At 63.6% G+C, this 55,741-nt stretch carries 56 protein-coding genes (1 of these 56 cut by a window edge); 25 read left to right on the top strand and 31 right to left on the bottom strand.

The window, feature by feature from the left end:
- From AAG813_RS15565 to lysS, 21 genes are all read left to right on the top strand, one after another.
- Positions 1-992, top strand: the 3' portion of a protein-coding gene (locus tag AAG813_RS15565; RefSeq protein WP_341916583.1) for a cryptochrome/photolyase family protein. The gene continues 592 nt to the left of window position 1, outside the view; the window shows 992 of its 1,584 coding nt (coding positions 593-1,584); its start codon lies beyond the left edge, outside the window; its stop codon occupies positions 990-992.
- Positions 993-1,206: 214 nt separating this feature from the next.
- Positions 1,207-1,650 carry a succinate dehydrogenase, cytochrome b556 subunit gene (sdhC, locus tag AAG813_RS15560; protein ID WP_293593615.1) on the top strand — a complete coding sequence of 148 codons (444 nt, stop codon included), beginning with the start codon at positions 1,207-1,209 and terminating at the stop codon, positions 1,648-1,650.
- Positions 1,651-1,666: 16 nt separating this feature from the next.
- A complete protein-coding gene (gene sdhD, locus AAG813_RS15555; protein ID WP_300514842.1) occupies positions 1,667-2,032 on the top strand; it encodes a succinate dehydrogenase, hydrophobic membrane anchor protein in 366 nt (121 codons plus the stop codon).
- A 51-nt stretch (positions 2,033-2,083) separates the two neighbouring features.
- On the top strand, positions 2,084-3,877 hold the full coding sequence (gene sdhA, locus AAG813_RS15550) for a succinate dehydrogenase flavoprotein subunit (RefSeq protein WP_341916582.1): 1,794 nt from the start codon (positions 2,084-2,086) through the stop codon (positions 3,875-3,877).
- A gap of 31 nt (positions 3,878-3,908) precedes the next feature.
- Complete coding sequence (locus AAG813_RS15545) at positions 3,909-4,613, top strand: succinate dehydrogenase iron-sulfur subunit (protein ID WP_096698760.1); 705 nt, start codon at positions 3,909-3,911, stop codon at positions 4,611-4,613.
- Positions 4,614-4,638: 25 nt separating this feature from the next.
- A complete protein-coding gene (locus AAG813_RS15540; protein WP_341916581.1) occupies positions 4,639-4,962 on the top strand; it encodes a succinate dehydrogenase assembly factor 2 in 324 nt (107 codons plus the stop codon).
- A 22-nt stretch (positions 4,963-4,984) separates the two neighbouring features.
- Entirely contained in the window at positions 4,985-6,295 is a 1,311-nt protein-coding gene (gene gltA / locus AAG813_RS15535; RefSeq protein ID WP_341916580.1) for a citrate synthase, read from the top strand.
- Between the two features lie 105 nt (positions 6,296-6,400).
- Positions 6,401-6,781, top strand: coding sequence for a hypothetical protein (locus tag AAG813_RS15530; protein ID WP_341916579.1), 381 nt, complete (start codon positions 6,401-6,403; stop codon positions 6,779-6,781).
- Positions 6,782-6,978: 197 nt separating this feature from the next.
- Positions 6,979-7,923: a LysR family transcriptional regulator gene (locus tag AAG813_RS15525; RefSeq protein WP_341916578.1), complete on the top strand. Its 945-nt coding sequence runs from the start codon at positions 6,979-6,981 to the stop codon at positions 7,921-7,923.
- A gap of 31 nt (positions 7,924-7,954) precedes the next feature.
- The gene (gene leuC, locus AAG813_RS15520) at positions 7,955-9,376 is read left to right on the top strand and encodes a 3-isopropylmalate dehydratase large subunit (protein WP_341916577.1); all 1,422 of its coding nucleotides are present in this window, start codon (positions 7,955-7,957) and stop codon (positions 9,374-9,376) included.
- Between the two features lie 10 nt (positions 9,377-9,386).
- Positions 9,387-10,037: a 3-isopropylmalate dehydratase small subunit gene (gene leuD / locus AAG813_RS15515; protein WP_341916576.1), complete on the top strand. Its 651-nt coding sequence runs from the start codon at positions 9,387-9,389 to the stop codon at positions 10,035-10,037.
- Positions 10,038-10,124: 87 nt separating this feature from the next.
- On the top strand, positions 10,125-11,201 hold the full coding sequence (gene leuB / locus AAG813_RS15510) for a 3-isopropylmalate dehydrogenase (RefSeq protein WP_341916575.1): 1,077 nt from the start codon (positions 10,125-10,127) through the stop codon (positions 11,199-11,201).
- 287 nt (positions 11,202-11,488) lie between these two features.
- Positions 11,489-12,628 carry an aspartate-semialdehyde dehydrogenase gene (gene asd, locus AAG813_RS15505; protein ID WP_341916574.1) on the top strand — a complete coding sequence of 380 codons (1,140 nt, stop codon included), beginning with the start codon at positions 11,489-11,491 and terminating at the stop codon, positions 12,626-12,628.
- A 251-nt stretch (positions 12,629-12,879) separates the two neighbouring features.
- Complete coding sequence (locus tag AAG813_RS15500) at positions 12,880-15,561, top strand: FimV/HubP family polar landmark protein (RefSeq protein ID WP_341916573.1); 2,682 nt, start codon at positions 12,880-12,882, stop codon at positions 15,559-15,561.
- 31 nt (positions 15,562-15,592) lie between these two features.
- Positions 15,593-16,375: a tRNA pseudouridine(38-40) synthase TruA gene (gene truA / locus AAG813_RS15495; RefSeq protein WP_341916572.1), complete on the top strand. Its 783-nt coding sequence runs from the start codon at positions 15,593-15,595 to the stop codon at positions 16,373-16,375.
- Between the two features lie 2 nt (positions 16,376-16,377).
- Positions 16,378-17,097 carry a phosphoribosylanthranilate isomerase gene (locus AAG813_RS15490; RefSeq protein WP_341916595.1) on the top strand — a complete coding sequence of 240 codons (720 nt, stop codon included), beginning with the start codon at positions 16,378-16,380 and terminating at the stop codon, positions 17,095-17,097.
- On the top strand, positions 17,075-18,343 hold the full coding sequence (gene trpB / locus AAG813_RS15485; RefSeq protein ID WP_341916571.1) for a tryptophan synthase subunit beta: 1,269 nt from the start codon (positions 17,075-17,077) through the stop codon (positions 18,341-18,343). The genes AAG813_RS15490 and trpB overlap by 23 nt, the downstream gene beginning before the upstream one ends.
- The gene (gene trpA, locus AAG813_RS15480) at positions 18,340-19,173 is read left to right on the top strand and encodes a tryptophan synthase subunit alpha (RefSeq protein ID WP_341916570.1); all 834 of its coding nucleotides are present in this window, start codon (positions 18,340-18,342) and stop codon (positions 19,171-19,173) included. Before trpB ends, trpA begins: the two co-directional genes overlap by 4 nt.
- An 83-nt stretch (positions 19,174-19,256) precedes the next feature.
- The gene (gene accD, locus AAG813_RS15475; RefSeq protein ID WP_096669400.1) at positions 19,257-20,129 is read left to right on the top strand and encodes an acetyl-CoA carboxylase, carboxyltransferase subunit beta; all 873 of its coding nucleotides are present in this window, start codon (positions 19,257-19,259) and stop codon (positions 20,127-20,129) included.
- A 213-nt stretch (positions 20,130-20,342) separates the two neighbouring features.
- Positions 20,343-20,999: an LON peptidase substrate-binding domain-containing protein gene (locus AAG813_RS15470; protein ID WP_341916569.1), complete on the top strand. Its 657-nt coding sequence runs from the start codon at positions 20,343-20,345 to the stop codon at positions 20,997-20,999.
- 134 nt (positions 21,000-21,133) lie between these two features.
- Complete coding sequence (gene lysS / locus AAG813_RS15465; RefSeq protein ID WP_341916568.1) at positions 21,134-22,681, top strand: lysine--tRNA ligase; 1,548 nt, start codon at positions 21,134-21,136, stop codon at positions 22,679-22,681.
- A gap of 52 nt (positions 22,682-22,733) precedes the next feature.
- On the opposite strand, the gene AAG813_RS15460 is transcribed toward lysS, so the two are convergent.
- The 5 genes from AAG813_RS15460 to AAG813_RS15440 all read right to left on the bottom strand — a co-directional run bounded on the left by AAG813_RS15460 (position 22,734) and on the right by AAG813_RS15440 (position 26,118).
- On the bottom strand, positions 22,734-23,159 hold the full coding sequence (locus AAG813_RS15460) for a signal peptide prediction (RefSeq protein WP_341916567.1): 426 nt from the start codon (positions 23,157-23,159) through the stop codon (positions 22,734-22,736).
- 18 nt (positions 23,160-23,177) lie between these two features.
- Positions 23,178-23,591: a VOC family protein gene (locus AAG813_RS15455; RefSeq protein ID WP_341916566.1), complete on the bottom strand. Its 414-nt coding sequence runs from the start codon at positions 23,589-23,591 to the stop codon at positions 23,178-23,180.
- A gap of 141 nt (positions 23,592-23,732) precedes the next feature.
- Positions 23,733-24,173 carry an SRPBCC family protein gene (locus tag AAG813_RS15450; RefSeq protein WP_341916565.1) on the bottom strand — a complete coding sequence of 147 codons (441 nt, stop codon included), beginning with the start codon at positions 24,171-24,173 and terminating at the stop codon, positions 23,733-23,735.
- Positions 24,174-24,260: 87 nt separating this feature from the next.
- Positions 24,261-24,677, bottom strand: a complete 417-nt coding sequence (locus AAG813_RS15445; protein ID WP_341916564.1) for a nuclear transport factor 2 family protein — start codon at positions 24,675-24,677, stop codon at positions 24,261-24,263.
- A 220-nt stretch (positions 24,678-24,897) separates the two neighbouring features.
- Complete coding sequence (locus AAG813_RS15440) at positions 24,898-26,118, bottom strand: patatin-like phospholipase family protein (protein WP_341916563.1); 1,221 nt, start codon at positions 26,116-26,118, stop codon at positions 24,898-24,900.
- Positions 26,119-26,211: 93 nt separating this feature from the next.
- Here AAG813_RS15440 and AAG813_RS15435 point away from each other — a divergent pair, with 93 nt between their 5' ends.
- A complete protein-coding gene (locus tag AAG813_RS15435; protein WP_341916562.1) occupies positions 26,212-26,721 on the top strand; it encodes a YgjP-like metallopeptidase domain-containing protein in 510 nt (169 codons plus the stop codon).
- Between the two features lie 78 nt (positions 26,722-26,799).
- Here AAG813_RS15435 and nagZ read toward each other — a convergent pair whose 3' ends face one another.
- From nagZ to AAG813_RS15325, 22 genes are all read right to left on the bottom strand, one after another.
- The gene (gene nagZ / locus AAG813_RS15430) at positions 26,800-27,858 is read right to left on the bottom strand and encodes a beta-N-acetylhexosaminidase (protein WP_341916561.1); all 1,059 of its coding nucleotides are present in this window, start codon (positions 27,856-27,858) and stop codon (positions 26,800-26,802) included.
- A gap of 56 nt (positions 27,859-27,914) precedes the next feature.
- Positions 27,915-28,313: a holo-ACP synthase gene (acpS, locus tag AAG813_RS15425; protein WP_341916560.1), complete on the bottom strand. Its 399-nt coding sequence runs from the start codon at positions 28,311-28,313 to the stop codon at positions 27,915-27,917.
- On the bottom strand, positions 28,310-29,101 hold the full coding sequence (locus AAG813_RS15420; RefSeq protein WP_341916559.1) for a pyridoxine 5'-phosphate synthase: 792 nt from the start codon (positions 29,099-29,101) through the stop codon (positions 28,310-28,312). The genes acpS and AAG813_RS15420 overlap by 4 nt, the downstream gene beginning before the upstream one ends.
- A gap of 16 nt (positions 29,102-29,117) precedes the next feature.
- Positions 29,118-29,867, bottom strand: a complete 750-nt coding sequence (gene recO, locus AAG813_RS15415; RefSeq protein ID WP_341916558.1) for a DNA repair protein RecO — start codon at positions 29,865-29,867, stop codon at positions 29,118-29,120.
- A gap of 134 nt (positions 29,868-30,001) precedes the next feature.
- Positions 30,002-30,931 carry a GTPase Era gene (gene era / locus AAG813_RS15410; RefSeq protein WP_341916594.1) on the bottom strand — a complete coding sequence of 310 codons (930 nt, stop codon included), beginning with the start codon at positions 30,929-30,931 and terminating at the stop codon, positions 30,002-30,004.
- 185 nt (positions 30,932-31,116) lie between these two features.
- Positions 31,117-31,815 (bottom strand): ribonuclease III, encoded by a 699-nt coding sequence (gene rnc, locus AAG813_RS15405; protein WP_255250036.1) that lies wholly within the window; start codon positions 31,813-31,815, stop codon positions 31,117-31,119.
- Positions 31,816-32,157 (bottom strand): DUF4845 domain-containing protein, encoded by a 342-nt coding sequence (locus tag AAG813_RS15400; protein WP_341916557.1) that lies wholly within the window; start codon positions 32,155-32,157, stop codon positions 31,816-31,818. It abuts the gene before it with no gap.
- An 84-nt stretch (positions 32,158-32,241) separates the two neighbouring features.
- Positions 32,242-33,216, bottom strand: a complete 975-nt coding sequence (gene lepB / locus AAG813_RS15395; protein ID WP_341916556.1) for a signal peptidase I — start codon at positions 33,214-33,216, stop codon at positions 32,242-32,244.
- Between the two features lie 2 nt (positions 33,217-33,218).
- Positions 33,219-35,030 carry a translation elongation factor 4 gene (gene lepA / locus AAG813_RS15390; protein ID WP_341916555.1) on the bottom strand — a complete coding sequence of 604 codons (1,812 nt, stop codon included), beginning with the start codon at positions 35,028-35,030 and terminating at the stop codon, positions 33,219-33,221.
- Positions 35,031-35,592: 562 nt separating this feature from the next.
- Positions 35,593-37,053: a DegQ family serine endoprotease gene (locus AAG813_RS15385; protein WP_341916554.1), complete on the bottom strand. Its 1,461-nt coding sequence runs from the start codon at positions 37,051-37,053 to the stop codon at positions 35,593-35,595.
- A 136-nt stretch (positions 37,054-37,189) separates the two neighbouring features.
- Positions 37,190-38,209 (bottom strand): MucB/RseB C-terminal domain-containing protein, encoded by a 1,020-nt coding sequence (locus AAG813_RS15380; RefSeq protein ID WP_341916553.1) that lies wholly within the window; start codon positions 38,207-38,209, stop codon positions 37,190-37,192.
- A 37-nt stretch (positions 38,210-38,246) separates the two neighbouring features.
- Positions 38,247-38,852 (bottom strand): sigma-E factor negative regulatory protein, encoded by a 606-nt coding sequence (locus AAG813_RS15375; RefSeq protein ID WP_341916552.1) that lies wholly within the window; start codon positions 38,850-38,852, stop codon positions 38,247-38,249.
- 113 nt (positions 38,853-38,965) lie between these two features.
- Complete coding sequence (gene rpoE, locus AAG813_RS15370) at positions 38,966-39,610, bottom strand: RNA polymerase sigma factor RpoE (RefSeq protein ID WP_341916551.1); 645 nt, start codon at positions 39,608-39,610, stop codon at positions 38,966-38,968.
- Positions 39,607-40,125 (bottom strand): hypothetical protein, encoded by a 519-nt coding sequence (locus AAG813_RS15365; RefSeq protein ID WP_341916550.1) that lies wholly within the window; start codon positions 40,123-40,125, stop codon positions 39,607-39,609. Before AAG813_RS15365 ends, rpoE begins: the two co-directional genes overlap by 4 nt.
- 58 nt (positions 40,126-40,183) lie before the next feature.
- On the bottom strand, positions 40,184-41,428 hold the full coding sequence (gene fabF, locus AAG813_RS15360) for a beta-ketoacyl-ACP synthase II (protein ID WP_341916549.1): 1,245 nt from the start codon (positions 41,426-41,428) through the stop codon (positions 40,184-40,186).
- Between the two features lie 69 nt (positions 41,429-41,497).
- Positions 41,498-41,737 (bottom strand): acyl carrier protein, encoded by a 240-nt coding sequence (acpP, locus tag AAG813_RS15355; RefSeq protein WP_011484542.1) that lies wholly within the window; start codon positions 41,735-41,737, stop codon positions 41,498-41,500.
- Between the two features lie 175 nt (positions 41,738-41,912).
- The gene (gene fabG, locus AAG813_RS15350) at positions 41,913-42,659 is read right to left on the bottom strand and encodes a 3-oxoacyl-ACP reductase FabG (protein ID WP_341916548.1); all 747 of its coding nucleotides are present in this window, start codon (positions 42,657-42,659) and stop codon (positions 41,913-41,915) included.
- Positions 42,656-43,606 carry an ACP S-malonyltransferase gene (gene fabD / locus AAG813_RS15345; RefSeq protein ID WP_341916547.1) on the bottom strand — a complete coding sequence of 317 codons (951 nt, stop codon included), beginning with the start codon at positions 43,604-43,606 and terminating at the stop codon, positions 42,656-42,658. The genes fabG and fabD overlap by 4 nt, the downstream gene beginning before the upstream one ends.
- A gap of 51 nt (positions 43,607-43,657) precedes the next feature.
- The gene (locus AAG813_RS15340; protein ID WP_341916546.1) at positions 43,658-44,635 is read right to left on the bottom strand and encodes a beta-ketoacyl-ACP synthase III; all 978 of its coding nucleotides are present in this window, start codon (positions 44,633-44,635) and stop codon (positions 43,658-43,660) included.
- Between the two features lie 7 nt (positions 44,636-44,642).
- The gene (gene plsX, locus AAG813_RS15335) at positions 44,643-45,746 is read right to left on the bottom strand and encodes a phosphate acyltransferase PlsX (RefSeq protein WP_341916545.1); all 1,104 of its coding nucleotides are present in this window, start codon (positions 45,744-45,746) and stop codon (positions 44,643-44,645) included.
- A gap of 85 nt (positions 45,747-45,831) precedes the next feature.
- Positions 45,832-46,014: a 50S ribosomal protein L32 gene (gene rpmF, locus AAG813_RS15330; protein ID WP_096669354.1), complete on the bottom strand. Its 183-nt coding sequence runs from the start codon at positions 46,012-46,014 to the stop codon at positions 45,832-45,834.
- Positions 46,015-46,227: 213 nt separating this feature from the next.
- On the bottom strand, positions 46,228-46,770 hold the full coding sequence (locus tag AAG813_RS15325) for a YceD family protein (RefSeq protein WP_341916544.1): 543 nt from the start codon (positions 46,768-46,770) through the stop codon (positions 46,228-46,230).
- A gap of 25 nt (positions 46,771-46,795) precedes the next feature.
- On the opposite strand from AAG813_RS15325, the gene AAG813_RS15320 reads away from it, so the two are divergent.
- Together AAG813_RS15320 and AAG813_RS15315 are read left to right on the top strand one after the other, a co-directional pair.
- Positions 46,796-47,446: a Maf family nucleotide pyrophosphatase gene (locus tag AAG813_RS15320; protein WP_341916543.1), complete on the top strand. Its 651-nt coding sequence runs from the start codon at positions 46,796-46,798 to the stop codon at positions 47,444-47,446.
- On the top strand, positions 47,443-48,210 hold the full coding sequence (locus AAG813_RS15315; RefSeq protein ID WP_341916542.1) for an SAM-dependent methyltransferase: 768 nt from the start codon (positions 47,443-47,445) through the stop codon (positions 48,208-48,210). The genes AAG813_RS15320 and AAG813_RS15315 overlap by 4 nt, the downstream gene beginning before the upstream one ends.
- A 76-nt stretch (positions 48,211-48,286) precedes the next feature.
- Here AAG813_RS15315 and AAG813_RS15310 read toward each other — a convergent pair whose 3' ends face one another.
- The 4 genes from AAG813_RS15310 to AAG813_RS15295 are packed head-to-tail and all read right to left on the bottom strand — an operon-like array spanning position 48,287 to position 51,435.
- Positions 48,287-49,336, bottom strand: a complete 1,050-nt coding sequence (locus AAG813_RS15310) for a S49 family peptidase (protein WP_341916541.1) — start codon at positions 49,334-49,336, stop codon at positions 48,287-48,289.
- Between the two features lie 9 nt (positions 49,337-49,345).
- The gene (locus AAG813_RS15305; protein WP_341916540.1) at positions 49,346-49,723 is read right to left on the bottom strand and encodes a Rieske 2Fe-2S domain-containing protein; all 378 of its coding nucleotides are present in this window, start codon (positions 49,721-49,723) and stop codon (positions 49,346-49,348) included.
- 10 nt (positions 49,724-49,733) lie between these two features.
- A complete protein-coding gene (locus tag AAG813_RS15300; protein ID WP_341916539.1) occupies positions 49,734-50,405 on the bottom strand; it encodes an HAD-IA family hydrolase in 672 nt (223 codons plus the stop codon).
- A complete protein-coding gene (locus tag AAG813_RS15295; protein ID WP_341916538.1) occupies positions 50,374-51,435 on the bottom strand; it encodes an RluA family pseudouridine synthase in 1,062 nt (353 codons plus the stop codon). Before AAG813_RS15295 ends, AAG813_RS15300 begins: the two co-directional genes overlap by 32 nt.
- 669 nt (positions 51,436-52,104) lie before the next feature.
- On the opposite strand from AAG813_RS15295, the gene AAG813_RS15290 reads away from it, so the two are divergent.
- Complete coding sequence (locus AAG813_RS15290; protein ID WP_341916537.1) at positions 52,105-55,329, top strand: Rne/Rng family ribonuclease; 3,225 nt, start codon at positions 52,105-52,107, stop codon at positions 55,327-55,329.
- The last annotated feature ends 412 nt before the right edge of the window (positions 55,330-55,741 follow it).

Below are 55,741 nucleotides of genomic sequence, written 5' to 3'. Positions count from 1 at the left end.
ACCGCAAGGGCTTTGGCCGGTCCGGTCCGCAGAACGTGCCCCGCCCCATCGTGTTCGCGCAGGACAACATCACCCGGGACGTGATTGACCTGGTCGAGCGGCTGTTCACTGGCCACCCCGGCGACCTGCAACGTTTCAACTGGCCAGTGACGCGCGCGCAGGCGCTGGTAGCCCTGAACGATTTCATCAGCCACCGCCTGCCCCACTTCGGCGCCCACCAGGACGCGATGTGGACCGGGCTGGACTTTGGCTGGCACGCGCTGCTGTCGAGTTCACTCAACCTCAAGCTGCTCAACCCGCTGGAGGTGGTGCGCGCCGCGGAACAGGCCTACCGGTCGCGCGGACTGGAGCTGGCCAGCGTGGAAGGGTTCATCCGGCAGGTGCTGGGCTGGCGCGAATTCATCCGCGGCGTGTACTTCCTGGACATGCCTGGCCTCAAGACCGCCAACCACTTCGGCCACGACCGGCCCCTGCCCGCCTGGTACTGGACCGGCGAGACCCGGATGAACTGCATGCACCAGTGCATCAGCCAGACGCTGGCCAACGGCTACTCGCACCACATCCAGCGCCTGATGGTCACCGGCATGTTTGGCGTGACGGCGCAGATCCAGCCGCAGCAGCTGTGCGACTGGTACCTGGCCGTTTACGTGGATGCGGTGGAATGGGTGGAGCTGCCCAACACCGCCGGCATGGCGCTGTTTGCCAACGGCGGGCGTTTTACCTCCAAGCCCTATGTGGCCAGCGGCGCTTACGTCAAACGCATGAGCAACTATTGCGATGGCTGCCATTACGAGCCCGCCACGCGGACAGGCCCCAGGGCCTGCCCCATGACCACGCTGTACTGGAATTTTCTCGACCGGCACGAAACGGCGCTGGCCGCCAACCCGCGGACGGTGCTGATGACCAAACACCTGCAACGCATGGCGCCGCAGGAGAGGCAGCAACTGCGCGCGCAGGCGCAAGACATGCTGGCCGGACTGGATAGTCTGTAATGTTCGCGTCAGCTTGCCCCGGCTTCGCGCGCCCCCGATGGGTTCAGGCTCTCTTTTTGCCCCGTTTTCCCGACAAAAACCTCCTCCCATGGTTCACGCAGGCTGGATGGATGCTGCGTTGCAATAGAATTCGAAGGTTTTCAGTTGTAACTGCGTCGTGCTTCACGGGCAGTTACCAGGCAGTTACCAGACCTCTCCCCACGAAAGCCCAACAATGACAGAGCTGGCATCCAAACAGCGTGCAAAGCGGCCCGAGTTCCGCAACATCAACGCTTTTAAAGACCTGACCACCTACCGCATGACACCGGCGGCCTGGGTGTCCATCCTCCACCGCGCCAGCGGCGCCATCATGTTCATCCTGATGCCCTTCATCATCTGGATGTTCGACACCTCGATTTCTTCCGAAATTTCATTCGAGAAGTTCAAGGCGGCCTTCAACATCGGCATGCTGGGTTTGCCCGGCTTCATCTGGAAGCTGGTGGCCCTCGCCCTGATCTGGGCCTACCTGCACCACTTCATCGCCGGCCTGCGCCATCTCTACATGGACGCCACCCACAGGCTCAGCAACGAATTCGGCAAAAGCACCGCACTGGTCACGCTGGCACTGAGCATCGCGCTGACGCTGGTGCTGGGCGCCAAGCTGTTCGGCCTCTACTAATAACAAGGAGCAACCCATGTCTGTGAACTACGGCTCCAAGCGCCTCGTTGTCGGCGCGCATTACGGCACGCGTGACTGGCTGGCCCAGCGCGTCACCGCGGCCCTGATGGCCCTTTTTACCGTCCTGCTGCTGGCCCAGGTGATCTTCACCAAGGGGCCCCTCGGTTATGACCGCTGGGCCGGAATTTTTGCGTCGCAGTGGATGAAGGTGCTGACCTTTGTCGTGATCCTCGCGCTGCTTTACCACGTGTGGGTCGGCATGCGCGACATCTGGATGGACTACGTCAAGCCGGTGTGGCTCAAGCTGTCCCTGGACGTGTTCACGATCGTGTGGCTGGTGGCCTGCGCCGGCTGGGGCATCCAGGTGCTGTGGCGCCTTTGAGCCCCGGAACCGAGCCTTCACTTTTGACGACCGACTTTTGAAAAAGCAATCATGACTGCATCCTCCAAGCTTCCCAAACGCAAATTTGACGTGGTGATCGTCGGGGCCGGCGGCTCCGGCATGCGCGCCTCGCTGCAGCTGGCGCGTGCCGGCCTGAACGTGGCCGTGCTCTCCAAGGTGTTCCCGACGCGCTCGCACACGGTGGCGGCCCAGGGCGGCATTGGCGCCTCGCTCGGCAACATGTCCGAAGACAACTGGCACTACCATTTCTACGATACCGTCAAGGGTTCCGACTGGCTCGGCGACCAGGATGCGATCGAGTACATGTGCCGCGAAGCGCCCAAGGTCGTGTACGACCTCGAGCACATGGGCATGCCTTTCGACCGCAACCCCGACGGCACGATTTACCAACGCCCCTTCGGCGGCCACACCGCCAACTACGGCGAAAAGCCGGTGCAGCGCGCCTGCGCCGCAGCCGACCGCACCGGTCATGCCATGCTGCACACGCTGTACCAGCAGAACGTCAAGGAAAAAACCAGCTTCTTCGTCGAATGGCTGGCGATGGACCTGATCCGTGATGCCGCCGGCGATGTCGTCGGCGTGACCGCCATCGAGATGGAAACCGGCGACGTGCACATCTTCGAAGCCAAGACCACCTTGCTGGCCACTGGCGGCGCCGGCCGCATTTTTGCGGCATCGACCAATGCCTTCATCAACACCGGCGACGGCCTGGGCATGGCGGCGCGCGCCGGCATCCCGCTGGAAGACATGGAGTTCTGGCAGTTTCACCCGACCGGCGTGCATGGCGCCGGCGTGTTGCTGACCGAAGGCTGCCGCGGCGAAGGCGCGATCTTGCGCAACAGCAACGGCGAGCGTTTCATGGAACGCTACGCACCGGCCTACAAGGATCTGGCACCACGCGACTATGTCTCGCGCTGCATGGACCAGGAAATCAAGGAAGGTCGCGGCTGCGGTCCGAACAAGGACTACATCAACCTCGACATGACCCACCTGGGCGCCGAGACCATCATGAAGCGCCTACCCTCGGTGTTCGAGATCGGCCACAACTTTGCCAACGTCGACATCACCAAGGAACCGATTCCCGTGGTGCCCACCATCCACTACCAGATGGGCGGCATTCCGACCAACATCCACGGCCAGGTGGTCACCCAGGACGCCGACAACAAGAGCCAGGTTGTCAACGGCCTGTACGCGGTCGGTGAATGCGCCTGCGTCAGCGTGCACGGCGCCAACCGCCTGGGCACCAACTCGCTGCTGGACCTGCTGGTGTTCGGCCGCGCCGCCGGCAACCACATCGTCGAGTTCAACAAGACCACCACCCACAAGTCCCTGCCTGCCGATGCGGCCGACGCCACGCTGGCGCGCATCGCCCGCCTGGACAACGCGACCGACGGCGAATACGCCCAGGACGTGGCCAACGACATCCGCGCAGCCATGCAGCAGCATGCCGGCGTGTTCCGCACCCAGGCCATCATGGACGCCGGTGTCGCCAAGATCGCCGAACTGCGCAAGCGCGTGAGCAATATCGGCCTGAAGGACAAGTCGAAAATCTTCAACACCGCGCGCATCGAGGCGCTGGAAGTCGAGAACCTGATCGAGGCGGCGCAGGCCACCATCGTTTCAGCCGCGGCCCGCCACGAAAGCCGCGGCGCGCATTCGGTGGACGATTACGGCGACACGCCGCAACACCCGAATGGCCGCAACGACACCGACTGGCACAAGCACACCCTGTGGTACAGCGAAGGCAGCCGCCTGGCCTACAAACCGGTGCAGATGAAGCCGCTGACGGTCGACTCCGTGCCGCTCACCGTGCGCAGCTTCTAAGCCCAAGCCAACAAGATCAGCGAGAACCTCCATGTCCAAACGTACTTTCCAGATTTACCGCTACGACCCCGACACCGACGCCAAGCCTTACATGCAGACCATCGAGGTCGAGCTTGACGGCAGCGAACGCATGTTGCTGGACGCGCTGATGAAACTCAAGGCGCAGGACCCGACCATTTCCTTCCGCCGCTCCTGCCGCGAAGGCGTGTGCGGTTCAGACGCGATGAACATCAACGGCAAGAACGGCCTGGCCTGCCTGACCAACATGCGCACGCTGCCTGGGACGATCGTGCTCAAGCCCCTGCCCGGCCTGCCGGTGGTGCGCGACCTGATCGTCGACATGACGGACTTCTTCAAGCAGTACAACTCGATCAAGCCCTACCTGATCAACGACAACGTGCCGCCCGAAAAAGAGCGCCTGCAAAGCCCCGAGGAACGCGACGAACTCAACGGCCTGTACGAGTGCATCCTGTGCGCGAGCTGCTCGACGTCCTGCCCCAGCTTCTGGTGGAACCCGGACAAGTTTGTCGGCCCGGCCGGCCTGCTGCAGGCCTACCGCTTCATTGCGGACAGCCGCGACGAGGCCACCGCCGACCGCCTGGACAACCTCGAAGACCCCTACCGCCTGTTCCGCTGCCACACCATCATGAACTGCGTCGATGTCTGCCCCAAGGGTCTGAACCCCAGTAAGGCCATCGGCAAGATCAAGGAAATGATGGTCCTTCGCACGGTCTAAACACGCATCAATTCAGACTGTGGCCATGAACGCAACCGACGAACTGCTTGGCGAACGGGCCCTGAGCAAACTCAAATGGCGTTGCCGCCGGGGTTTGCTGGAGAACGACCTGCTGATCGAAAAGTTCTTCAGGCGCCATGAAGCCACGCTGACCGTCAGCCAGGCTAAAGGCCTGAATGATTTAATGGATCTGTCTGACAACGATTTGCTGGACCTTCTGCTACAACGTCGGGAACCCAGCCAGCTTTCAGAAGCGGACGCGCAGGTAAGTGCATCTACTTACGAGGCCCTGCAGGTCTTAAACTTGATTCGCGCCGCAGCGACAGCCCCGTTGACCGACCCCCTTTGATTTGACAAGAAAGACGCAAGAAATGAAGCTAGCTGACAACAAAGCCACCCTGTCCTTCAGCAACGGCAGCCCCAGTGTTGATTTGCCGGTGTACCACGGCAGCGTGGGCCCCGACGTCGTGGACATCCGCAAGCTGTATGCGCAGACCGGGATGTTCACCTACGATCCGGGCTTTCTGTCCACCGCAGCCTGCCAGTCGGCCATCACCTACATCGACGGTGACAAGGGCGAGCTGCTGTACCGCGGCTACCCGATCGAGCAGCTGGCCACCAACTGCGATTACCTCGAAACCTGCCACCTGCTGCTCTACGGCGAACTGCCCAAGGCTGACCAGAAACGGGATTTCGTCGGCCGCGTGACCAACCACACCATGGTCAACGAGCAGATGCAGTTTTTCCTGCGCGGCTTCCGCCGTGACGCGCACCCGATGGCCATCATGACCGGCCTGGTCGGCGCCCTGTCGGCCTTCTACCATGACAGCACCGACATCACCAATCCCGAGCACCGCGAGATTGCCGCGATCCGCCTGATCGCCAAGATGCCGACCCTGGTCGCCATGGCCTACAAGTACACCGTGGGTCAGCCCTACATGTACCCGAAGAACGACCTGAGCTACGCCGGCAACTTCCTGCACATGATGTTTGCCACGCCGTGCGAGGAGTACAAGGTCAACCCGGTGCTCGAACGCGCGCTGGACCGCATCTTCATCCTGCATGCCGACCACGAACAGAACGCATCCACCTCCACCGTGCGCCTGTGCGGCTCGTCCGGCACCAACCCGTTTGCAGCGATTGCAGCCGGTGTGGCCTGCCTCTGGGGCCCGGCCCACGGCGGTGCCAACGAAGCGGCCCTCAACATGCTGGGCGACATCCAGAAGAACGGCGGCATCGAGAACATCGGCGAGTTCATCAAGCAGGTCAAGGACAAGAACTCCGGCGTCAAGCTCATGGGTTTTGGCCACCGCGTCTACAAGAACTACGACCCGCGCGCCAAGCTGATGCAGGAAACCTGCAAGGAAGTGCTGCAGGAGATGGGCCTGGAAAACGACCCGCTGTTCAAGCTGGCCATGGCGCTGGAAAAGATTGCCCTGGAAGACGAATACTTCGTTTCGCGCAAGCTCTACCCCAACGTCGACTTCTACTCCGGCATCGTGCAGCGCGCCATCGGCATCCCGGTGCCGCTGTTCACCGCGATCTTCGCGCTGGCCCGCACGGTCGGCTGGATCGCCCAGCTCAACGAGATGATCGGCGACCCCGAGTACAAAATCGGCCGTCCGCGCCAGCTGTTCAACGGTTCGGTCCAGCGCGACGTCAAGCCGATCAACGCACGCTGATCCGCCTGCACGCCTGAGATCCGGCCCGCCCGTGGCAACAGGGGCGGGCTTTTTTACGGCTCTGGCCATGTGAGGCCACATGAGGACCACCTGAGGAGTTCACCCTTGACATTCATCCGGACTGCCGCCGAACTGCGTTCGGCCATCACCCGCCCCACCGCGCCCCGCGCCTGCGATTGCGCGCTGGGCGCCTGCGCCGGCTGGGAGAGCCTGGCCGAGTACCGCTGGGAAGCCGGGCAGATGAGCCTGGTCGCCACCTTGCGCGACCCCGCCGTGGACGAACCCACGCTGGAAGAAAAACACCCTCAGGGCACACGTTATGACGCGCCAGATGCCCCGGTGGCTGTCGGTTTTTTCCCCTACAACCGCTGCGAGGTCTGGCATTGCGGCCGCTGCGAGCGGCACCTGCTGCGCTACACCGAGTTCGGCGGCTACAACGTGGACCACCGGGTGCGGGCGCTCGATCCCGGCAAGATCATCGACTGATTGCTATTGATTCAGTAGCTGCTTGCGCCCATCCCTGCTGGGCTGGAAGCCAAAAACACCTGAAAGCTTCCCCACGGGGGGGCCAGGAAGACCCAGCCAGCAGGCAAGACAGCCATCGCATTCCACGATGACCAAGCCCGCACAAAGAGGTCAAAATAGGCAAACATCGTGAACCACGATGACTTTGACCTCTTTTGATGAGCAACTCAGAACGCAATTTCGCCCGCCGGATGGACCTCACGTCGCTGCAATTGTTTGTGGCCGTGTGTGAGCTTGGCAGCATCGGCAAGGCGGCGGAGCGGGAATTCATTGCCGCGTCGGCCGTCAGCAAACGCCTCTCCGACCTCGAAGCCGCGCTCGACACGCCCCTGCTCTACCGCCACACACGCGGCGTGGACCTGACGCCCGCCGGACAAAGCCTGCTGCACCATGCCCGTTCGGTGCTGTTCAGCCTCGAGAAAATGCAGGGCGAGCTCAGCGAATACGCGGCCGGCGTGCGCGGCCATGTGCGCGTGCACGCCAGCATCTCGGCCATCGTGCAGTTCCTGCCCGAAGACCTGGGCACCTTCATCAGCCAGCACCCGGAGGTCAAGATCGACCTCGAGGAGCACCTGAGCACGGAAGTCGTGCGCGCGGTGCAGGAAGGCGCGGCCGATCTTGGCATCTGCAACACGGCCGACGGCATTGGCAAGCTGCAGACCCTGCCCTACCGCCAGGACCGCCTCGTGATGATCGTGCCGCGCGGCCATGTGCTGGGCACGCAGGACAGCATCGCTTTTGCGGACAGCCTCGATTTCGACCACGTTGGCCTGCATTCGAACAGTTCCATCTATCTGGCGATGCGCGGTGCCGCGGCACAGGCCGGCCGCACGATCAAGCTGCGCATCCATGTGACCGGGCTGGACGCGATGTGCCGCATGATCCACAACGGCCTGGGCGTCGGCGTGATGCCCCAGCGGGCGTTCGAGCTGATGCACGGCGTCGGCGAACTCGAATCGGTGGCGCTGACCGATGCCTGGGCGTCGCGCCAGATCGCCCTGGTGGCGCGCGATTTTTCCAGCCTGCCCGTCACCGCCCGCCTGCTGGTCGACCACCTCACTGCGCGTGCGGTGACGCCAGACAACGCCCCCCTCCCCACTTAAAATCGACAGACAGACCACGAAGGAAAACACCATGGGACGCACCCTCTACGACAAGATCTGGGACGAACACGTCGTCCACACCGAGGAAGACGGCACCGCCATCCTCTACATCGACCGGCACCTGGTGCATGAAGTCACCAGCCCGCAGGCCTTTGAGGGCCTGCGCGAGGCCGGGCGCAAGGTCTGGCGCATCAGCTCCATCGTCGCCACCGCCGACCACAACACGCCGACCACCGGCTGGGAGCTCGGCTACGACGGCATCACCGACCTGGTCAGCAAGGAGCAGATCACCACGCTGGACAGCAACATCGCCGAGTTCGGTGCGGCCGCCTACTTCCCCTTCCTGTCCAAGCGCCAGGGCATCGTGCATGTCATGGGGCCCGAGACCGGCGCCACCCTGCCGGGCATGACGGTGGTCTGCGGCGATTCGCACACCTCGACCCACGGCGCGTTTGGCGCACTGGCGCACGGCATCGGCACCAGCGAAGTCGAACACGTGATGGCCACGCAGACCCTGCTCGCCAAAAAAGCCAAAAACATGCTGGTCCGGGTGGACGGCATGCTGGCCCCGGGCCTGACCGGCAAGGACATCGTGCTCGCCATCATCGGCAAGATCGGCACCGCGGGCGGCACCGGCTACACGATTGAGTTCGGTGGCCCCGCGATACGCGCGCTGAGCATGGAAGGCCGCATGACGGTCTGCAACATGGCCATCGAGGCCGGTGCCCGTGCCGGCCTGGTGGCGGTGGATGCCAAGACCATTGCCTACGTCAAGGGCAAGCCGCTGGCCCCCAGCGGCGTGGAGTGGGACCAGGCGGTGCAGTACTGGAGCACGCTGCAGTCCGATGCCGATGCCGTGTTCGACACCGTGGTGCAGCTCGATGCGAGCCAGATCCGTCCGCAGGTCACCTGGGGTACCTCACCCGAGATGGTGCTGTCCATCGACGACCGCGTGCCCGACCCGGACAAGGAAAAAGACGCGAACAAGCGCGACGCGATCGAACGCGCCCTGACCTACATGGGCCTGCAGCCCGGCAAGGCGATCAACGACATCCTCATCGACAAGGTCTTCATCGGCTCCTGCACCAACAGCCGCATCGAGGACATGCGCGAAGCGGCGGCCATCCTCCAGAAAATCGGCAAGAAGGTCGCCGGCAACGTCAAGCTCGCCATGGTGGTACCCGGTTCCGGCCTGGTCAAGGAACAGGCCGAGCGCGAAGGCCTGGACAAGATTTTTGTCGCCGCGGGCTTCGAGTGGCGCGAGCCTGGCTGCTCCATGTGCCTGGCGATGAATGCCGACCGGCTCGAGCCGGGCGAGCGTTGCGCCTCCACCAGCAACCGCAACTTCGAAGGCCGGCAGGGCGCCGGCGGCCGCACCCACCTGGTGAGTCCGGCCATGGCCGCCGCCGCCGCGGTACACGGCCACTTCGTCGATATTCGCAAATTCTCCTGAGAGTCACATCATGCAGAAATTCACCGTACACAAAGGCCTGGTCGCCCCGATGGACCGCGAGAACGTTGACACCGACGCGATCATTCCCAAGCAGTTCCTCAAGTCCATCCGCAAGACCGGCTTCGGCCCCAACCTGTTCGACGCCTGGCGCTACCTCGACCCCGGCTTTCCCGGCCAGGACCCGGCCACACGCAAACCCAACCCGGACTTCGTGCTGAACCAGCCGCGTTACCAGGGCGCCTCCATCCTGCTGGCGCGCAAGAACTTCGGCTGCGGCTCCTCGCGCGAGCACGCACCCTGGGCACTGGACCAGTACGGCTTTCGCGCCATCATCGCGCCGAGCTACGCCGACATCTTTTTCAACAACAGCTTCAAGAACGGCCTGCTGCCCATCGTGCTGAGCGAGGCGCAGGTCAGCCAGCTGTTCGACGAGGCGCTGGCCTTCCCCGGCTACCAGCTCACCATCGACCTCGAGCGCCAGGTGGTGATCAAGCCGCAGGGCGAAGAGCTTCCCTTCGAAGTGCAGGCCTTCAAGAAATTCTGCCTGCTCGGCGGCTACGACGACATCGGCCTGACCCTGCGCCAGAGCGACAAGATCAAGGCCTTTGAAGCCGAACGTCTGGCGACCAAGCCCTGGCTGGCGCATACCCTGATCGCCTGACTTCCCGGTTTCCCGGTTTCTTACAAGTAAAAATTGCCCCCAGCCCTTATGGGACGGGCGCCAACAGCTATCAAATAAAGAGCAAGCATGAAAATCGCAATTCTTCCCGGTGACGGCATCGGCACCGAAATCGTCGCCGAGGCCGTCAAGGTCCTGCAGGCCCTGGACCTGAAATTCGAGATGGAAACCGCGCTGGTCGGAGGCGCCGCCTATGAAGCCCACGGCCATCCGCTGCCCGACGCCACCCTGAAACTCGCGCAGGCTTCCGACGCGGTCCTGTTCGGCGCCGTCGGCGACTGGAAGTACGACAAGCTGGATCGCCCGCTGCGCCCCGAACAGGCCATCCTGGGCCTGCGCAAGAACCTGGGCCTGTTCGCCAACTTCCGGCCCGCCATCTGTTACCCCCAGCTGGTGGATGCTTCCAGCCTGAAGCGCGAACTGGTGTCCGGCCTGGACATCCTGATCGTCCGCGAGCTGACCGGCGACATCTACTTCGGCCAGCCGCGCGGCCGCCGAACCGCCACCGACGGCCACTTCCCCGGCAGCGAGGAAGCGTTTGACACCATGCGTTATTCGCGCCCCGAAATCGAACGCATCGCCCATGTCGCCTTCCAGGCGGCGCGCAAGCGCGGCAGCCGCGTGACAAGCGTGGACAAGGCCAATGTGCTGGAAACCTTCCAGTTCTGGAAAGACATCGTCACTGAAGTCGGGCTGCAGTACCCCGACGTCGCGCTGGACCACATGTATGTGGACAACGCCGCCATGCAGCTGGTCAAGGCGCCGAAAAAGTTCGACGTGGTGGTGACCGGCAACATGTTCGGCGACATCCTCAGCGACGCGGCCGCCATGCTGACCGGCTCCATCGGCATGCTGCCTTCGGCCAGCCTGAACACGAAAAACCAGGGCCTGTACGAACCCAGCCACGGCAGCGCACCCGACATCGCCGGCAAGGGTGTGGCCAATCCGCTGGCCACGATTTTGAGCGCGGCCATGATGCTGCGTTTCAGCCTGAACCAGCCGGAAGCCGCGACGCGCATCGAAAAAGCCGTGGACGCGGTGTTGACGCAGGGCCTGCGCACGCCCGACATCTACAGCGAAGGCACGACCAAGGTCGGCACGGTGCAGATGGGGGACGCTGTCGTCAAGGCGCTGAGCCAGTCCTGAAAACTCGCCGCCGACGCTTCGGCGTTGGCTGGCAGCCACAAGCCAAACCGGCAAATGGCGCCCCGCGGCGCCGGGCCGGCCGGCCGTGATTACAATAGCTCCATGAGCAAAAACCCCGCTTTCCCCCGCTCCGTCGCCGCTTCGCGCGCGATCAGCGCTGCGCCGGTTTTTGCCCAGACCACCAAAACGACCACCATTAAAGGCTAGCAAGCCTGGTTCGTCGTGCCCTGCCGGCTCGATGAGCCGGGCCGAAAAGCTTCATTTTTTGACTTTTTGAAGGGCGCATCATGAAACTCAAGGGCAATCTCACGGGACTCGTCGGCTGGCGCGGCATGGTCGGCTCGGTGCTGATCGACCGCATGCAGGCCGAAGGCGACTTCGACCTGATCGAACCGGTCTTCTTTTCGACCTCGAACGCCGGCGGCAAAGCCCCGGCGCAGGCGAAAAACGAAACCACGCTGAAAGACGCGTTCGACATCGATGCCCTGAAGAAGTGTGACGTGATCATCACCGCCCAGGGCGGGGACTACACCTCTGAGGTCTACCCCAAGCTGCGCGCCGCCGGCTGGACCGGTCACTGGATCGACGCGGCCTCCACGCTGCGCATGAACGACGACGCCATCATCGTGCTGGACCCGGTCAACCTGCCGGTGATCCAGAACGCGCTGGCCAAGGGCGGCAGAAACTGGATTGGCGGCAACTGCACCGTCAGTTGCATGCTGATGGGTGTGGGCGCGCTGTACAAGGCCGGCCTGGTCGAGTGGATGACCAGCATGACCTACCAGGCAGCCTCCGGCGGCGGTGCCCAGCACATGCGCGAATTGCTGACCCAGTACGGAATGCTCAACGCCGAAGTGCGCGCACTGCTCGACGATCCGAAATCGGCCATTCTTGAAATTGACCGCCGCGTGCTGGCCAAGCAGCAATCGCTGTCCGCTGCAGAAACCGCCAACTTCGGCGTGCCGCTCGGCGGCTCGCTGATCCCCTGGATCGACAAGGATCTGGGCAACGGCATGAGCAAGGAAGAGTGGAAAGGCGGCGCCGAAACCAACAAGATCCTGGGCCAGGGCGCCAGCTTCGGCACCGCCGAAACCCCGGTGGACGGTTTCTGTGTACGCATAGGCGCGATGCGTTGCCACAGCCAGGCGCTGACCTTCAAGCTCAAGAAAGACGTGCCGCTGGCCGACATCGAGGCCATGATTGCCGCCGACAACGCGTGGGTCAAGGTGGTGCCGAACACCCGCGAAGCCAGCATCACCGACCTGACGCCGGTCGCTGTGACCGGCACCATGGCCATTCCGGTCGGCCGTCTGCGCAAGCTGGCCATGGGGCCGGATTACCTGGGCGCCTTCACGGTTGGCGACCAGTTGTTGTGGGGTGCGGCAGAGCCCTTGCGCCGCATGCTGCGCATCCTGCTGCAGGCCTGAAATCAGGAAGGGGTGGCTGGTGATGCCCGGCCACCACCCGTAACCACTTGTGACAGCCCGTTGTCGTCAGGCAACATCTGGAAGTTGTAAGTTGATGCTAACCCGGGGTGTCAAAACTTAAGTGCTGTCTTAGCTTGTCAGCCTAATGCCTTGATGTTAATGTTGTTTTGTCGAAAATTAGCGTTGAGGTTTTTGTGCGGACCAGCAGAATAAAATTTAATGCAACCCGGGCACCGGAGGCTCCAATTCCCATGACTCAACCCGTCCGTTGGCGCATGGGAGCCGTGGCGGCTGCCATGGCTGTTTTGGGCAGCTTTGCCACCTTGCCTGCACATGCTCTTGGGCTGGGCCGGGTCATCGTCCAGTCCGCCTTGGGTGAACCCCTGCGGGCAGAAATCGAGATCGTCGAAATCAGCGCCGACGAAGCCGCCTCCCTGCGGGCCAGCGTCGCCAACGCCGATGCCTTCAAGGCCGCCGGCCTGGAATACACAGCGGCCGTGGCCAATGTCCAGATCAGCCTGCAGCGCCGTGCCGATGGCCGGTCTTTCCTGCGCCTCAGCAGCGACCGGCCCGTCAGCGAACCATTTGTCGACCTGATTCTCGAGGCCCGCTGGGCCTCCGGGCGCATCGTGCGTGACTACACGATGCTGTTTGATCCACCGAACCTGCGCCAGGCCGCTGCGCCGGCCATGCCGGCCCCGACCGCACCTGTCCTTTCGCGGCCTGCCGCCCCGCCTCCTGTGGCCTCCTTGCCGGCGCCACCGCGGCCGGCGGTCGCGCCCGCACCGTATTCCCCTCCGAGCCCGCCACCTTCCAGGCCGGCTCCGGTGGCCAAGGCGCCTGCGCCACCGCCCGTACCCGCCGAGCGGCAAGCCTCCGCCGATGGCCAGAAAATTGTTGTCAAGCCTGGCGACACCGCCGGAAAAATTGCAGCGCAGGCCAAACCGGCCAGCGTGTCGCTGGACCAGATGCTGGTCGCACTGCTGCGCAGCAACCCCGATGCCTTCATAGGCGGTAACGTGAACCGCCTCAAGTCCGGCGCCGTCCTGGAAGTCCCAACGGGCGACCAGGCGGAATACGTCCCCGCCGCCGAAGCAAGTCGAACGATTGTTGCCCAGAGCAAGGACTTCAACGAATTCCGCCGCAAGCTGGCCGAAGGCGCGCCAACGACCCAGGTCGCCGGCGCGGACCGCAGGGCCGCGGGCCAGGTCCAGGCCAAGGTCGAGGACAAGGCACCTGCCGCAGCCACGCCAGACAAGCTGACCCTCTCCAAAGGTGCAGTCCAGAGCAAGGCAGCGGCCGAAGAAAAAATCGCGCAGGAACGCCAGGCCAAGGAAGCGGCTGCCCGTGTGGCCGAGCTGTCGAAAAACATCAGCGACCTGAACAAGCTAACCAGTGCGCCTGCAGCGCCTGCAGCGCCAGCCGCTCCGGCGACGCCTGCCACGCCCCCCGTGGCACCCGCCCCCGCCACCCCTGCAACGCCGGGACTGGCCGTGACAACACCGGCAGCCGTATCGGCAGCACCCGGCGCTTTGCCTGCTGCAGCTCCCGCGGCTTCGGCCCCTGTCGCCATGCCCGCAGCGAGTCCGGCAAGTGAGGCCGTGGCACCCGCTGCAACTGCCAGCGCCCCCGCACCGGTGATTGCAGCAGCCCCGGCGCCCGTGAAAAAGCCGGTCGTCATTCCTCCTCCGCCGCCGGAACCCAGCCTGATCGACGAACTGCTCGAGAACCCGATGATGCTGGCAGGCGGCGCTGCCTTGCTCGTGCTTCTGGCAGCCTTCGGCGTGTACCGCTCCCGCCAGCGCAAAAATGCCGTCTCGGTCGACAGCTCCTTCCTCGAAAGCCGCCTGCAGCCCGACTCCTTCTTCGGCGCCAGCGGCGGCCAGCGCATTGACACCAACGAGGCCAATGTCACGGGCTCGTCGATGGTGTATTCACCGAGCCAGCTCGATGCCGCCGGTGATGTGGACCCGGTGGCTGAAGCCGATGTTTACCTGGCTTACGGTCGTGACCTCCAGGCCGAGGAAATTCTCAAGGAAGCCATCCGTGTGAGTCCCACCCGTGTGGCCATCCATGCGAAGCTGATGGAGATTTATGCCAAACGCCGCGACACCAAGGCGTTTGAAATGGTGGCAAGCGAGGCGTTCACCCTGACCCGCGGACAGGGCGCTGAGTGGGCACACATGGCTGAAATGGGCCGTGAGCTCGACCCCGCCAACCCCATGTACCAGCCTGGTGGACAACCGGTGTCTGCCGCCGCAAGCAGCAGCATGGCGGTTGCCGGCGCCAGCGCCGCCGGATTGGCCGCTGGCCCAACCCTGGCCCAGGCTGCCAGCCCGGCGCCAGAGCCGGCGGCTGCGGCCGTGGATTTCGACCTGGACCTGGATTTTTCGCTCGGCGACGAACCCGCTGCGCCAGCAGCCGTGGCCACACCGGCCCCGGTGGCGCCGGTTCAACCCGTCCTGGCCAAGCCGGCTGCGGTTGCACCAGCCCCTGCAACCGACGACAACAGCCTGGACTTCAGTCCTGCGAGTTTCACCCTGCCTGTTGCGGCGCCGGCTCCGGTGAAAGCCGCGGCCCCCGTTGCCTCGCCCGCAGCGGGCAACAACCTGAACTTCGCCACCGAACCAGCCACCCTGAGCACGGGTGCCGCAGATCTCGACACCTCTGGCGGCATGCTTGAATTTGATATGGGCGCCCTGTCGCTCGATCTCGATGGCCCGTCCACCGAAAGCCAGAAAATCACCGCAGCAGGCGCGCTGGCACCGTCGGAGGACAGCGACGATCCATTGGAAACCAAGTTTGCGCTGGCCGAAGAGTTCCGCGCGATTGGCGATGTCGATGGCGCCCGCTCGCTGGCCGAGGAAGTGCTGGCGCAATCCAGCGGCTCGCTCAAGAGCAAGGCCCAGGCCTTTCTTAACGCCCTGGCCTGACCCCCTTGCACCTTTCCCCTGAGGGCTGCCCGTGAGGATCGCTCTGGGACTGAGCTACAGCGGCACCGCTTACGAGGGCTGGCAAAGCCAGCTCTCGGGCAACACGGTGCAGGACCGGCTGGAAAAGGCGCTGGGCAAGTTCGCCGCCCAGCCTTTACGAACCCTGTGCGCCGGGCGCACCGATGCCGGGGTTCACGCCCTGATGCAGGTGGTTCACTTCGATACCCCCCTGCAGCGCGAGCTGCCCTCCTGGGTGCGCGGCACCAACGCCTTTTTGCCCCGCGACATCGCCGTGCAATGGGCGCGTGAGGTGCCCGCCGAGTTTCATTGCCGCGGCAGTGCGATTAGCCGGCGTTATGCCTACGTGTTGCTGGAGTCACCAGTGCGCCCCAGTGTCGAGGCCGGCCGGGTCGGCTGGGTCTACCGGCCAATGGATGCGGCAGCCATACGCGCAGCCATTACCCACCTGCTGGGTGAACACGACTTCAGCTCCTTCCGCGCGGCACAGTGCCAGGCGAAATCGCCGGTCAAAACCATCAGCCGCATCGAGATTTCGCAACGGGCAGGCTACTGGCGCTTCGAGTTCGAAGCCAATGCCTTCCTGCACCACATGATCCGCAACATCATGGGTTGCCTGGTCGCCGTCGGACAGGGCCAGCACCCCCCCGACTGGATCGCCGAGGTGCTGGCCGCACGCCGCAGGGACGTGGCCGCACCGACCTTTTCGCCCGATGGCCTGTATTTTCTGGGTCCGCGTTACGAGACCCGTTATGGCCTGCCGGAACGCACACCAGCCTATGATTGGCTGCCATGACCATGCACAGGACTCGTATCAAGATCTGCGGCCTCACGCGCGAAGAGGACGTGGATGCCGCCGTGGCGGCCGGCGCCGATGCCGTGGGTTTTGTCATGTACGCGCCCAGTCCGCGCAGCGTCAGCGCGGAACGCGCCGCCGAGCTGGCCAGCTGTCTGCCGCCCTTTGTCACACCGGTCCTGCTTTTCGTCAACGCAGATGCTCCTGAAATCATAGCTGCCTGCGCCCGTGTACCAACGGCCCTGATTCAATTTCATGGTGATGAAACGCCCGAGGCCTGCCTGCGGGCCGGGCGTCCCTTCCTGCGCGCGGCACGTATTCCCCTGGACGAAAACCCCGCCGAGGGGAGTGCCGCTTTTGATCTCGTAAAATACGCGGAAGACTTCAAGGCTGCCCAGGCCATCCTGCTCGACGCCCATGTCGACGGATTCGGGGGCGGCGGAAAAACATTCAATTGGTCACTTCTTCCTCCAAGCGTCAACGCTCACCTCGTTTTGTCTGGTGGACTCACACCTGCAAATGTGACCGATGGCATTTTGCAAGTGCGGCCGCGTTGTAAGACGCTGGCCGTCGATGTCAGTTCGGGCGTCGAGATTTCCACTACCGGAGGGGCCACCCTCAAGGGAATCAAAAGCGCCGACAAAATCCATCAGTTCGTCGCAGCCGTTCGTGCCGCCGACGACTTACTTGCAAAAAACCATGTACACCTACCAGCAACCTGACCCGACGGGCCACTTCGGGATTTACGGCGGCAGTTTTGTTTCCGAAACGCTGACCCACGCGATCAACGAACTCAAGGCCGCGTACGCGAAATACCAGCACGACCCGGCCTTCCTCACGGAATTCCACTACGAGCTCAAGCATTTCGTAGGCCGCCCCTCTCCGATCTACCATGCCGCCCGCATGAGCCGTGAGCAGGGTGGCGCGCAGATCTACCTCAAGCGCGAAGACCTGAACCACACCGGCGCGCACAAGATCAACAACACCATCGGTCAGGCCATGCTGGCCCGGCGCATGGGCAAACCGCGCATCATCGCCGAAACCGGCGCCGGCCAGCACGGCGTGGCCACCGCCACCATCTGCGCGCGTTACGGCCTTGAATGTGTGGTCTACATGGGCAGCGAGGACGTCAAGCGCCAGAGCCCCAATGTCTACCGCATGAAGCTGCTCGGCGCCACCGTGGTGCCGGTCGAGTCCGGCAGCAAGACGCTGAAAGACGCGCTCAACGAGGCCATGCGCGACTGGGTCGCCAACGTGGACAACACCTTCTACATCATCGGCACGGTCGCCGGCCCGCACCCCTATCCGATGATGGTGCGCGACTTCCAGAGTGTGATCGGCGAGGAATGCCTCGTACAAATGCCGGAAATGACCAGCGGCAAACAGCCGGACGCGGTGATTGCCTGCGTCGGCGGCGGCAGCAACGCCATGGGCATTTTCCATCCCTATATTTCGCACGAAGCCACACGCCTGATCGGTGTCGAAGCTGCCGGCGAAGGCATGGACAGCGGCAAACATTCGGCCTCGCTGCAACGCGGCGTACCCGGCGTGTTGCACGGCAACCGCACCTATGTGCTGCAGAATGAGGACGGCCAGGTCACCGAGACGCACAGCATCAGCGCCGGCCTGGACTACCCCGGTGTCGGCCCCGAACACGCCTTCCTCAAGGACATCGGCCGCGCTGAATATGTCGGCATCACCGATGCCGAGGCGCTCTCGGCCTTCCATTACCTGTGCCGCACCGAAGGCATCATTCCCGCGCTGGAGTCCAGCCATGCCGTGGCCTACGCCATGAAACTCGCCGCTACCATGCGCAGCGACCAGTCCATCCTGGTCAACCTGTCCGGCCGCGGCGACAAGGACATCGGCACCGTCGCTGATCTGTCCAAGGCGGACTTCTATTGCAGGCCATCGTGCCAGGGCCTGAGTGTCAAAGGCGGCGTCAGCGTGGTGGAGGTGCTGCGATGAGCCGCATCGCGACCACCTTCGCTGCGCTCAAGGCCCAGAACCGCAAGGCCCTGATTCCCTACGTCACAGGCGGCTTCCCGTTTGCCGACATCACGCCCGAGCTCATGCACGGCATGGTGGCCGGCGGTGCCGACGTGATCGAGCTCGGCGTGCCCTTTTCCGACCCGAGCGCCGACGGCCCGGTGATCCAGAAAGCTGGCGACCAAGCCCTGGCCATGGGCATCGGCCTGGCGCAGGTGGTGGAGATGGTGCGGGTGTTCCGCCAGAAAGACGACAAGACGCCGGTGGTGCTCATGGGTTATGCCAACCCGATCGAAGCCTACGACCTCAAGCGTGGCAAAAACGCCTTTGTGCGCGACGCCGCCGCAGCCGGCGTGGACGGCGTGCTGGTGGTGGACTACCCGCCCGAGGAATGTGTGGCCTTTGCCGGCACGCTGCGCAGCCACGGCATGGACCTGATCTTCCTGCTGGCCCCGACCAGCACCGATGAACGCATGGCGCAGATTGCCGAAGTCGCCAGCGGTTATGTCTATTACGTCTCGCTCAAGGGTGTGACCGGGGCCGGTACGCTGGACCTGGGCGCCGTCGAGGCCATGCTGCCGCGCATACGCCAGCACGTCAGCATCCCGGTCGGCGTCGGCTTCGGCATCCGCGACGCCGCGACCGCCAAAGCCATCAGCCGGGTCGCCGACGCCGTGGTCATCGGCAGCCGCATCATCCAGCTGATCACCGACCAGCCGCGCGGGGAAGTGGTGCCGCTGGTGCGTGATTTTCTGGCCGGCATCCGGCAGGCGCTGGACGCCCCGGCCGGGTCCGGAGACAGCGCATAATCCCCTTTCTTTACCGGTTTGACCCCTGCGCGCGGCCAGCGCCCTCGCGGGGGCACCACCCCACAAGGACATAAGGACCCATCATGTCTTGGCTAGAAAAACTCCTCCCGCCGAAAATCAGCCCGACCAACCCGACCGAGCGCCGCAGTGTGCCCGAAGGCCTGTGGGTCAAGTGCCCCAGCTGCGAAGCCGTGCTGTACAAGACCGATCTGGAAAAAAACCAGAACGTCTGCCCGCAGTGCAGCCACCACCACCGCATGGACGCGCGGGCCCGGCTGGACTCGTTTCTGGACCCCGAGGGCCGTTACGAGCTGGGCCAGGAAGTGCTGCCGGTCGACCCGCTGAAATTCAAGGACAGCCGCAAATACCCCGAGCGCCTGAAAGAAGCGCTGGAGAACACCGGCGAAACCGACGCGCTGATCGTCATGGGCGGCGCGGTGCACAGCATTGGCGTGGTCGTGGCCTGCTTTGAGTTCGACTTCATGGGTGGCAGCATGGGCAGCGTGGTTGGCGAGCGCTTCGTGCGTGGCGTGCATGCGGCGATCGAGCAGAAAGTCCCGTTCATCTGCTTTACTGCCACCGGGGGTGCGCGCATGCAGGAAGGCCTGCTGAGCCTGATGCAGATGGCAAAAACCAATGCCTCGCTGACGCGCCTGGCCAAAAAAGGCCTGCCCTACATCAGCGTGCTGACCGACCCGACCATGGGCGGGGTGAGCGCCGGCTTTGCGTTTGTCGGTGACATCGTGATTGCCGAGCCGAAGGCGCTGATCGGTTTTGCCGGCCCGCGTGTGATCGAGTCCACCGTTCGCGTGACCCTGCCCGAAGGCTTCCAGCGCGCCGAGTTCCTGCAGACCAAGGGCGCGGTCGATTTCATCTGCGACCGGCGCGAACTGCGCAAGACCGTGGCGAATTCACTGGCCATGCTGCTGCGTCAGCCGGCGGACGCCGTCGCCTGAGCCACCGCGGACCCGGGCATCGGCCCAGCCCGGTTTTACTATTAAATTGATAGCTGTCCGCGCCCTGTCGAAAAGGGCTGAAGCCTCATTTGATGCATGAAAGTGGCCGCTTAACCGCCGGAGGCAGGTCCGCCCGCCGGGCACCAAAGCCCGCACATGGGGAAACAGCATCGTGGGAAGATAGTGCTTCACAGAAATTCCCCCGCCTGATCGATGTCTGACGTGCTCACCCTCTCCTCGCTGCCGCTTTTCCCGCTGGGCACGGTGCTCTACCCAGGCGGTCTGCTGCCGTTGCGGATTTTCGAGGTGCGTTACCTCGACATGATCGGCAAATGCCACAAGACCGGCGCGCCCTTCGGCGTGGTGGCACTGACCCAGGGCTCCGAAGTGCGCAAGCCTGAGGATGGGCCCAGCGGCGACGGTTTTGCCAGCGAGGCCTTTTACAACGTCGGCACCCTGGCCACCATCACCAGTTTTTCGGTGCCCCAGCCGGGCCTGATGGTGATTCGCTGCAGCGGCACCCAGCGTTTCGAGATTTCCAGCCGTGAAAAGCTCAAGCACGGCCTGTGGATTGCCGACGTGACGCGGCTGGACGACGACCAGGCCATCCCGGTGCCCGAAGACTTGCGCGGCACGGCCAATGCGCTGGGCAAGCTGATCCGCACCCTGCAGGAGCGTGGCGTACCGGCGGACCAGATGCCGCTGGAGCCGCCCTACCGGCTCGACGACTGCGGCTGGGTGGCCAACCGCTGGTGCGAACTGCTGCCCATGCCGCTGGAGCTCAAACAGCGCCTGATGGAGCTGGACAACCCGCTGGTGCGGCTGGAACTGGTCAGCGACATCCTCGAAAAAACCGGCATCGCGATGTAGGTTCGCGGTCGCCCCGGTGCGGGCGGCAACGCAGCCTAAAATCAGGGGTTTGGCGCTTTGCGCGATCGCGCCGGTTTTTCCGGCCCACCGCCCTGTGCGGCCCGGCCTGCCCTCTTTCTTCGAGAACCTTTTTCATGTCCAACACCATCACCAGCCCCGCGCCCGCCCATGACGAGAACCAGCTCATGGCCGAGCGCCGCGAAAAGCTCAAGGTCCTGCGCCAGCACCAGGCCGACGGCAAGGGCGTGGCCTTCCCGAACGACGTCAAGCCGGAACACCGGGCCGAAGCCCTGTTTGCGCAGTACGACGACAAGACCAAGGAAGAGCTGGAGCCGCTGGCCGTCAACGCCAGTGTGGCCGGCCGCATGATGCTCAAGCGCGTGATGGGCAAGGCCAGTTTTGCCACGTTGCAGGACGCGTCCTTCGGCCCTTCAGGCGGGCGCATCCAGGTGTACATCAACAACGAAGGCGTGGGTGAAGAGGTTCACAACGCCTTCAAACACTGGGACCTGGGCGACATCGTGTCCGCGACCGGCACGCTGTTCAAGACCAAGACCGGGGAGCTGTCGATTCACGCCACCAGCATCCGCCTGATCACCAAAAGCCTGCGGCCGCTGCCCGACAAGTTCCACGGCGTGGCCGACCAGGAGGTCAAATACCGCCAGCGTTATGTGGACCTGATCACCGACGAAGCCGCGCGCAAGCGTTTTGCCGCCCGCAGCAAGGCCGTCTCGGCGATGCGCAACTTCATGGTGGACAACGATTTTCTCGAAGTCGAAACCCCCATGCTGCACCCGATTCCGGGCGGCGCCAATGCCAAGCCTTTTGTCACGCACCACAACGCACTCGACCAGCAGATGTTTTTGCGCATTGCGCCCGAGCTTTACTTGAAGCGCCTGATCGTCGGCGGCTTCGAGCGCGTGTTCGAGATCAACCGCAGTTTCCGCAACGAAGGCATCAGCGTGCGGCACAACCCCGAGTTCACGATGATGGAGTTCTACGCCGCCTGGTGGAACTACGAAGACCTGATGAGCTTCACCGAAGACCTGATCCGCCATGTCGCCACCCGGGTGACCGGCGGCACACAGCTGAGCTACCAGGGCCAGCCGGTGGACCTGGGCCAGCCGTTTGAACGCCTGACCATCCGCGAAGCCATCCTCAAACACACCGACGCCGGCGCCCATGTGGACGACGCCGCCTGGCTGCTCGCCGCCCTGAAGAAACTCGGCAAGTTCAGCGCCAAGGACAGGTTAGACGCCCGCTCGCTGCCCAGCTTGCAGGTGACCTATTTTGAAGAGCTGGTCGAGGACAAACTCTGGCAGCCCACCTTCATCATGGAGCACCCGACCGAGATCTCGCCGCTGGCCCGCGCCAACGACGCACGGCCCGAGGTGACCGAGCGCTTTGAGCTCTACATCACCGGCCGCGAGTTCGGCAACGGCTTCAGCGAGCTCAACGACGCCGAAGACCAGGCCGCACGCTTTCTCGCCCAGTCAGACGCCAAGGACGGCGGCGACGAGGAAGCCATGCACTACGATGCCGACTACGTGCGCGCCCTCGAATACGGCATGCCCCCCACCGGCGGCTGCGGCATCGGCATTGACCGCTTCATGATGCTGCTGACCGACAGCGCCAGCATCCGCGATGTCATTCTGTTCCCTGCGCTGCGGCACGAGGCCTGAGGCCTGAGGCCTGAGGCCTGAGGCCTGAGGCCTGGGCCAGGCTGAACTGGCGCTACGCGGCGCATTCCTGGGGCCGCGTATGAGCGCTGAGTGCACGAGCCTGAATCTCAAAATGGTTGTCCCAGTACGCGCTGCGGCCCCGGATGAGTTGCCAGAGGCTTGACGCGCCATATGCGAAGAAAAACAACGGTCCCCAACGCCCGTACTGCTGCACATGCACACGCTCATGGGGACCGATAATTCGCAACTCCTCACGCGTCACGGCAAGGATGACATGGCCGAAGACGATGCCACGAAACGGAAGCTTGCGCACCAGCTTGCCGCAAGCCGCCTGGCTTTCGCGGTAGGTCACTTCCAGCGCGCCCGATGACCACCTGGCCCGGCCACCGGCCAGCAAGGGAATGCAGGCAAGCATCAAACCGATGGCCGAGCAGGGCGAAGCCCACAGCAACCTCACGATTTCAAGCCAGTGCTTCATAAGGGTGCTGGATGTTGCTTACTCTGGCAGATGGCTGACGGCTTCAATGTTGTTGCCCTCCGGATCAATGACAAATGCGCCGTAGTAGTTCGCGTGATAGTCCGGCCGCAGACCGGGGGCACCATTGTCTCTTGCGCCAGCGGCGATGGCAGCCTGGTAAAAGGCATCCACTTGGGCGCGATTTTTTGCCCGCCATGCAAGATGACAGCCTGAGGTCGCTGGTGGGCCACCGTATGGCGAGGGGCCATCAATGAACCAAACATCGGCCTTTTTTCCATCAGGCTCGGATGCGTCTGGATAGGCGAACCCTACCATGTTCGCGCCGAAGTTGCCTTCAAAGCACACGCTGTAGCCAAGCGGCGCAAGGACAGCGCTGTAAAAAGTTTTGGCGCGCGAAATATCGGTCACGCGGAAAGTCATGTGGTCGAGCATGATGGAGTCCTCTGAGGTTGGTTCGATGTGGATTGGCCAAATTATTGTACTGTATGAAAATACAGTATTTTACGCAAAAGGCCCAACGAGGCTGTAGCAACAGCCGTTATACGGCGGTGGGCGCCAGCCCGAGAGCGATGACTATACCGACCGCCGTCGCTCCAGATGATTCTTGAGCCTGCGCATGTCGCCTCTAAGCTGCCCTTGGAATACCAGCTTAAGGACAGGCTCGATGATTCTGTAAAAGCCTTCCGGGCGCAGCGTTAGCGAGTAGGAGAACCGCGTTCCTGCGGGAGTGCCGACGAACTCACGCGAGCCTTCGCATGCCACCGGGCCCGACACACTGCGGAAGGCCGTACGTGACCTGGAGTATTCAGTAATTTCTGCAACCGTGACCGCCGTGCGCCCCAGGCTGCGCATCGTCTCGCGCGTTTTTATGCCAACAGCTGCCGATACGCCACCGTCGTAAGTCATCTCGGTAACGCCGGCACGCCAGACTGGATCGTTGGCGTAATCGCCGGCGAAGAAGAATACTTCTTCTGGAGGGAGACAAATCTCTTCAGATATGGAAATGGTAAACATAGCTCCTCCTTGCAGCCAAAGATTGAAGCAACCGGCGCGCGATTGCGGCACGTTCCCTGAAGCGATGGGTTGGGCCGGAATTGGCAACTACTCGACCGCGCTACCTCCTGCAGGTGCGTCGGGCTTTCCGCTGACGCTGATCATTACCCACTGAGCGTTCTGCTTGAGATAGACCTCCGACCATTTTCCCGTGATCTGGACGGTAGGGGTGATCGATGCCCGATACGTGTAATGGACGATGCCCACTGTATGGTCGTAGACCTCGATACTCAGCGGGGTGAGCTCATAGCCTGCAATTGCGGGCGCGTCAGCGACCACTGCCCGGACAGCGGCCTCCCGGTTATGCGGTGCTGGACTGTTCATGTCCCAGCCGACATACCGAGGATGAAGCGTGCTTCGAATTTTCTCGGCATTGCGCTCCAATGACAAGGACCAGAGATCATTGACCCGCTGCCACAATTCCCGCTTCTCGCGGGATGGGTCACTCATCGGGGAATCAGACATCAGGACACCTCCTCAGTAAGGCCCAACGTGGAACGTGAGCGGCGGCCGACGGGCGCCTCGCCGGACGTCCGCTCAACCAGTGCCTGTTTTCTTGCACCAACAGCGCCGTCGTACGGCGTCAAGTGGGAAAACACACACTCCAGCATCAAATCGGCAGTTTCCCCAAGCGGGATGTGCGCTACCAGCTATCAAACTGGTAGTAACCACGTCCCTCAAAACGCTACAGCAGCCCGGCCCCGGGCAGAAAAACCGGCGGCGGTTCGGGTGGCGGCGGCTCGCTCTGCACCGGCTCCGCCTTTTCCACCGGCATGCGCAGGTCATCGAGGTAGTCGCGCGCAATGTTGACCGTGCTTTTCACGCCGAGTGCGTCGAAGCGTTTGGCCAGCCACTCTTTGCCGCACACGATGCCCAGGTCGCGCAACGAATGAATCAGGCTCTTGTCCGTCGATGACTTGCTGGCGGCGGTGAATTTTTCCAGCGCCTGGCCGCCGTCGATGCGGTGCATCAGCACGTCCTTGTAATGCGCGGGATCCAGCTTGCCTTCGGCGAGCAGGCGCTTGACGAAATCGACCGCGCGCATCTCGGCAATCAGCGCGGCGTTGAAGGTGATCTCGGTCATGCGGTCCATGATCTCGCCGGGTTTGGTCGGCAAGGTGGTGCGCTGGATCGGGTTGATCTGCACCAGCACGATGTCGCGGCTTTCGCAGCGGTAGATCAGCGGGTGAATCGCCGGGTTGCCTGAATAACCGCCGTCCCAGAAGTGGTCGCCGTCAATTTCCACCGCCTGAAACACCATGGGCAGGCAGGCCGAGGCCATCACCGCGCTGGCGGTCAGCCGCTTGCCGGTGAACACCTCGGCCTTGCCGCTGCTCACCCGCGTGGCCACCACAAACACCTGGGGCGTGTCCGGCCCGGCCGCCGCTGCGATGCGTTCAAAGTCCACCTGCTTTTCCAGGAAGTCTTTCAGCGGGTTGATGTCGAAGGGGTTACGCTGGTAGGGCGAGAGCGCATTCGACCAGTAACGTGTCATGGCGTCGGTCCACAGCCTGCTGGACCAGTTGCCGCCGCCCATGAGGCCGAACAGGATGCCGAACGGCGCCTGCTGCATCTTGCTGACCGATTTCGACAGGGAGGACGACAGCGCCCCCATGTCGACAATGCCGTTCCAGAAACTGTCCAGCGCTTCGCGCGCCGCGTCGTGCCGCGCGGCCCGGGGTTGGCCGTCGGCGCGGGCAAAGCCGTGGGCCAGCGCCACCGCGTTCATGGCGCCGGCGCTGGTACCGCTGATGCCTTCGAAGGCTATGCGGCCGTCGTCCAGCAGGGCGTCGAGCACACCCCAGGTGAAGGCGCCGTGCGAGCCGCCGCCCTGCAGCGCAAGGTTGATGCGCGGCGTCACGATTTCGGGCACGTTAGCGGGGTCCGGGGCGGCGGGCAGGTTCATGCCACAAGCTTAGCAAGAATCGGACGCGGGACTAAAATCGACCGTTGTCTCCGCCCTCCGCCTCCTCCTCCAGCCTCCCTCCTTCCTGCCCCCATGAACTACCTGACGGGTTACCCCGACACCCTGCAGAGCCAGGTGCGCGACCTCGTTGCGCAAGACCGGCTGGGCGCCCTGCTGCTCAAAAAATACCGCAGTGCGCACGAGATACGCACCGACAAGGCGCTGTACGACTATGTGATGGACATCAAGAACAGCTTTCTGCGCAACGCCGACGCGCTGAGCAAGGTGGCGTTTGACAGCAAGCTGCAGGTGATTGCCCATGCGCTGGGCACCCACACCACGGTGTCGCGCGTCCAAGGCAGCAAGCTCAAGTCCAAGCGCGAGATCCGCGTGGCCAGCCTGTTCAAGGAGGTGCCCATCGAGTTCCTGCGCATGATCACGGTGCATGAGCTGGCGCACCTGAAGGAAAAGGCGCACGACAAGGCCTTTTACCAGCTCTGCACCTACATGGAGCCGGACTACCACCAGTTCGAGCTGGACCTGCGCCTGTACCTGACGCACATGGCCGCCGGCGGCGAAGCGCCGTGGTCGGTGAGCCGCTGATCAGGCGCTGCTTGCTATTTATTTGATAGCTATCCGCGCACGCAGCAACTGGGCTGGCGCACAAAAAAGCTCAAAAACTCAGGGGACCAGCCCGAGCGCGTGCATGTAGGCCGGGTGCAGCATCAGCGCGTCCCAGGCGATGGCAGGCGTGGTGGGCAGCAGGTCAACCCGGCGTCCCTCGCTGGCTTCCAGCGGCTCCCACTGCTGCCTGAGCTGGCCCTGGGTCAAGCCGTCCAGCAGCTCGTCCACCTCCTGGCCCTCGCCCATCGACTGGTTGCACAGCAGCACCATGTCGCAGCCGGCGTTGAGCGCGGCCATCGCCGCTTCGGTGTAGCTGACCTGCTTGCCGTCGAGCAGGCGGGCACCGGCCATGCTGAGGTCGTCGCTGAAAATGGCGCCGCCGAAACCGAGCTGGCCGCGCAGGATGTAGGTCAGCCACTTCTCGGAAAAACCCGCCGGGCGCGCATCGACCTTGGGGTAGATCACGTGCGCCGGCATCACGCTGGTCAGCGTGGTGTTGAGCCACTCATAAGGGGCGGCGTCGTCCGCCAGGATGGCTTTCAGGCTGCGCCTGTCGACCGGAATGTCGGTGTGCGAATCGGCTTTGACAAAACCGTGGCCGGGAAAGTGTTTGCCGCAGTTGGCCATGCCGCTTTGCAGCAGGCCATGCATCAGGCTTTTGGCCAGCAGGCCGACCACACGCGGGTCGCGCGCAAAAGCGCGGTCGCCAATGACACTGCTTTCACCATAGTCGAGGTCCAGTACCGGGGTGAAGCTGAAGTCCACGCCGCAGGCGCGCAGCTCGGCGCCCAGCACGTAGCCGCAGGCGGTGGCGGCATTGGTGGCCGCCATCGCGTCTTTCAGCCATAACTCACCGAGCGCGCGCATGGGCGGCAGGTGGGTGAAACCGTCGGTCTTGAAGCGCTGCACGCGGCCGCCTTCGTGGTCCACGCAGATCAGCAGATCCTTGCGGATTTTCTTGATCTCGCTGCAAAGGGCCGTGAGTTGCGCGCGGTTGTCCCAGTTGCGGGCAAACAGGATGATGCCGCCCGTCAGCGGATGTTTGAGGCGGCGTTTGTCGGTTTTGCTCAGGCTCAGGCCGGCAATGTCGATGATCAGGGGGGCGTGTTGGCTCATGGGGGGTCTCTGATTGACTATGAAATGAATAGCTGCTCGCGCACGTACAGCTTGGGCTACAACGTGTTTTTCTCTACCACCACAAAACTGGCGGCGTAGTCGGTTTCGTCGGTCACACTGACATGGGCGGTGAGGCCACGCGCCTCGAACCACTCCTTGAGCGCGCCATGAAGCACGATTTCAGGCTTGCCGCTGGCGGCCTTGGCGATTTCGCAGTGGCGCCAGGTCATGGGCAGACGCATGCCCATGCCGACCGCCTTGCTGAACGCTTCCTTGGCGGAAAAGCGGGTGGCCAGGTAACGCAGGCCGCGCTCGGGCCAGCGGGCACTGCGGGCTTGCCAGGTGGCGAACTCGGCGTCGCTGAGGATCTTCTGCGCAAAACGCTCGCCATGGCGCTCGAAGCTGGCGCGCACCCGGCGCACGTCGCAAATATCAGTACCTATGCCGTAAATCATCCGGCAAATGCGTTGTCAATGCAGCGCAGGTAAGCGGCGACGGTGGCGCTGTAACCCAGCTCCAGCGCGTCGGCAATCAGCGCATGGCCAATCGACACCTCGAGCACGCCGGGCACCGCGTGCAGGAACTCGGTGAGGTTGTCGCGGTTCAGGTCGTGGCCGGCATTCACTCCCAGATTGATAGCTGCTGCTGCCCGCCCCGAAAGGACAAACGGCTCCAAAGCCTTGTCCTGTTCCGGCGTGCCCCAGGCCCGTGCATAGGTCTCGGTGTAGAGCTCCACCCGGTCGGCACCGACGGCTTGAGCGGCCGCCATGGCTTCGGGCAGCGGGTCCATGAACAGGCTGGCGCGCACGCCCCGGTCGTGGGCTTCTTCTATCAGCGGTTTCAAACGGGCCGCATCCTGGGGAAAGCTCCAGCCATGGTCGCTGGTGAACTGGCCTTCGCTGTCGGGCACAAAGGTGCACTGGTGCAGCGGCAGGCCGCGCGCCGACAGGTTGCGCACAAACTCCATCAGGTTCTGCAACGGGTTGCCTTCGACATTGAACTCGCGGTCCGGCCAGTCCTTCATCAGCGCCGCCAGCTCGTACACGTCGTCGCTGCGGATATGCCGCTCGTCGGGCCGCGGATGCACGGTGATGCCCTGGGCGCCGGCCTCCAGGCACAGTTGCGCCGCACGCAGCACATCGGGGATGCCCAGGTGCCGGGTGTTGCGCAGCAAGGCGACCTTGTTGACATTGACCGACAGCGCGGTGCGGTGGCGGGGAGCGGGTGCGTGTACAGGAGCCATGGTGGGCATTGATCCCTTAGAAAGCCTGCAGATCGATCATCATCTGCCGGGTTTTGAAAACCTTCACATCGCAATGGTAGTGCAGCAGGGAACGCAGCTGGGTTTTGAGCGCCGGCAAATGGTTCACACAGGCCTGCACCGTGTCGGTAAACGGCGCGTCGTCCCTGAGCGTGTCCTGCAGGTCCAGCCACTGCCGGCCCTCCAGGCTGGCGCGGTCGTCGTCATGCGCCTCGCGCAGGCCGGCCTCGGCCACCAGCACATAAGGCGTCTGCGGCTCCAGCGGCGCCAGGGTGGCGGTCTGGGCGTCCAGCGCCGGCAGCAGGCCGATGCCCTGCAGCAGGCGCAACTCGAACGCGCGCAATGCCACCTCCAGCGTGTCGATGGTCTGGCTCGCCAGCAGCTGCACGGTGGCGGCATAGGCGTCGAACAGCACCGGGTGCGGGTCGTCGCGCGCCAGCAGGCGCATCAGCAACTCGTTGAGGTAATACCCCGACAGCAGCGCGTCGCCGGTCGGCATGACGTGGCCGCCCTGCCACTCGGCGCTGCGCAGCATGCGGATCTCGGCGTCGCCGCCAAACGCAATGTGCAGCGGCTGCAGCGGCAGCAAAATGGGCCGGAAGTTCGAGCTCGGTTTCTTGGCCCCGCGCGCCACCAGCGCGATCCGGCCGTAGCTGCGGGTGAACACTTCCAGGATCAGGCTGGACTCGCTCCAGTCGTAGCGGTGCAGCACATAGGCCGGTTCGTCGGAAATACGCTTGGTCGCCACGCGTTCAGCTCAGGCCAACACCACACACGGGACCAAAAAGCCAAGCAGGGGCCGCGGAACCGGCTTCGCCGGGCCGCAGGCGCAGCGCCCCCCCGGGAGGCAGCGCAGTACGCGAAGCGACAAGCGTGGGGGCTCTACTCATAGCCAAAGGTTCTGACGCGGGCCTCGTCGTCGGCCCAGCCCGAACGCACCTTGACCCAGATCTCCAGGAACACCTTGCCGCCGGTCAGGGCTTCGAGTTCGTGGCGGGCTTCGGTGCCTATGCGCTTGAGCTTTTCGCCCTTCTCGCCAATGATCATGCCCTTGTGGCCGTCGCGCTCGACGACGATGGTGGCGGCAATCCGGCGCAGTTCGCCCTCCTGCTCGAACTTGTCGATGATCACCGTCGAGGTGTAGGGCAACTCGTCGCCGGTCAGACGGAACAGCTTTTCGCGGATGATCTCCGCCGCCATGAAACGCTCGCTGCGGTCGGTCAGCTCCTCGGCGCCGTACATCCAGGGCTGCGGGGGCAGGTATTTCTCGCAGATGCCGAACAGGCGCTCGACATCCTTGGCGTTGTTGGCCGACATGGGCACGAACTCGGCAAAATTGTGCCGCTCCTGCATCTCCTTGAGCCAGGGCGCGATGTCCGCGCGGCGGTGGATCAGGTCGAACTTGTTGGCCAGCAGGATGGCCGGCGTGTTCGCCGGCAGCAGCGACAGCACCTTGGCATCTGCCTGGTTGAACTGGCCCGCCTCGACGACAAACACAATCAGGTCGACGTCGTTGACCGCGCCGACCACCGTCTTGTTGAGCGAACGGTTCAGGGCGTTGCCGTGCCGGGTCTGGAAACCGGGGGTATCGACAAACACATACTGGGTGGCGCCCAGCGTACGCATGCCGGTGATGCGGTGCCGCGTGGTCTGTGCCTTGCGCGAGGTGATGCTGATTTTCTGCCCCACCAGCGCGTTGAGCAGGGTCGACTTGCCGACATTGGGCTTGCCCACGATGGCGATCAGGCCGCAGCGCTGGCCTTCGACCGGCGGGGCGTTGTTGGCCTGCGAGGTCATGGCCTTGGCCAGCATGGCTTCCAGGGCCGCGTCCTGCGCCGGCACAACGGTCTCTGCCGGTTCAACAGCAGGCGCAGCCTTGGCTTTGGCATTGGTGGCGCCGGCAGGCGCTGCCGGGCGTGCCGGCTTCGAGGGAGTCTTTTTTGCGGGGGTCATGGGGGTCGCCTGTTGGCGGCTGCGCTTGCAGCGCCGGTTTCAAATCAAGGAAGCGTTTTTACATAAGCCAGCATCGCGGCGGCGGCGGCCTGCTCGCCGGCACGCCGCGAGCCGCCAATGCCGCGTTCGGCACGGCCAAATTCGCTGATTTCACATTCCACGTCAAAGGTCTGCTTGTGGGCTGCGCCCAGCGTTCCGACCACGCGGTAGATCGGCAGGTTCATTTTGCGACCCTGCAGCCATTCCTGCAACTCCGTCTTCGGGTCTTTGCCGATGGCCTGCATGGTCGGGTTGATTTCGACGTCCTGGAACAGCCTGCGCACCAGGCGGTCGGCCTTGTCGAAACCGGCGTCCAGAAACACGGCGCCAATGACAGCCTCCAGCGCATCGGCCAGAATTGACGGCCGTTTTTGCCCGCCGGACTTGGCCTCGCCTTCGCCGAGGCGTATCAGCAGCGGCAGGCCGAGCTGCACCGCCAGCTTGTGCAGCGTGTCCTGCTTGACCAGGTTGGCGCGCACCCGCGACAAATCGCCCTCGGGCAACTCGCTCAACCGCTCGTAGAGCAGCCCGGCCACCGCCAGGTTGAGCACGGAGTCGCCCAGAAACTCGACGCGCTCGTTGTGGTCGGCCGAAAAACTGCGATGGGTCAGGGCCTGCTGCAGCAGACGCGGATTGGAAAATTCGTGCTCCAGACGCGTTTGCAGCGCCTGCAGGTCAGGGCTCAGGGAAGGACTGGCACGCACTTATTTGGAGCGGCCGGTGTATTTGAGCAGCAGGTAGGCCGGCCCGCCAATGTGGATTTCCCGGTTGTAGGCAAAACTGACGGTCACCTTGTCCCCCTCTTTGCCGACTTCGAGGTCCTTACCGCTGATCGACTTGATGTCGTCGATGGCAGCTGCCTTGTCAAAAATCGCCCGCACCTCGGGAACCGTGTTGCCCTCAGCGGCCTTGCTGGCCGCCTTGGTGATGGCCTGGAACTCGACCAGCGTGGGAAACACCTGGGCCGCGATCACGCCGGCGAAAGCCAGCACGCCACCCACGAACAGGATGCCGATGAACGAAATGCCACGTTGTCGATTTTTCATCATGTGTTTCCCCAGCTGTTGTTAGTTGCGCCCCATGCCCCGTTCTGCCCCTGCCCTGTGGGCAGGACCAGCCCGGCTCCTCCCTCAGTCCACCTTGCCGATGCGTTTGAGGTTACCAAAATTCATCCAGACAAAAAAGGCCTTGCCGACGATGTTGGCCTCGGGCACAAAGCCCCAGTAACGCGAATCGAGTGAATTGTCGCGGTTGTCGCCCATCATGAAATAGTGCCCCTGCGGCACCTTGCAGACTACGCCCTCACTACTGTAACGGCAATTCTGACGATAGGGAAAGTCGGCGGCACCAGCAATAAAGGCCGGCCGGTCCTCGTCATTGAGCACGCGGTAGGTCTTGTTGCCGGCGGTTTCCTTGAACTGCTTGGCATAACGCAGGGCGTCCTCGTCAAAGAAATCGGGCAGCGCCACCTTGGGCACAGGCTTGCCGTTGACGGTGAGTTTTTTGTTCAGGTAGGCCACTTCGTCGCCGGGCACGCCGACCACCCGCTTGATGTAGTCCAGGCTGGGCTGGGGCGGGTAACGGAACACCATCACGTCGCCGCGCTGCGGGCTGTTGTTGTCAACAATCTTGCGGTTGATGACTGGAAGCCGCACGCCGTAATGGAATTTGTTGACGAGGATCAGGTCGCCCACCAGCATGGTCGGAATCATGGAGCCGGACGGGATCTTGAAGGGCTCGAACAGGAAAGAGCGCAGCAGAAACACGACCACGATGACCGGAAAAAGCCCCGCGGTCCAGTCCAGCCACCAGGGCTGCATGATGACCCGGGCCCGGGCTTCCTCGATGTTGCCGTCCACCTGGCTGATGCCCCGGGCGGCCAGTTCGCTGCGGCGTCGGGCCGCTTCCTGTTCGATGATTTCAGCCGCCTTGCGGCGCTGGGGCCAGAAGTAAAACTTCTCGGCCAGCCAGTAAAGCCCCGTGACCACGGTCGCCAGAAACAGCAGCAGGGAGAAGTTGCCGTCCACCAGACCCATGTACCAGGCACCGCCGTAACCGGCGAACACCATCAACACCAGCGCGGTGAGCGTACCCATGAACCCCATCATTATTCTTCTACCTGCAGGATGGCCAGGAAGGCCTCTTGGGGAACTTCCACCGAACCGATTTGTTTCATGCGTTTTTTACCCGCTTTTTGTTTTTCAAGAAGCTTTTTCTTGCGTGAAATGTCGCCACCGTAACACTTGGCAATCACGTTCTTGCGCAGCGCCTTGATTGTCTCACGCGCAATGATGTTGGCCCCGATGGCGGCCTGGATCGCGACGTCGAACTGCTGGCGGGAAATGATCTCGCGCATCTTGGCCACCACCGCCCGGCCGCGGTAGGCTGACTGGCTGCGGTGAACAATGATGGACAGCGCATCGACCTTTTCGCCGTTGAGCAGGATGTCGACCTTGACCACATCAGACGCCCGGAACTCCTTGAACTCGTAATCCATGGACGCGTAGCCACGCGAGACCGACTTGAGCTTGTCGAAGAAGTCCAGCACGATTTCGCCCAGTGGCATTTCGTAGGTCAGCATGACCTGCTTGCCGTGATAAGCCATGTTGAGCTGCACGCCGCGCTTGAGGTTGGCCAGCGTCATGACGGCGCCCACGTATTCCTGAGGCATGTACAGGTGCACGGTCACGATGGGCTCGCGGATTTCGTTGACCCTGCCGGCATCGGGAATTTTCGACGGATTTTCGACCATGATGATTTCGCCATCGGCCTTGAGCACCTGGTAGACCACGCTGGGCGCGGTCGTGATCAGGTCCTGGTCGAACTCGCGCTCCAGCCGCTCCTGCACGATCTCCATGTGCAGCAGGCCCAGAAAACCGCAGCGAAAGCCAAAACCCAGCGCCTGGCTGACTTCCGGTTCGTAGTGCAGGGACGCGTCGTTGAGCTTGAGCTTCTCCAGCGCGTCGCGCAGCGAGTCGTACTCGCTGGCTTCGGTCGGGTACAGGCCGGCAAACACCTGCGGCTGGATTTCCTTGAAGCCGGGCAACGCCTCGGTGGCGGTCGCGGCCGCCCCGCCGGTGCCCGGCCTGATCAGCGTCACGGTGTCACCGACCCGCGCCGCCTGCAGTTCCTTGATGCCGGCAATGATGAAGCCGACCTCGCCCGCTTCCAGCGCGGCACGCGGCTCGGTATGCGGCGTGAAGACGCCCAGCTGGTCGGCGTTGTACGTGGCCTCGCTGGCCATCAGCTTGATGCGCTCGCCCTTGACCAGCCGGCCGTCCACCACACGCACCAGCATCACCACACCCACATAGGCGTCGTACCAGCTGTCGACAATCATGGCGCGCAGCGGCCCGTCCGGATTGCCCTGCGGCGGCGGGATGCGGGCAATCACCGCTTCCAGGATTTCGTCGATGCCCATGCCGGTCTTGGCGCTGCACGGAATCGCGTCGGTGGCATCGATGCCGATCACGTCTTCGATTTCCTGCTTCGCGTTTTCCGGATCGGCCTGCGGCAAGTCCATCTTGTTGAGCACCGGCACCACCGTCACGCCGAGTTCGAGCGCGGTGTAGCAGTTGGCCACTGTCTGCGCTTCCACACCCTGGCTCGCATCGACCACCAGCAGTGCACCTTCGCAGGCCGATAGCGATCGGCTCACTTCATACGAGAAGTCGACGTGGCCCGGCGTGTCGATCAGATTGAGGTTGTAAATCTGGCCGTCGAGAGCCTTGTATTTGAGCGCGGCGGTCTGCGCCTTGATGGTTATCCCACGCTCCTTTTCCAGATCCATGGAGTCGAGCACCTGCGCACTCATCTCGCGATCCTGCAATCCGCCGCAACGCTGGATGATGCGATCGGCCAGCGTGGATTTGCCGTGATCAATGTGCGCAATGATCGAAAAGTTTCTGATGTGATTCATCAAAGGGAACGCCTAAGTGCTTGAAAGTATTGCGAAGAGCCCGCGGTCAATTCGCGAAAGCCATAAAAAAGGGCGCGTCACTTGTGACGCGCCCTGAACCAACAATCTATGGCAACTGCGATAGTTGGAAGCTTCATTGTAGGCAAAAAGCCGACCACGCATAGCCTCGAAATTGCCAAATTTTTCTCGTTGCAAGTCAGCAACATGAATCTTATGCACAAGTTATTCACAATTTTAACCGAGAGCCTATGGACAACATGTGGGTGATCTGTGGATCAGCAGTGAATCGTGCCAGTTCATGTCACGGAGCGGAATTTTGAACGCTTGATATATCAGAATTATCCTGAATATGGCGTCCATTCTACCAAAATCGATTAATAGACAAAATTTAAGTTAGCAGACACAAACATTCATTGCGCCCTTGAACAGGGAAAAAATATTTATTTGGGCCCGGTCGCGAAGTGTCATTTCAGGCAAAACCCCCACCCCGGCCGGGGTCTGGGGGCTACCGGGACAGGCTGCTGCGCGGGTGGCGGGCGTCATTACCCGCCCCGCGCAAACATCAACGTAAGGGACGGATCAGCGCGAACTGCGCCACCTCTCCGCGCCGGAACAGCACGTTGATCACCTTGCTCTTGTCGGTCTTGGCCAGCACCGCTTCAAAGTCCTTGACGCTACTGACTTCCGTGTTGGCAATCGCCAGAATCACATCGCCCTCACGCAGGCCGGCACGCGCGGCAGCGCCTTCGCTCGCATCGACCTTGACGCCGCCCTTGACCTTGAGCTCCTTCTTCACGGCCTCGGGCAACTCGCTGACCACCAGCCCGATCACCTGTGCCGGTCCGGCCGCCGGCGCTTTGTTCTCGGGCGCCTGGGCCTTGCGCACCGGTTTTTCTGCCTCGACTTCGGCAATCGTCACGTTGAGGTCCCGGGTGCTGCCGCGCCGGAAAACGGTGATCGTCGTTCTGGTACCGGGCTTGACGTTGCCCACCATGCGCGGCAGGTCCGTTGCCCGGTCAATGACCTTGCCCTCAAATTTGGTGATGATGTCGCCCGCCTCGATCCCGGCTTTTTCCGCAGGCGATCCGGCTTCGACGCCGCGCACCAGCGCACCTTGCGGCTTGCCCAGTCCGATGGACTCCGCCACGTCCTTGCTGACCTGGTCGATCTGCACGCCAATGCGACCGCGCGTCACCCGTCCATTGGTGCGCAACTGGTCGGCCACGCGGGTGGCCTCGTCAATCGGAATGGCAAACGAGATGCCCTGGAAACCGCCGGAGCGCGAGTAGATCTGGCTGTTGATGCCCACCACCTCGCCGCGCATGTTGATCAGCGGGCCGCCCGAGTTGCCGGGATTGATCGCCACATCGGTCTGGATGAAAGGCAGGTAGTCACCAGTGTCGCGCTGCTTGGCGCTGACAATGCCGGCGGTCACCGTGTTCTCGAGGCCAAAAGGCGAACCGATGGCCATGACCCACTCACCAACTTTCAGGCGGCTGATATCGCCGATTTTCACGGCCGGCAGGCCCGCAGCCTCGATTTTGACCAGGGCCACATCGGTGCGCTTGTCGGTGCCGATGATCTTCGCCTTGAACTCGCGCTTGTCCGTCAGCGTCACCAGCACCTCATCGGCGCCTTCGACAACATGGGCATTGGTCATGACCAGCCCGTCGGTGCTGAGGATGAATCCCGAGCCCACCCCGCGTGGCTGCTCTTCGTCAGGCTGGCCACGGTCCGGCCTGGGCGTACGCGGCATGTTGGGTGGCACCGGAATGCCGAAGCGCCGGAAAAACTCCAGCATCTGCTCGTCGGCGCTGCCGGCTGCGCCGGCCTTGACTTTCTCAACCGTGCGGATGTTGACCACCGAAGGGCCGACCGCTTCCACCAGGTCCGTGAAGTCCGGCAGGGTCCTGACTTGCGCGATCACCGGCTGCACAGGCATCACGGCCAGGACGGTGCCCAGCGCCAGCGTACCGGCGACGAGGCAGGAGCGACCTTGTTTCCAGTTCAATATATGCATCATCAGCCTTTGAAAAAATTGTCGGAAAAGAAGAGAAAACCGCGTATCGAATCAGCTACCGGTGGGCCCGCCGCAACCAGCGGCCGGGCACAAGGCATCCCCGTGATCACAAGTCTGCGCGAAGACAAAAATGGGGGCGCTATTTTCTGCGTTCAAGGCCATTGGCAAACAGACTCAGGGTGGCCATGGGCACCTCGCCCATCACGGTCAGCCAGTAAGCGTCGATGCGCCGGGTCAGCGACTGTGTGGCACCCAGGGACACCCTGGCTTCCCGGGTGTGGCGCTGGGGATCAAAGGACTCGACAAAAAGCGATACCGACGCCAGGCCGTCCGAAAAAACCCACTGCATCGGGTCGCTTCCGGACTGACCCGCGAGCGGGCGCTTGTAGCAACTCATGGACTGAAAGCCCGGCACCGGGGTTTTCATCACCCAGCCTTCGGCGCTGGCGGTGGTCTTGACCAGTCCCGGTTTCTCGACCCGGTAGCCGTCGACCTTGGCCATCATCTGCGCCAGCTTGTCGATCCTGACCGGCGCATCGAGCTGCAATTCCGAAAACGCCGCCTGCTCCAGCACCTTGCCATCGGCATCGAGCGTCTGCAGCTTGACGACCATGCCCTTCTTCTGTTCGGCCCAGACGCGGTAACCAAAGCGCATGGTGTCGCGGGGAATCAGGGCGACGATGTCGGCCTCCACCCCGGCCACCCGCTCGCTGCCCTCCTGCCGGGCCTTGTAGAAATCGGCGATGTGGCTGTCGGTGGACTTGAGGAGCTGGGGAAAAAGACCCAGCGACTCCCGCTTTTCAGCACGCACCACCTTCTGGTCGGGCATGAAGGTCACGACCTGGTCGTTGTGCCGGAACACCGTGCGCGGGGCCCCGGTCAGGGTCTCGACCTTTTCCATCTGCTGCGATCCATCGCAGACATGCCAGATCTTCGCGCTGGACATGACGCCGCCGGAGGACACCACGAAGGTGCCCACGTACGACCGGTTTCTGGAGGCTTCGTGCATGCGCATCAACCACTCGTTGATGCTCCTGGACTCCGCCGCCTGGACTGGCGCGGTGGCGGCTGCCGGTGCCGGTGCCTGGGCTGCTACGTAATTTGTAGCAGTCAGCGAACACGCAGCAAGGGCGAGTGACCAAAAATAGCTGAAGTTCATGAGGCGAACCGGCCTGACATTGCCTGCAGCGGCCACGTCAACGGCGCTCGCCCTGGGGCGACTCGAAGGTGGCGTTTCGCAGGAAGCCCGAGGGCATCTGCAGGGCCGAGGTGCCGCCCAGTTGCCTGTGCGCTGCCAGAAGTTCCTGCGTCCTCGCATCGCGCACCATGGTGCCCTGCTCAGACACCACCAGCACCTGCTGCGCCCCAGGCTCCGAGCGTGCCAGTTGTGGTGCAGCCGCTGGTGACAACAGGCCGGCGCCGGCATTCCAGGCAATCGCCGCCACGGCAGCGACAGACGCAAAACCCGCCACCATTTTCCAGGGGAAGCTGGCGTCGTTGGCGGCATCGCCTCGGGTCCAGCCGACCCGCCCGGCCGGCGAGTGGCTTACTTCCGGCAGGGCCGGCGCGGCAACGAGAACCGGTTCCTGGTTCAGGCGCACCCGCAGGCGCGCCACAAAGGCCGTATCCGCGGCATGTGGGCTCAGTTCCGGCGAGCGCAACACATCGCCAATCAGATGGTAGGTGGTCCAGCTGTCCAGCGCCTGGGCATCGGCCTCGCAGGCCGCCAGCGCACGGGCAAAGTCATCGCTCGCGAGCTGGCCGTCAGCCAGGGCGGAGATCAGCTCAGTGTGTTGCGTCATCGGTTTCATGGTGTCCATGGGCAGCTTAGGTCTGCCGGTTTCAATCGTTTACTCTGTCGTTCACTCTGTCGCTCACTCAGGCTTGTATCGACTCGTCGCTACTTCCTCACAAACTACCAGCGCTTGCCGGACTGGTTTTCCAGCAAGGGCTTGATCCTTGCGGAAATCGCTTCCCGGGCCCTGAAAATCCGCGAACGCACGGTGCCGATCGGGCAGTTCATGACTTCCGCAATCTCTTCATAACTGAGCCCTTCAATTTCCCGCAGCGTGATGGCCTGGCGCAACTCCTCGGGCAAAGCCTCCATGGCGGCGTTGACCATTTGCGCGATCTCCTTGCCGGCCAGCACGGCCTCGGGGGTTTCCGAACTGATTAGTTCGTTTTCCAGCGGGGAAGTTTCATCGCTTTCGTCGCTTTGCCCGGATTTGAAGGAATTCTCCGAGACCGTGGGGTCGCGCTTGAGTTCCATCAAGGCCTTTTTGGCGGTATTGACGGCAATGCGGTACAGCCAGGTGTAAAACTGGGCCTCGCCCCTGAACTGGGCCAGCGCGCGGTAGGCACGAATGAAGGTTTCCTGGGCGATGTCCTCGACCAGATCCACATCGCGCACCATGCGCCCGATCAGGCGCTGGATGCGGCGCTGGTACTTGATGACCAGCAGCTCAAAGGCCTTCTGGTCCCCTGCCACCGTGCGCTCGACCAGCATGGCATCGCTGTCGCTGGGCGCGGCCGGCTCTTGCGGGGACTCTTCGTTGCTCATGAGCCGGAGCGCGGCGAAGGAGACTGCGCCGGAAAATCTGACAGGACCGCAGAAGGGCTGGCGTCCCACGGCGCCGGGTCCGCAGACGGCCTGTGCTGCGAGTGCACGGCACGGCGCAAATCCAGCCAGCGCTCCGGCTGGGTCGAACGGCCCGCCCAAAGCCACAGGGTGGCATGGTCCTGGTTCTCCAGTCGCAGCAGCAGGGTGCGCTGAAGATCGAGTGCGACCACCAGATCACGCACCGGTGTGCCCGCCTGGTAACCCTGGCTTTCCCAGCGCCAGTCCTGCCCGTCCCAGCACAGCTGGCCGACCGGTGAATGAAGCCATGCCCATCCTGCTGCAACCCCGGCAGCCAGCACGACGGCCAAGGCCGTCCACAAGCGCCAGTCCGCGGCGAGAGCCGCGCGCCACCACAGGGCCAGCACGCCGACCCCGGCGAGCCAGAGACCCAGCACGGCAACGCCCTGAAAATGCGAACGCCCCAGCGGGTAAGTAACCGGCGGGGCGTTATGCATGGTCAGGGTGATAAGTGATGGGAATCAGTGCGGCTGGGCGTGGGGATGGGGAAAGGCCTCAGACGCGCTTGAACACCAGCGTCCCGTTGGTGCCGCCAAAACCAAAGTTGTTTTTGACAGCCACCTCGATGTTGGCGTCACGCGCCGTGTTCGCGCAGTAGTCCAGATCGCACTCGGGATCCTGGTTGAAGATATTGATGGTCGGCGGAATCTTCTGGTGATGCAATGCCAGCACGGTGAACACCGACTCGATGCCACCGGCGCCACCGAGCAGGTGCCCGGTCATGGACTTGGTCGAACTGACCACCAGGTTTTTGGCATGGTCGCCAAACGCGGCCTTGATGGCATTCGTCTCGTTCAAATCGCCCAGCGGTGTCGAGGTGCCGTGTGCATTGAGGTACTGCACGTCCCCGGCATTGACGCCGGCGTCCTTGAGGGCCATGTCCATGGAACGGCGCGGGCCGTTCACGTCCGGCGTGGTCATGTGATAAGCGTCACCGCTCATGCCGAAGCCGATCACCTCGGCGTAGATCTTTGCGCCACGCGCCTTGGCGTGTTCGTACTCTTCGAGCACCAATACACCGCCACCCTCGCCGAGCACGAAGCCGTCCCGGTCCTTGTCCCAGGGACGCGACGCCGTCTTCGGGTCTTCATTGCGGGTCGACAGGGCACGGGCTGCGGCAAAACCGCCCACGCCCAGCGGCGACACCGTCGCCTCCGCACCGCCGGCCACCATGACGTCGCAATCACCATGCTCGATCATGCGGGCCGACAGGCCGATCGCATGCAGGCCGGTGGTGCAGGCCGTCACGACGGCAATGTTGGGGCCCTTGAAGCCAAACTTGATCGATACGTGCCCGGAGATCATGTTGATGATCGAGGCCGGCACAAAAAACGGGGAAATCCGGCGCGGACCGCGGTTGGTCAGCTCGGTGTGCGTCTGCTCGATCATCGGCAGACCGCCAATGCCCGAGCCGATGTTGCAGCCGATGCGTGTCGCCAGCTCTTCGTCCAGCGCATCGCCCGTGGGCAAGCCGCTGTCGGCCACCGCCTGGCAGGCCGCGGCCAGGCCCAGGTGAATGAACCGGTCCATGTGCCGGGCTTCTTTTTCAGGGATGTACTCCGTGATGTCGAAGCCTTTGACCTCACCCGCAAATTTGCAGGCGAAACTGCTTGCATCAAATTGCGTGATCAGGTCAATGCCGGGCGTTCCGGCAAGTACGTTGGCCCAGGAGTCGGCCACGGTGTTACCCACCGGGCTGACACACCCCAGACCTGTCACAACGACGCGGCGACGGCTCATGCGCAAATCCTGAAGAAAGTCCCGAAAGACCCAGGGCCTTTCGAGCGAGCTGAAAAAAGACCGGAGTCTTTAGGCTTTTTGATGGGTGTTCGCGTAGTCAATCGCGTTCTGAACGGTGGTGATCTTCTCGGCGTCTTCGTCGGGGATCTCGATGCCAAACTCGTCTTCCAGAGCCATGACCAGTTCTACGGTGTCAAGCGAGTCAGCGCCCAGATCGGCCACAAAGGCTTTTTCGCTGGTGACCTGGCCCTCTTCCACGCCAAGTTGCTCGGCAATGATTTTCTTAACACGTGCTTCGATATCGCTCATAGTTCCCTCTGAGGGTTGTGAATTAATCCGTGATTTTAGCGTTGTTGGGGTTGATTCCCCAACGCGGCAGCCGGACGGATAAAACCCGGCTTGTGATCCGGTGCCTGCAGGCTGCAAGCGTCCCCATTATTCATGATCCTGGTGACGCAGGGCAGTCGGGCAGCCGCCGGATGATTTACATGTACATCCCGCCGTTGACGTGAAGCTCCTGCCCGGTGATGTAACCGGCCTGCGGGCTCGCTACAAAGGCCACCGCATGCGCAATGTCCTGCGGCTTGCCCAGATGTCCCAACGGGATCTGGCCGAGCAGTGCCTTCTGTTGTTCCTCAGGCAAACCTGCCGTCATGTCGGTTTCAATAAAACCCGGCGCGACGCAGTTGACAGTGATGTTTCTGCTGCCGAGTTCCCGCGCCAGCGCACGGGTCATCCCGGCCACGCCGGCCTTGGCCGCCGCGTAGTTGGCCTGGCCGGCGTTGCCGGAGGCACCCACTACCGAGGTGATGTTGATGATGCGGCCATAACGCTGCTTCATCATGGTGCGCATCACGGCGCGGCTCATGCGGAATACCGCCTTGAGGTTGGTGTCCAGCACCGCGTCCCAGTCCTCGTCCTTCAGGCGCATGGCCAGCATGTCGCGCGTGATGCCGGCATTGTTGACCAGCACCTGCAGCCCGCCGTGCTCCTTGACGATGGCATCGATCAGCACCTCGGCGGCCGCCACGTCGTTCACGTTGAGGTTGCGGCCGGCGCAACCGGGAAAAGCGGCCAGCGCCTGGCTGATTCTGGCGGCGCCCTCGTCGGTGGTGGCCGTGCCGATCACCTTCAGGCCGCGCTGCGCCAGTTCCTGCGCAATCGCCGCGCCGATGCCGCGCGATGCGCCCGTGACCAGGGCGACCTGCCCCTCAAACTTGATCTCGCTCATGCCAGCAACTCCCTGGTTTGCGCCAGACTGGCGGGGTCGAACATCGCCACCCCCGTCAGTTCGGCATCGATACGTTTGACCATGCCGGCCAGCACCTTGCCGGGCCCGCATTCGACGATGGTCGTCAGCCCGCGCGCCTTGATGGCCAACACACACTCGACCCAGCGCACCGGGCCGAAGGCCTGCTCGTAGAGGGCCGCGCGGATGCGGTCGGGGTCGCTCTCGACCGCCACCGCAATGTTGTTGATCACCGGGATCTGCGGCGCAGCAAAGGCCGTGGCCGCCAGTTTCTCCCGCAGCTTGTCGGCGGCCGGCTTCATCAGGCTGGAGTGAAACGGTGCCGACACCGGCAGCGGCAGGGCCCGTTTGGCGCCGTTGGCCTTGAGGACTTCACAGGCTTTTTCAACCGCCGCCTTGCTGCCGGCAATCACGGTCTGCATCGGGTCGTTGAAGTTGACTGCTTCCACCACTTCCGCGGTGTTCAGGCCAAAGCTGCGCACGGCTTCGGCGCAGCCTTCGATGACCTTCGACGCCTCCATGCCGAGGATCGCCGCCATCGCACCAATGCCCACAGGCACGGCCTCCTGCATGGCCTGCGCGCGAAAGCGCACCAGCGGCGCAGCCTGCGCCAGGCTCAGCACCCCGGAAGCCACCAACGCTGAATACTCTCCCAAGGAGTGCCCGGCGACCACCGCCGGCGCGGCGCCGGTCTCGGCCATCCAGGCACGGTAAGCCGCCACACCGGCCACCAGCATCACGGGTTGCGTGTTGGTGGTCAGGCCCAGCGCCTCCTTGGGGCCCTGGCTGATCAGTTGGGCCAGGTCTTCGCCCAGCGCATCCGAGGCTTCCCGCAGCGTCTCCCGCACGGCCGGATGGTCGCCCCAGGCGTCGAGCATGCCGACGGCCTGCGAACCCTGTCCGGGAAAAACAAAAGCAAAAGGTTTCATAAAAGTATCGATAAAAACAGCCTCCCGCCCTGATGGAACGGGCGCAAGCTGCTATAGATTCAGGAGTACCGCGCCCCAGGTGAAGCCGCCGCCGACCCCTTCGAGCAGCAGCGTCTCGCCTTTTTTGATCTTGCCGCTGCGCACCGCCACGTCGAGCGCCAGCGGAATGGAGGCAGCCGAGGTGTTGCCGTGCTGGTCCACCGTGACGATCACCTTGTCCATGGACATCTTGAGCCTCTTCGCGGTGCCCTGCATGATGCGGATGTTAGCCTGGTGGGGAACCAGCCAGTCAATGTCACTCTCCTGCAGGCCGGCCTTGGCCAGAGTTGCACGCGCCGCGTCTTCGAGAACACCGACCGCGAGTTTGAACACGGCCTGCCCGTCCATCTTGAGCAGCGGATCGCCCAGCACCTTGCCGCCGGACACGGTGCCCGGCACACACAGAATGCCGACATGTTTGCCGTCGGCGTGCAGGTCACTGGCCAGGATGCCGGGCGTCTCGGACGCCTCCAGCACCACGGCGCCGGCGCCGTCGCCAAACAGCACGCAGGTGGTGCGGTCCGAAAAATCGAGAATGCGCGAAAACACCTCGGCGCCAATGACCAGCGCCTTGCTGGCCGAACCAGTCTTGATCAGGGCGTCGGCGATGGTCAGCGCATACACAAAGCCGCTGCAGACCGCCTGCACGTCAAATGCCGGACAGCCGGCGATGCCGAGCTTGTTTTGCAGGATGCAGGCTGCCGAAGGAAACACCATGTCCGGTGTCGAGGTGGCCACGATGATCAGGTCGATGTCGCCGGGCTGGAGTCCGGCGGCCTGCAAGGCGTTTTTGGCGGCTTCCACCCCCAGGTCGCTGCTGCAAACCCCGGGATCGGCAAAGTGGCGGGCACGGATGCCGGTACGCTCGACAATCCAGTCGTCGGAGGTTTCAACCCCCTGGGCTGCCAGTTCGGCAGCCAGCTCGGCATTGCTCAGACGGCGCGGCGGCAGGTAGCTGCCGGTGCCTGTGATACGTGAATAAGGGCTCATGGATAACTTAATGTGCGGCGGTAGGGTCGGCCAATTCGGCATGTGCCGTCGCGGCTGGGAGTTCCACCGGCGGCGCACCGGCCGTGGCCAGCAGCGGCGCTGCGTGCGCAATGCGTTCCCTCACCCGGTCCAGCAAATTGTTGCGAGCTGCATCATAAGCCCGATTCAGCGCACTCTCGAAGGCAAACGCATCGGCCGAACCATGGCTCTTGAAGACCAGTCCGCGCAAGCCCAGCAGCGCTGCGCCGTTGTAACGCCGATGGTCAACCCGGTTTTTGAATGCAGATAACACCGGATAGGCGACGATAGCAGCAATTTTGGTGAAAATATTGCGTGAAAATTCGGCCTTGATGAAGCCACCAATCATGCTGGCCAGGCCTTCGCTGGCCTTGAGGGCCACATTGCCAACAAAACCGTCGCAGACCACGATGTCCACCACGCCTTTGAATATGTCGTTGCCCTCGACATTGCCGTAAAAATTCAGATCACCACTTTTAGAAGCAGATCGCAGCAATTCTCCGGCTTTTTTTATGATTTCACTGCCTTTTATCGCCTCTTCGCCGATATTGAGCAGGCCCACGCTGGGGTTGGCCTTGTCGGCGATAGCCGCGACCAGGGCCGAGCCCATGACCGCAAACTGGAACAGGTGATCTTCCGTGCAGTCGACATTCGCCCCGAGGTCGAGCACGGTGGTGGCGCCGCCTTTGGCGTTGGGAATCTGTCCGGCAATCGCAGGACGGTCAATGCCGTCCAGTGTCTTGAGGATGTAGCGCGAAATGGCCATCAGCGCGCCGGTGTTGCCGGCCGAGACGGCGGCTTGCGCGGCGCCGTCCTTGACCTGCACGATTGCCACGCGCATGGACGAGTCTTTTTTGCGCCGCAGCGCGACCTCGATCGGATCGTCCATGGTCACCACCTCGGTGGCAGCGACCACCTGGCAGCGCGCATGGGCCCGAAGACGGGCAAACAGCGGATGGGAAGCCAGCACGGCAGGCTGACCCACCAGCAGGATGGCCGCTTCGGGGTGGCCGTCCAGGAAGGACAGGCTGGCCGGCACGGTGACCTGCGGGCCGACATCACCCCCCATGGCGTCGACAGCTATCCTGATCATGGCAGGACCGGTGCAGTCAGGAAATGGGATTTCAACAAAACAAAGGCCCGCAGGATGAGTGCGGGCCAGTCGTTAAAGCGCGGAATTACGCTTCGGATTTTGTTTTCAGCACCTTGCGGCCACGGTAAAAACCGGTGGGGCTGATGTGATGACGCAGATGCGTCTCACCGGTGGTGGACTCGACAGCAATGCCCGGAACGGTCAAAGCGTTGTGCGCGCGGTGCATGCCGCGCTTGGAAGGTGATTTTTTGTTCTGCTGGACGGCCATGATCCGCTCCTGAGGGGGTATAGGGTGGGTAAATTACGCACAAAACCCGTGAGAGGGTCTTGGCGCCAAGCCTTGCATTATAGCGCGATACGGGCAGCTTTTCCGCCTGGCGCTGCAAGGCAGGCGCCAGCAGCCTGAAAACCCTCTCAAGCAACCGCCCTGAAAACCTGCCTGCGCAGTGCCGGTAGGCCCTGCCGCAGAAGCGACCTTGGTCTATTTTTTCTTTTTCAGTTGCGCCAGGGCCGCAAAAGGATGGGGCTTGGCGTCTTCCTGCTCGGCCAGCTCGCCCTCGCCGGCGCTGAACACCGGCGTCACCGGGCAGGTGTCGTGCATGGGCACCAGCGGCAGGGCCATCAGCAGCTCGTCCTCGACCACGGCCAGCAGGTCGAAGTGCGGCGCCATCACCAGCAGGTCTTCCTCGGACTGGTCGTCCTCGGCCATGGCAATGTCTTCGTCGGCCACAAAACGGTACCACTGGTCCACCTCCAGCGCGGTGGGCACCGCGCCCATGCAGCGCTGGCAGGTCAGCGGCAGCGTCGCATGCGCCTGCAGGTGCAGCCAGACGTCATCGTCGGCACCGGGATGCGGCCGCAGTTCGGCGCGCGCCTCCCAATTGACAGCCAGATCGGGCGCCAGCCCATGCAGCTCGTGCGCAAGGCGCTCCATATTTGATAGTGGCGTGCGCTCGACGAGCGGCTGGCCCTCCTGGGCGAAGGCCTGCATATTGAGCCGGCGGGCGTGAAGATGTCTGGACATGGCAGCAGTGTAAGAGAATCGACGCATGAACCCTGCACCTTCTCCCGATGACCGCAACGGCGTCGCCCTCCCCACAACGCGCCGCCTGATCCTGGGTTCGACATCGCCCTACCGCCGAGAACTGCTGCAACGCCTGCAGATTCCCTTTGAAGTGGCCTCCCCCGCGGTCGACGAAACACCTTTGCCCGGCGAAACCCCGGTAGCCCTGGCCCAGCGGCTGGCCCTGGCCAAGGCGCATGCTGTGGCCGCGGTTTTCCCCGACGCCGTGGTGATCGGCTCCGACCAGGTCGCCGACCTCAACGGCCAGGCCCTCGGCAAGCCCGGCAACCATGCCAATGCGGTTGCCCAGCTGCGCCAGATGCGCGGCCGGAGCGTGGTGTTCCAGACCGCCGTGGCCGTGGTCTGCCTGCAAAGCGGGTTTGAGCAGACCGACCTGGCCGCGGTGAAAGTGCAGTTTCGCGCGCTCGGCGATGAGGAGATCGAAAACTACCTGCAGGCCGAGCAGCCTTACGACTGCGCCGGCAGCGCCAAAAGCGAAGGGTTGGGCATCGCCCTGCTGGAAGCCATCGAGAACGACGACCCGACCGCGCTGGTCGGCCTGCCCCTGATACGCACCTGCCGGATGATCCAGGCCGCCGGCATCCCGCTGCTGCCGGCACGCGGGGGGAAATCATGAACGCCCCGTCCAAGGGCCGGCTTTACCTGGTGCCCGCACCGCTGGATTTCGGCTGTGACGTGTTGGCGCCCCTGCAGGACGTGATGCCGCTGGGCACGCTGCAGGTCGCCGCGAGCCTGTCGTGCTGGATCTGTGAAAACGCCAAAAGCACACGCGCCTACCTCAAACGGGTGGGCGAGGTGGTGCCGCTACAGCAGCCGGTGCAGGCGCAGCAGATCCAGGAACTGCCGCGCGAGGTGCATAAAAAGGGCGACCATGGCGGCACCTTCGACGCCCGACCGCTGCTGGCGGCTGCGCTGGCCGGCCGGGACATCGGCCTGGTCAGCGAAGCCGGCATGCCGGCGATTGCCGACCCGGGCTCGTCCGTAGTGCGCGCCGCGCATGACCTGGGCCTGCAGGTGCTGCCGCTGGTGGGGCCGATGTCGCTGATGCTGGCGCTCGCCGCCAGCGGGCTGAACGGCCAGAATTTTGCGTTTGTCGGTTACCTGCCGCAGGACGGCGGCGAACGCAGCCAGCGCATCCGCGAACTCGAATCGCTGGCGCTGAAGACCGGCCAGACGCAGATCTTCATTGAAACGCCCTACCGCAACACCGCCCTGCTGCAGGCGCTGCTGCAGACGCTGCAGCACAACACCCGGCTGGCCCTGAGCTGCGGCCTGAGTCTGCCCGCCGGCTGGTCGCGCAGTACGTCGGTCAGCACGTGGAAACGCGACAAACCGGCTGCACCGCTGGCCCTGCCGACGGTGTTCTGCATCGGCCGTTGACCCGCGCGCCAACAAAAAAGCCCGCATCGAGCGGGCTTTATTTTTTAACTGGCAACCGGCCAGCGGCTGTGCTGTTTCAACGAATCGCAGGCACCGTCTTGAGCGTGCGAATCGCCCCGTCGCCGATGGCTGCGCCAAATTTCTTGGCCAGGCGTTCGGCGACGTTTTCGCGGCGCGTGTAGTCGATGATTTCTTCGGTCTTGACGATTTCGCGGGCCACATAGTCGAGCGAGCCCAGCTGATCAGCCAGACCCAGTTCGATGGCCTGCTGGCCGGTCCAGAACAGGCCGCTGAACATCTCCGGCGTCTCCTTGAGGCGTTGGCCACGGCCGTTTTTCACCACCGTGATGAACTGCTGGTGAATCTGGTCCAGCATGGCCTGGGCGTACACGCGCTGCTGGTCGGTCTGCGGGCTGAACGGGTCAAGGAAACCCTTGTTTTCGCCGGCCGTCATGAGGCGGCGCTCCACGCCCAGCTTGTCCATCAGGCCGGTAAAACCGAAACCATCCATCAGCACGCCGATGCTGCCGACGATGCTGGCCTTGTCGACAAAAATCCTGTCGGCCGAGGCGGCGACGTAATACGCCGCCGAAGCGCAGGTTTCTCCGACCACGGCATACACCGGTTTCTTGTGTTTGGCCTTGAGGCGCACGATCTCGTCGTTCATCATGCCGGCCTGCACCGGGCTGCCACCCGGAGAATTGATCAGCAGCACCACGGCTTTGGCGCCTTCGTCCTCAAAGGCGGCGCGCAGCGCGGCATTGATGAACTCGGCGCTTGCATCGGCCCCGTCGGCGATCTCACCCTTGAGTTCCACCACCGCGGTGTGCGGCGTACTCACGCTGGTGGCGGTGCTGCGGTGCATGGCAAACCACACCAGGAACACAAAAAAGGCCAGCCAGGACAGGCGCACAAAGGTTTTCCAGCGTCGCGTGGCCTTCTGCTCATTGAGGGAGGCAAACGCCAGCTTCTCCAGCGTCGCGCGCTCCCAGCCCGGCTCTGTGCCCAGGGCGTTGCGGCTTGCTACGTTTTCAGGAGCTGCCTGCGCCCGTGCTTGCTGGTCTGAAGGCCTGTCGGGATCGTAATCCGGGTGGTCGGACGGGTCGGTGCGGTTTGAATCATTCATACGGGTAGTTTAGAACTCCAATGTTTTAAGTTTGTAGGACGTGTGCCAGAAAACAAGGCCTTCGCCTTCCGAAATGTCAATTTTGACCAGCCCGCCCTGGCAGGGACCGCCGCTGCACTCGCCGGTGTCGGGCCGGTAGGCCGCGCCGTGGCTGGCGCACAGCAGCCACTGCCCGCTGTCGTCGAACACCCGGTTGGGCTGCCAGTCCAGCTCCATCGCCACATGGCTGCAGCGGTTCAGGTAGGCGTGGGGTCGGCCCTCGAAGCGCACGGCAAAGGCGCGGCAGGTCTGGCCCGCGTAGTTCACGTCGAAGGGCACGGCCTGCCCGCCTTCCAGCAGCTCAACGCTGCGGCACAGCGGGATCAAGGTCAGGTCCGGGTCAGGCATGGCGGGCGGCTCAGGCGTTGCGGGCCAGCCAGTCATGCAGGTCCTGCACGGAATGGGCGACAAAACGCGGCTGGAGGGCGTCAAAGGCGGCACTTTCGTGCGCGCCGTAACTGACCCCGACGCTGGCGCAGCCGGCGTTGAGCGCCATCTGCAGGTCGTGCGTGGTGTCGCCAATCATCAGCGTGCGCGCCGGGCTCACACCGAACTCGTCCATCAGCTCATGCAGCATGCGCGGGTGCGGCTTGCCGGCGGTTTCATCAGCGGTGCGCGAGCCGTCAAACCGGCCCTTGAGCTCGACCGCCTGCAGCGCTTCATCGAGGCCGTGCCGGCTCTTGCCAGTCGCTACCGTCAGCAGGTGGCCGCGCGCCTTGAGCGCGGCCAGCAGCGGCAGCACGCCGTCAAACAGGCTGATGTCGTTCTGATGGCCGATGTAGTGGTGGCGGTAACGCGCGCCAAGTTCGGGGTACTTCTCGGGCGGGACATCGGGCGCCGCATGGGCCAGCGCCTGCATCAGCCCCAGGCCGATCACATACCCGGCGGCTTCGTCGCTCGGCACGGTCCCGCCCACGTCACGCACCGCGGCCTGGATGCAGCGCACGATGATTTTGGTCGAATCGAACAGCGTGCCGTCCCAGTCGAAGGCAATCAGGTCAAAGTTGAGCGGGGAGGACGGGCGTGGCATGGGTCGTGAAACTCTCGAGATCGGGGGGAAGCGCGGCCAGCAGGTCAATGCGTTTGCCGCTGGACGGATGGGTGAACTTTAACCGCCAGGCATGAAGAAACATGCGTTTGAGGGCGACCCCGCCGGCTTCTTTTTGCAAGGCTTTGTTCAGTTCGAAGTCGCCGTATTTGTCGTCGCCGGCAATCGGGTGGCCTGCGCTGGCCAGGTGCACCCGGATCTGGTGGGTGCGGCCGGTCTTGATGGTCACTTCGAGCAGCGTGAAATCGCGCCCGGCGGCGGCCAGCGCCGACTTCACCTTGACCAGGGTCACCGCACGCATGGCGTCCGGATGGTCCTTCCCCACCACGCGCACACGGCGCTCGCCGTCGGGTTGCAGGTATTTCTGCAGCGAGGCGTCCAGCACTTTTTGATTGGCCGGCCAGACGCCGCTGACCAGCGCCAGGTAAATCTTGTCGGTCTCGCGCTCACGAAACTGCTCCTGCAGGTTTTTCAGCGCCATCCTCTTTTTGGCCACCAGCAAAATGCCGCTGGTTTCACGGTCCAGCCGATGCACCAGCTCCAAAAACCTCGCCTCGGGCCGCGCCATGCGCAACTGCTCGATCACGCCAAAAGCCACACCGCTGCCGCCGTGCACGGCCACGCCGGCCGGTTTGTCGATCGCCAGCAGGTGCTCGTCTTCAAACAGGATGGGGAACTCCCGTGACGGCGCGTAACCACCTGTGGTGGACGCGGCGCCGTGGCGCGCCACTTCGACCGCCATGGCCCGGGCCTTCTCATCGGCCCGCTCCGAGGTGCGCACCGGCGGCAGGCGCACGATGTCGCCGGCCTCGACCCGGGTGTCGGCCTGCGCCCGGCCCTTGTTGATGCGCACTTCCCCGCTGCGGATGATGCGGTACACGTGTGTCTTGGGCACGCCCTTGAGCTGGCGGATCAGGAAGTTGTCCAGGCGCTGGCCCGCAAAGTCAGCGTCCACTGTCACCAGCGTGGCCTGCGGGGCCGCTTTCGCGGGCAGCTCCGGCGGGGCTGGCAAAGGTGGAGGGGGTCTGGGTCGGTCAGGCTGCACCGCCGTCAGGGGTTTACCCGGACGGCGTGTTTTACCTGAACCTGCGCCTATAATGTGTTTCACTAGCGACAAGCTGTAAGTGGTTGATTTGTCTGGGAGTTTAGTCCACACACCCATCAACCCACTGCAACAGCCTTGCTGGAAGGTCGACGCCACTGGCAGCAAATGCCCGCAAGCGCACGGTGCCAGGCACCCCGCGGCAGGAACATGTTGTGCAGACGAGTCGACGTTTTGCGAATACAACTACGGAATACGATGTGTTCAGCCCTACGGGCTGGACACGGATCCAGGTGAAATCTGGTCTTGGAATGGGTAGCCCTTTGACGACAACACTGGTTGAACTGATGTTTCTGTGCCTGCGGCGCTTTTTAGCCCCGCTTTTTGGCATGGATCAGCCGTCAGCCCTTGTTTCACGGGCGCAAGCAGCTACTTTTTTGGTAGCAAACCCCTGTCAGACCCCGACTCGCCCCATCCACGCGCCTACGCCCAGACCGCTCCGCTGACTGATTTTTTCAGTCGCCATGGCGCGTCAAAAGCTCTCCGGCAATTCCCCACGTTCGCACAACGTCTGCTCCCGGCGTCGTTTGCCCGTTTTTCGGGCAGTGATGTTTGAGACAGAAGAACGAAGGAACCCCCATGAAACGCATGCTGGTCAATGCCACCCAGTCGGAAGAACGCCGCCTGGCCATCGTCGACGGACAGAAACTCCTCGACTACGAAATCGAAATTGAAGGGCGCGAACAGCGCAAGGGCAACATCTACAAGGCCGTCGTGACACGTGTCGAGCCTTCGCTCGAAGCCTGTTTTGTCGACTACGGTGAAGACCGCCACGGCTTTTTGCCGTTCAAGGAAATCTCCAAGCAGTACTTCGCCCAGGGCGTGTCGGTCAGCCAGGCGCGCATCCAGGACGTGATCCGCGAAGGCCAGGAAATCCTGGTCCAGGTCGAAAAGGAAGAACGCGGCAACAAGGGCGCGGCCCTGACCACCTTCGTCTCGCTGGCCGGCCGCTATGTCGTGCTGATGCCCAACAACCCGCGCGGCGGTGGCGTCAGCCGCCGCATTGAAGGCGAAGACCGGGCCGAGCTCAAGGAAAACATGGACCAGCTGGAATACCCGGCCGGCGCCAGCATCATTGCCCGCACCGCCGGCATCGGCCGCAGCGCCGCCGAGCTGCAGTGGGACCTGAACTACCTGATCAAGCTGTGGACCGCAATTGACGGCGCCGGCAAGGGCGGCAAGGGCGCCTTCCTGATTTACCAGGAATCCAGCCTCGTGATCCGCGCCATCCGCGACTACTTCAACAGCGACATCGGCGACATCCTGTTCGACACCGACGACGTGTACGAGCAGGCGCGCCAGTTCATGGCCCACGTGATGCCCGAGCACGAGCACCGCGTCAAGCGTTACCGCGACGACGCACCGCTGTTCAGCCGCTTCCAGATCGAGCACCAGATCGAGTCGGCCTATGCCCGCACCGTACAGTTGCCTTCCGGCGGCGCCATCGTGATCGACCACACCGAGGCGCTGGTCTCGGTGGACGTCAACTCGGCCCGCGCCATCAAGGGCGGCGACATCGAGGAAACCGCCACCCGCACGAATCTGGAAGCCGCCGACGAAGTCGCGCGCCAGATGCGTCTGCGTGACCTGGGCGGCCTGATCGTCATCGACTTCATCGACATGGAAGAGTCGCGCAACCGCCGCGACGTTGAAAACCGCCTGCGCGACGCGCTGCGCCAGGACCGCGCCCGCGTGCAGTTCGGCACCATCAGCAAGTTCGGCCTGATGGAAATGAGCCGCCAGCGCCTGCGCCCTGCGCTCAACGAAGGCGCGTCCATCCCCTGCCCGCGTTGCGGCGGTTCCGGCCACATCCGCGACACCGAAAGCTCGGCGCTGCAGATCCTGCGCATCATCCAGGAAGAGTCGCTGAAAGACAGCACGGCCTCGGTGCTGTGCCAGGTGCCGGTCGATGTCGCGTCTTTCCTGCTCAACGAAAAACGCTCCGAGATCGCCAAGATCGAGATGAAGCAGCGCATCAACGTGCTACTGGTGCCCAACAAGACGCTGGAAACACCGAACTACAAGCTCGAGCGCCTGAAACACGACGACCCGCGCCTGGACAACATCGAGGCGAGCTACAAGATGGCCGACGAGATGGAAGACCCGACCACGGTCACCCGCCGCAGCCAGGAAAAGCACAACAAGCAGGAACCCATCATCAAGGGCGTGTTGCCCGATGCACCGGCACCCATCGTCGTGCCCAAGCCGGCACCGGCGCCTGCCCCGGTGGCGGCCCAGCCGGTCCGGCCGGTGGTTGCCGCCCCGGCGGAAAAAAGCTTCTTTGCCAAACTCAAGGAATTTTTTGTAGGCGCAGAAGCCGCACCCGCTCCGGTGCCCGTCAAGGAAGTCAAAAAAGACGAACGCGGCGAAGGCCGGCGTGACGAGCAGCGCGGCGAACGCGGGGAACGCAGCAGCGAGCGCGGTGATCGCGGTGGCCGTGGTGAACGCGGCGGCCGTGGCGGCCGTGGTGGCCGCAGCGAAGGACGCCCGGGCGAAGGACGTGGCGAAGCCCGTCCCGACCAGCGTGGCGGTGAGCGCGGTGAACGTGGTGAAGGCCGTGGCGGCGAGCGCCGCGAGCGCAATGCCGATGGCCGCGCCGAAGGCGCCCGCCAGGAACGCCCCGCCGGTGAAGCACGGCCCGAAGGCCGCAACAACGAGGCCCGTCCCGAGCGCGCAGAGCGTCCACCCCGTCCGGAAGGCCAGGGCGACAGCGAAGGCCGCGGCGAACGTGGTGAACGCAGCCGCCGAGGTCGTGGCGAACGGGGCGCCGAGCGCGGTGGCGAACGTGCCGACCGCCCGGCACGCGACTCCATCGAGCAGGATCTGGCCCTGGCCAACCAGGCAGCGATGGCCGCAGCCATGAGCGAAGGTGATGCCGCGCCGCGCCAGGAACGTCCGGCACAGGACGCCGGCCGTGACGGCGAGCGCCAGCCGCGCGCCGAAGGCCAGGGTCGCCGTGAACGCGGCGAGCGTGGTGGTGAAGCACGCGGTGAGCGTGGCGAACGCGGTGAACGCGGCGCAGGCCGTCGCAACGAGCGTCGTGACGAGCGCACGGACGGCAGCACCGCACCCGCGGCCGCCGCCCAGGCCGACAGCTTTGATGCAGCGCACCCCGCCGTCGTGGCCGGCCTCGATGAAGCCGGCAACCCGGTGGTGCCGGCCTCTTCCACCGACGTCCAGCCGCGCGCTGAAGGTCAGGAAGAAGGCCAGGACCGCCAGCCGCGCGAGCGCCGCAGCCGTGACCGTTATGGCCGCGACCGCCGCGAACGTTCAGAGCGCAGCGACCAGCCCGCCGAGGGCCAGGCCGAAGGCGTAACCCCGGTGGCTGCTTCTGAAAGCTTTGAGCCAAATCAGGCTGCAGCCCAGGAAACACGTGCGCCGGCAGCTACTGAATTTGTTGCAGCTGCAGCACCGACACCGATGCCCGCAGCGCCTGTGGCAGCACCGGCGCCCGTCGCCGCGCCCGCCATCGCCCGGCCTGCGGCCGTCGCGCCGGCCGCTGCTGCACCCGCCGCACACGCGTTGCCGAAAGTCCAGACCTACGACCTGCCCCTGCAGGACCTGGCCCAGGTGGCCCAGTCCTCGGGTCTGCAATGGGTCAATTCCGACGCCAGCAAGATCGCGGAAATACAAGCTGCGATGGCCGCCGAACCCAAACCGATCCATGTGCCACGCGAGCGCCCACCGGCACCGCAACTGGACGCCAGCCCGCTGGTGCTGGTCGAGACCAAACGCGACCTGCGCGACATGACCCTGCCGTTCGAGCAGCCTGCCGCACCGGCTGCGGGTGAACGCACGGAGTAATCCTGACCTTCGTGCCAGTCTGGCACTTCAGATCAAAGGCAGCTTTCGGGCTGCCTTTTTTTCGTCTGTAGCTTTCGTTGTGTGCTTGCCTCTAGTGAATGAGGTAAAGCCATCACAAGTCTCGACTTCTTGTGGTGCGCCTGCAAGCCGGGGGTTGCCCGGCGGCAACTCACTTTTCTTTTGCGTCGCCAAAAGAAAAGTAAGCAAAAGAAAAGGCGACCCTGCTGTCTGCGTCCCTCCGCTTCGCTGCGGGCAACCTGCGGTGCTCGGTCCAGCCGGGGCCGGGCTCGAACTCGCTGCGCTCAGACAATCGCCCGTCCTGATCCGTCTGGACCTCCGCTCCTCGGCGCAGCCAGAAGGGTGGTGGGGTCGGGAGCGGGTACGGAATCGGGCTCCGGCGAGGACGCGCCAA

Origin of the sequence: Polaromonas sp. YR568, assembly GCF_943371715.1 — a bacterium.
GTDB lineage: Bacteria > Pseudomonadota > Gammaproteobacteria > Burkholderiales > Burkholderiaceae_C > Polaromonas.
The sequence above is the reverse complement of the archived record's forward strand: the minus strand, read 5'-3'. Positions and strand labels throughout refer to the sequence as shown.

What these genes read in the sequence shown, in the direction of transcription:
- sdhC (WP_293593615.1), top strand. Translation starts at nt 1,207, where the DNA reads ATGACAGAGCTGGCATCCAAACAGCGTGCAAAGCGGCCCGAGTTCCGC.
- sdhD (WP_300514842.1), top strand. Translation starts at nt 1,667, where the DNA reads ATGTCTGTGAACTACGGCTCCAAGCGCCTCGTTGTCGGCGCGCATTAC.
- sdhA (WP_341916582.1), top strand. Translation starts at nt 2,084, where the DNA reads ATGACTGCATCCTCCAAGCTTCCCAAACGCAAATTTGACGTGGTGATC.
- AAG813_RS15545 (WP_096698760.1), top strand. Translation starts at nt 3,909, where the DNA reads ATGTCCAAACGTACTTTCCAGATTTACCGCTACGACCCCGACACCGAC.
- AAG813_RS15540 (WP_341916581.1), top strand. Translation starts at nt 4,639, where the DNA reads ATGAACGCAACCGACGAACTGCTTGGCGAACGGGCCCTGAGCAAACTC.
- gltA (WP_341916580.1), top strand. Translation starts at nt 4,985, where the DNA reads ATGAAGCTAGCTGACAACAAAGCCACCCTGTCCTTCAGCAACGGCAGC.
- AAG813_RS15525 (WP_341916578.1), top strand. Translation starts at nt 6,979, where the DNA reads ATGAGCAACTCAGAACGCAATTTCGCCCGCCGGATGGACCTCACGTCG.
- leuC (WP_341916577.1), top strand. Translation starts at nt 7,955, where the DNA reads ATGGGACGCACCCTCTACGACAAGATCTGGGACGAACACGTCGTCCAC.
- leuD (WP_341916576.1), top strand. Translation starts at nt 9,387, where the DNA reads ATGCAGAAATTCACCGTACACAAAGGCCTGGTCGCCCCGATGGACCGC.
- leuB (WP_341916575.1), top strand. Translation starts at nt 10,125, where the DNA reads ATGAAAATCGCAATTCTTCCCGGTGACGGCATCGGCACCGAAATCGTC.
- asd (WP_341916574.1), top strand. Translation starts at nt 11,489, where the DNA reads ATGAAACTCAAGGGCAATCTCACGGGACTCGTCGGCTGGCGCGGCATG.
- AAG813_RS15500 (WP_341916573.1), top strand. Translation starts at nt 12,880, where the DNA reads ATGACTCAACCCGTCCGTTGGCGCATGGGAGCCGTGGCGGCTGCCATG.
- AAG813_RS15490 (WP_341916595.1), top strand. Translation starts at nt 16,378, where the DNA reads ATGCACAGGACTCGTATCAAGATCTGCGGCCTCACGCGCGAAGAGGAC.
- trpB (WP_341916571.1), top strand. Translation starts at nt 17,075, where the DNA reads ATGTACACCTACCAGCAACCTGACCCGACGGGCCACTTCGGGATTTAC.
- trpA (WP_341916570.1), top strand. Translation starts at nt 18,340, where the DNA reads ATGAGCCGCATCGCGACCACCTTCGCTGCGCTCAAGGCCCAGAACCGC.
- accD (WP_096669400.1), top strand. Translation starts at nt 19,257, where the DNA reads ATGTCTTGGCTAGAAAAACTCCTCCCGCCGAAAATCAGCCCGACCAAC.
- AAG813_RS15470 (WP_341916569.1), top strand. Translation starts at nt 20,343, where the DNA reads ATGTCTGACGTGCTCACCCTCTCCTCGCTGCCGCTTTTCCCGCTGGGC.
- lysS (WP_341916568.1), top strand. Translation starts at nt 21,134, where the DNA reads ATGTCCAACACCATCACCAGCCCCGCGCCCGCCCATGACGAGAACCAG.
- AAG813_RS15460 (WP_341916567.1), bottom strand. Translation starts at nt 23,159, where the DNA reads ATGAAGCACTGGCTTGAAATCGTGAGGTTGCTGTGGGCTTCGCCCTGC.
- AAG813_RS15455 (WP_341916566.1), bottom strand. Translation starts at nt 23,591, where the DNA reads ATGCTCGACCACATGACTTTCCGCGTGACCGATATTTCGCGCGCCAAA.
- AAG813_RS15450 (WP_341916565.1), bottom strand. Translation starts at nt 24,173, where the DNA reads ATGTTTACCATTTCCATATCTGAAGAGATTTGTCTCCCTCCAGAAGAA.
- AAG813_RS15445 (WP_341916564.1), bottom strand. Translation starts at nt 24,677, where the DNA reads ATGTCTGATTCCCCGATGAGTGACCCATCCCGCGAGAAGCGGGAATTG.
- AAG813_RS15440 (WP_341916563.1), bottom strand. Translation starts at nt 26,118, where the DNA reads ATGAACCTGCCCGCCGCCCCGGACCCCGCTAACGTGCCCGAAATCGTG.
- AAG813_RS15435 (WP_341916562.1), top strand. Translation starts at nt 26,212, where the DNA reads ATGAACTACCTGACGGGTTACCCCGACACCCTGCAGAGCCAGGTGCGC.
- nagZ (WP_341916561.1), bottom strand. Translation starts at nt 27,858, where the DNA reads ATGAGCCAACACGCCCCCCTGATCATCGACATTGCCGGCCTGAGCCTG.
- acpS (WP_341916560.1), bottom strand. Translation starts at nt 28,313, where the DNA reads ATGATTTACGGCATAGGTACTGATATTTGCGACGTGCGCCGGGTGCGC.
- AAG813_RS15420 (WP_341916559.1), bottom strand. Translation starts at nt 29,101, where the DNA reads ATGGCTCCTGTACACGCACCCGCTCCCCGCCACCGCACCGCGCTGTCG.
- era (WP_341916594.1), bottom strand. Translation starts at nt 30,931, where the DNA reads ATGCTGGCCAAGGCCATGACCTCGCAGGCCAACAACGCCCCGCCGGTC.
- AAG813_RS15400 (WP_341916557.1), bottom strand. Translation starts at nt 32,157, where the DNA reads ATGAAAAATCGACAACGTGGCATTTCGTTCATCGGCATCCTGTTCGTG.
- lepB (WP_341916556.1), bottom strand. Translation starts at nt 33,216, where the DNA reads ATGGGGTTCATGGGTACGCTCACCGCGCTGGTGTTGATGGTGTTCGCC.
- lepA (WP_341916555.1), bottom strand. Translation starts at nt 35,030, where the DNA reads ATGAATCACATCAGAAACTTTTCGATCATTGCGCACATTGATCACGGC.
- AAG813_RS15385 (WP_341916554.1), bottom strand. Translation starts at nt 37,053, where the DNA reads ATGATGCATATATTGAACTGGAAACAAGGTCGCTCCTGCCTCGTCGCC.
- AAG813_RS15380 (WP_341916553.1), bottom strand. Translation starts at nt 38,209, where the DNA reads ATGAACTTCAGCTATTTTTGGTCACTCGCCCTTGCTGCGTGTTCGCTG.
- AAG813_RS15375 (WP_341916552.1), bottom strand. Translation starts at nt 38,852, where the DNA reads ATGACGCAACACACTGAGCTGATCTCCGCCCTGGCTGACGGCCAGCTC.
- rpoE (WP_341916551.1), bottom strand. Translation starts at nt 39,610, where the DNA reads ATGAGCAACGAAGAGTCCCCGCAAGAGCCGGCCGCGCCCAGCGACAGC.
- AAG813_RS15365 (WP_341916550.1), bottom strand. Translation starts at nt 40,125, where the DNA reads ATGCATAACGCCCCGCCGGTTACTTACCCGCTGGGGCGTTCGCATTTT.
- fabF (WP_341916549.1), bottom strand. Translation starts at nt 41,428, where the DNA reads ATGAGCCGTCGCCGCGTCGTTGTGACAGGTCTGGGGTGTGTCAGCCCG.
- acpP (WP_011484542.1), bottom strand. Translation starts at nt 41,737, where the DNA reads ATGAGCGATATCGAAGCACGTGTTAAGAAAATCATTGCCGAGCAACTT.
- fabG (WP_341916548.1), bottom strand. Translation starts at nt 42,659, where the DNA reads ATGAGCGAGATCAAGTTTGAGGGGCAGGTCGCCCTGGTCACGGGCGCA.
- fabD (WP_341916547.1), bottom strand. Translation starts at nt 43,606, where the DNA reads ATGAAACCTTTTGCTTTTGTTTTTCCCGGACAGGGTTCGCAGGCCGTC.
- AAG813_RS15340 (WP_341916546.1), bottom strand. Translation starts at nt 44,635, where the DNA reads ATGAGCCCTTATTCACGTATCACAGGCACCGGCAGCTACCTGCCGCCG.
- plsX (WP_341916545.1), bottom strand. Translation starts at nt 45,746, where the DNA reads ATGATCAGGATAGCTGTCGACGCCATGGGGGGTGATGTCGGCCCGCAG.
- rpmF (WP_096669354.1), bottom strand. Translation starts at nt 46,014, where the DNA reads ATGGCCGTCCAGCAGAACAAAAAATCACCTTCCAAGCGCGGCATGCAC.
- AAG813_RS15325 (WP_341916544.1), bottom strand. Translation starts at nt 46,770, where the DNA reads ATGTCCAGACATCTTCACGCCCGCCGGCTCAATATGCAGGCCTTCGCC.
- AAG813_RS15320 (WP_341916543.1), top strand. Translation starts at nt 46,796, where the DNA reads ATGAACCCTGCACCTTCTCCCGATGACCGCAACGGCGTCGCCCTCCCC.
- AAG813_RS15315 (WP_341916542.1), top strand. Translation starts at nt 47,443, where the DNA reads ATGAACGCCCCGTCCAAGGGCCGGCTTTACCTGGTGCCCGCACCGCTG.
- AAG813_RS15310 (WP_341916541.1), bottom strand. Translation starts at nt 49,336, where the DNA reads ATGAATGATTCAAACCGCACCGACCCGTCCGACCACCCGGATTACGAT.
- AAG813_RS15305 (WP_341916540.1), bottom strand. Translation starts at nt 49,723, where the DNA reads ATGCCTGACCCGGACCTGACCTTGATCCCGCTGTGCCGCAGCGTTGAG.
- AAG813_RS15300 (WP_341916539.1), bottom strand. Translation starts at nt 50,405, where the DNA reads ATGCCACGCCCGTCCTCCCCGCTCAACTTTGACCTGATTGCCTTCGAC.
- AAG813_RS15290 (WP_341916537.1), top strand. Translation starts at nt 52,105, where the DNA reads ATGAAACGCATGCTGGTCAATGCCACCCAGTCGGAAGAACGCCGCCTG.